Annotated in this window: 54 protein-coding genes (1 of these 54 cut by a window edge); 24 read left to right on the forward strand and 30 right to left on the reverse strand. The window is 60.8% G+C overall.

Going from position 1 to position 55,253, the window contains the following annotated elements:
• Window positions 1-8: 8 nt before the first annotated feature.
• Complete coding sequence (locus AC0IXA_RS04955; RefSeq protein ID WP_471812005.1) at window positions 9-1,229, reverse strand: colicin E3/pyocin S6 family cytotoxin; 1,221 nt, start codon at window positions 1,227-1,229, stop codon at window positions 9-11.
• A gap of 147 nt (window positions 1,230-1,376) precedes the next feature.
• Entirely contained in the window at window positions 1,377-2,333 is a 957-nt protein-coding gene (ftrA, locus tag AC0IXA_RS04960) for a transcriptional regulator FtrA (RefSeq protein ID WP_341637195.1), read from the reverse strand.
• Window positions 2,334-2,432: 99 nt separating this feature from the next.
• Here ftrA and AC0IXA_RS04965 point away from each other — a divergent pair, with 99 nt between their 5' ends.
• From AC0IXA_RS04965 to AC0IXA_RS04980, 4 genes are all read left to right on the forward strand, one after another.
• A complete protein-coding gene (locus tag AC0IXA_RS04965) occupies window positions 2,433-2,861 on the forward strand; it encodes a rhodanese-like domain-containing protein (protein ID WP_258603052.1) in 429 nt (142 codons plus the stop codon).
• Window positions 2,862-3,122: 261 nt separating this feature from the next.
• The gene (locus tag AC0IXA_RS04970) at window positions 3,123-3,902 is read left to right on the forward strand and encodes an ABC transporter substrate-binding protein (protein ID WP_024013359.1); all 780 of its coding nucleotides are present in this window, start codon (window positions 3,123-3,125) and stop codon (window positions 3,900-3,902) included.
• A gap of 199 nt (window positions 3,903-4,101) precedes the next feature.
• Window positions 4,102-5,214: a succinylglutamate desuccinylase/aspartoacylase family protein gene (locus AC0IXA_RS04975; protein WP_471812008.1), complete on the forward strand. Its 1,113-nt coding sequence runs from the start codon at window positions 4,102-4,104 to the stop codon at window positions 5,212-5,214.
• Window positions 5,215-5,396: 182 nt separating this feature from the next.
• Window positions 5,397-6,113 (forward strand): alpha/beta hydrolase, encoded by a 717-nt coding sequence (locus AC0IXA_RS04980; RefSeq protein ID WP_471812010.1) that lies wholly within the window; start codon window positions 5,397-5,399, stop codon window positions 6,111-6,113.
• On the opposite strand, the gene AC0IXA_RS04985 is transcribed toward AC0IXA_RS04980, so the two are convergent.
• Both AC0IXA_RS04985 and AC0IXA_RS04990 read right to left on the reverse strand, forming a co-directional pair.
• On the reverse strand, window positions 6,103-6,660 hold the full coding sequence (locus tag AC0IXA_RS04985) for a DcrB/PsbP domain-containing protein (protein ID WP_076563452.1): 558 nt from the start codon (window positions 6,658-6,660) through the stop codon (window positions 6,103-6,105). The genes AC0IXA_RS04980 and AC0IXA_RS04985 overlap by 11 nt on opposite strands.
• A gap of 85 nt (window positions 6,661-6,745) precedes the next feature.
• Entirely contained in the window at window positions 6,746-7,519 is a 774-nt protein-coding gene (locus AC0IXA_RS04990; protein ID WP_471812012.1) for a hypothetical protein, read from the reverse strand.
• A 146-nt stretch (window positions 7,520-7,665) separates the two neighbouring features.
• Here AC0IXA_RS04990 and AC0IXA_RS04995 point away from each other — a divergent pair, with 146 nt between their 5' ends.
• From AC0IXA_RS04995 to AC0IXA_RS05010, 4 genes are all read left to right on the forward strand, one after another.
• Window positions 7,666-8,202 (forward strand): chalcone isomerase family protein, encoded by a 537-nt coding sequence (locus tag AC0IXA_RS04995; protein WP_471812014.1) that lies wholly within the window; start codon window positions 7,666-7,668, stop codon window positions 8,200-8,202.
• An 80-nt stretch (window positions 8,203-8,282) separates the two neighbouring features.
• Window positions 8,283-9,602 (forward strand): Nramp family divalent metal transporter, encoded by a 1,320-nt coding sequence (locus AC0IXA_RS05000; RefSeq protein WP_471812016.1) that lies wholly within the window; start codon window positions 8,283-8,285, stop codon window positions 9,600-9,602.
• 167 nt (window positions 9,603-9,769) lie between these two features.
• Window positions 9,770-10,990 (forward strand): putative DNA modification/repair radical SAM protein, encoded by a 1,221-nt coding sequence (locus tag AC0IXA_RS05005; protein WP_024013352.1) that lies wholly within the window; start codon window positions 9,770-9,772, stop codon window positions 10,988-10,990.
• On the forward strand, window positions 10,987-11,808 hold the full coding sequence (locus AC0IXA_RS05010; RefSeq protein ID WP_471812018.1) for a TIGR03915 family putative DNA repair protein: 822 nt from the start codon (window positions 10,987-10,989) through the stop codon (window positions 11,806-11,808). Before AC0IXA_RS05005 ends, AC0IXA_RS05010 begins: the two co-directional genes overlap by 4 nt.
• Window positions 11,809-11,876: 68 nt before the next feature.
• Here the strand turns inward: AC0IXA_RS05010 and AC0IXA_RS05015 are convergent, their stop codons facing one another.
• The 5 genes from AC0IXA_RS05015 to AC0IXA_RS05035 form a co-directional block, all read right to left on the reverse strand.
• Window positions 11,877-12,896, reverse strand: a complete 1,020-nt coding sequence (locus AC0IXA_RS05015) for a branched-chain amino acid aminotransferase (RefSeq protein ID WP_016775201.1) — start codon at window positions 12,894-12,896, stop codon at window positions 11,877-11,879.
• Between the two features lie 245 nt (window positions 12,897-13,141).
• Window positions 13,142-14,515: a dihydrolipoyl dehydrogenase gene (gene lpdA / locus AC0IXA_RS05020; RefSeq protein ID WP_471812020.1), complete on the reverse strand. Its 1,374-nt coding sequence runs from the start codon at window positions 14,513-14,515 to the stop codon at window positions 13,142-13,144.
• 6 nt (window positions 14,516-14,521) lie between these two features.
• Window positions 14,522-15,796, reverse strand: a complete 1,275-nt coding sequence (locus tag AC0IXA_RS05025) for a dihydrolipoamide acetyltransferase family protein (protein ID WP_341637203.1) — start codon at window positions 15,794-15,796, stop codon at window positions 14,522-14,524.
• Complete coding sequence (locus AC0IXA_RS05030; RefSeq protein ID WP_003224000.1) at window positions 15,797-16,855, reverse strand: alpha-ketoacid dehydrogenase subunit beta; 1,059 nt, start codon at window positions 16,853-16,855, stop codon at window positions 15,797-15,799. It lies immediately after the preceding gene.
• A 1-nt stretch (window position 16,856) separates the two neighbouring features.
• Window positions 16,857-18,092, reverse strand: a complete 1,236-nt coding sequence (locus AC0IXA_RS05035) for a 3-methyl-2-oxobutanoate dehydrogenase (2-methylpropanoyl-transferring) subunit alpha (protein ID WP_071172847.1) — start codon at window positions 18,090-18,092, stop codon at window positions 16,857-16,859.
• Window positions 18,093-18,276: 184 nt separating this feature from the next.
• On the opposite strand from AC0IXA_RS05035, the gene bkdR reads away from it, so the two are divergent.
• Window positions 18,277-18,765 (forward strand): Bkd operon transcriptional regulator BkdR, encoded by a 489-nt coding sequence (bkdR, locus tag AC0IXA_RS05040; RefSeq protein ID WP_016775196.1) that lies wholly within the window; start codon window positions 18,277-18,279, stop codon window positions 18,763-18,765.
• Between the two features lie 167 nt (window positions 18,766-18,932).
• Here bkdR and AC0IXA_RS05045 read toward each other — a convergent pair whose 3' ends face one another.
• Window positions 18,933-19,796, reverse strand: a complete 864-nt coding sequence (locus tag AC0IXA_RS05045) for an MBL fold metallo-hydrolase (RefSeq protein WP_471812023.1) — start codon at window positions 19,794-19,796, stop codon at window positions 18,933-18,935.
• Window positions 19,797-19,888: 92 nt separating this feature from the next.
• Between AC0IXA_RS05045 and AC0IXA_RS05050 the strand changes: the two genes are divergently transcribed.
• The 3 genes from AC0IXA_RS05050 to AC0IXA_RS05060 all read left to right on the forward strand — a co-directional run bounded on the left by AC0IXA_RS05050 (window position 19,889) and on the right by AC0IXA_RS05060 (window position 22,454).
• Window positions 19,889-20,230 carry an ArsR/SmtB family transcription factor gene (locus AC0IXA_RS05050; RefSeq protein ID WP_016775194.1) on the forward strand — a complete coding sequence of 114 codons (342 nt, stop codon included), beginning with the start codon at window positions 19,889-19,891 and terminating at the stop codon, window positions 20,228-20,230.
• A gap of 168 nt (window positions 20,231-20,398) precedes the next feature.
• Window positions 20,399-21,643 (forward strand): NAD(P)/FAD-dependent oxidoreductase, encoded by a 1,245-nt coding sequence (locus AC0IXA_RS05055; RefSeq protein ID WP_471812025.1) that lies wholly within the window; start codon window positions 20,399-20,401, stop codon window positions 21,641-21,643.
• A gap of 10 nt (window positions 21,644-21,653) precedes the next feature.
• Window positions 21,654-22,454: a sulfite exporter TauE/SafE family protein gene (locus AC0IXA_RS05060; protein ID WP_151552484.1), complete on the forward strand. Its 801-nt coding sequence runs from the start codon at window positions 21,654-21,656 to the stop codon at window positions 22,452-22,454.
• A gap of 94 nt (window positions 22,455-22,548) precedes the next feature.
• Here the strand turns inward: AC0IXA_RS05060 and AC0IXA_RS05065 are convergent, their stop codons facing one another.
• The 6 genes from AC0IXA_RS05065 to AC0IXA_RS05090 all read right to left on the reverse strand — a co-directional run bounded on the left by AC0IXA_RS05065 (window position 22,549) and on the right by AC0IXA_RS05090 (window position 28,797).
• Window positions 22,549-23,829, reverse strand: a complete 1,281-nt coding sequence (locus tag AC0IXA_RS05065) for a TRAP transporter large permease (protein ID WP_016775191.1) — start codon at window positions 23,827-23,829, stop codon at window positions 22,549-22,551.
• Complete coding sequence (locus tag AC0IXA_RS05070) at window positions 23,829-24,356, reverse strand: TRAP transporter small permease (protein ID WP_016775190.1); 528 nt, start codon at window positions 24,354-24,356, stop codon at window positions 23,829-23,831. Before AC0IXA_RS05070 ends, AC0IXA_RS05065 begins: the two co-directional genes overlap by 1 nt.
• A gap of 75 nt (window positions 24,357-24,431) precedes the next feature.
• Window positions 24,432-25,406 carry a TRAP transporter substrate-binding protein gene (locus AC0IXA_RS05075; RefSeq protein ID WP_471812027.1) on the reverse strand — a complete coding sequence of 325 codons (975 nt, stop codon included), beginning with the start codon at window positions 25,404-25,406 and terminating at the stop codon, window positions 24,432-24,434.
• 61 nt (window positions 25,407-25,467) lie between these two features.
• A complete protein-coding gene (locus AC0IXA_RS05080) occupies window positions 25,468-26,361 on the reverse strand; it encodes an SMP-30/gluconolactonase/LRE family protein (RefSeq protein ID WP_471812029.1) in 894 nt (297 codons plus the stop codon).
• 43 nt (window positions 26,362-26,404) lie between these two features.
• Complete coding sequence (locus AC0IXA_RS05085; protein ID WP_110645549.1) at window positions 26,405-27,229, reverse strand: NAD-dependent epimerase/dehydratase family protein; 825 nt, start codon at window positions 27,227-27,229, stop codon at window positions 26,405-26,407.
• 272 nt (window positions 27,230-27,501) lie between these two features.
• The gene (locus tag AC0IXA_RS05090) at window positions 27,502-28,797 is read right to left on the reverse strand and encodes an OprD family porin (RefSeq protein ID WP_341637207.1); all 1,296 of its coding nucleotides are present in this window, start codon (window positions 28,795-28,797) and stop codon (window positions 27,502-27,504) included.
• A 309-nt stretch (window positions 28,798-29,106) separates the two neighbouring features.
• Here AC0IXA_RS05090 and AC0IXA_RS05095 point away from each other — a divergent pair, with 309 nt between their 5' ends.
• Both AC0IXA_RS05095 and AC0IXA_RS05100 read left to right on the forward strand, forming a co-directional pair.
• Complete coding sequence (locus tag AC0IXA_RS05095; RefSeq protein WP_471812032.1) at window positions 29,107-30,762, forward strand: MFS transporter; 1,656 nt, start codon at window positions 29,107-29,109, stop codon at window positions 30,760-30,762.
• Window positions 30,759-31,901 (forward strand): HlyD family secretion protein, encoded by a 1,143-nt coding sequence (locus tag AC0IXA_RS05100; protein WP_110600944.1) that lies wholly within the window; start codon window positions 30,759-30,761, stop codon window positions 31,899-31,901. Before AC0IXA_RS05095 ends, AC0IXA_RS05100 begins: the two co-directional genes overlap by 4 nt.
• Before the next feature lie 65 nt (window positions 31,902-31,966).
• Here the strand turns inward: AC0IXA_RS05100 and AC0IXA_RS05105 are convergent, their stop codons facing one another.
• Entirely contained in the window at window positions 31,967-32,161 is a 195-nt protein-coding gene (locus tag AC0IXA_RS05105; RefSeq protein ID WP_110600946.1) for a hypothetical protein, read from the reverse strand.
• A 107-nt stretch (window positions 32,162-32,268) separates the two neighbouring features.
• Between AC0IXA_RS05105 and thpR the strand changes: the two genes are divergently transcribed.
• Complete coding sequence (gene thpR / locus AC0IXA_RS05110) at window positions 32,269-32,808, forward strand: RNA 2',3'-cyclic phosphodiesterase (RefSeq protein WP_281893671.1); 540 nt, start codon at window positions 32,269-32,271, stop codon at window positions 32,806-32,808.
• Between the two features lie 244 nt (window positions 32,809-33,052).
• Here thpR and AC0IXA_RS05115 read toward each other — a convergent pair whose 3' ends face one another.
• From AC0IXA_RS05115 to AC0IXA_RS05135, 5 genes are all read right to left on the reverse strand, one after another.
• Window positions 33,053-34,150, reverse strand: a complete 1,098-nt coding sequence (locus tag AC0IXA_RS05115) for a polyamine ABC transporter substrate-binding protein (protein ID WP_095182000.1) — start codon at window positions 34,148-34,150, stop codon at window positions 33,053-33,055.
• Window positions 34,151-34,345: 195 nt separating this feature from the next.
• Window positions 34,346-35,218 carry an ABC transporter permease subunit gene (locus tag AC0IXA_RS05120; RefSeq protein WP_016775182.1) on the reverse strand — a complete coding sequence of 291 codons (873 nt, stop codon included), beginning with the start codon at window positions 35,216-35,218 and terminating at the stop codon, window positions 34,346-34,348.
• Complete coding sequence (locus AC0IXA_RS05125; RefSeq protein ID WP_024013334.1) at window positions 35,215-36,129, reverse strand: ABC transporter permease subunit; 915 nt, start codon at window positions 36,127-36,129, stop codon at window positions 35,215-35,217. The genes AC0IXA_RS05120 and AC0IXA_RS05125 overlap by 4 nt, the downstream gene beginning before the upstream one ends.
• Window positions 36,126-37,268 (reverse strand): polyamine ABC transporter ATP-binding protein, encoded by a 1,143-nt coding sequence (potA, locus tag AC0IXA_RS05130; RefSeq protein WP_024013333.1) that lies wholly within the window; start codon window positions 37,266-37,268, stop codon window positions 36,126-36,128. The genes AC0IXA_RS05125 and potA overlap by 4 nt, the downstream gene beginning before the upstream one ends.
• Before the next feature lie 369 nt (window positions 37,269-37,637).
• On the reverse strand, window positions 37,638-38,399 hold the full coding sequence (locus AC0IXA_RS05135) for a gamma-glutamyl-gamma-aminobutyrate hydrolase family protein (protein ID WP_471812036.1): 762 nt from the start codon (window positions 38,397-38,399) through the stop codon (window positions 37,638-37,640).
• 282 nt (window positions 38,400-38,681) lie between these two features.
• Between AC0IXA_RS05135 and AC0IXA_RS05140 the strand changes: the two genes are divergently transcribed.
• The 5 genes from AC0IXA_RS05140 (at window position 38,682) to AC0IXA_RS05160 (ending at window position 44,384) form a co-directional block, all read left to right on the forward strand.
• Entirely contained in the window at window positions 38,682-40,058 is a 1,377-nt protein-coding gene (locus AC0IXA_RS05140; protein ID WP_348971021.1) for a glutamine synthetase family protein, read from the forward strand.
• A 186-nt stretch (window positions 40,059-40,244) separates the two neighbouring features.
• Window positions 40,245-41,735, forward strand: a complete 1,491-nt coding sequence (locus AC0IXA_RS05145) for an aldehyde dehydrogenase (protein ID WP_471812038.1) — start codon at window positions 40,245-40,247, stop codon at window positions 41,733-41,735.
• 48 nt (window positions 41,736-41,783) lie between these two features.
• Window positions 41,784-43,067, forward strand: a complete 1,284-nt coding sequence (locus tag AC0IXA_RS05150) for an NAD(P)/FAD-dependent oxidoreductase (protein WP_122603010.1) — start codon at window positions 41,784-41,786, stop codon at window positions 43,065-43,067.
• A gap of 341 nt (window positions 43,068-43,408) precedes the next feature.
• A complete protein-coding gene (locus tag AC0IXA_RS05155; RefSeq protein ID WP_011333561.1) occupies window positions 43,409-43,957 on the forward strand; it encodes a cupin domain-containing protein in 549 nt (182 codons plus the stop codon).
• A gap of 142 nt (window positions 43,958-44,099) precedes the next feature.
• Window positions 44,100-44,384, forward strand: a complete 285-nt coding sequence (locus tag AC0IXA_RS05160) for a hypothetical protein (protein WP_071172832.1) — start codon at window positions 44,100-44,102, stop codon at window positions 44,382-44,384.
• Window positions 44,385-44,450: 66 nt separating this feature from the next.
• On the opposite strand, the gene AC0IXA_RS05165 is transcribed toward AC0IXA_RS05160, so the two are convergent.
• Window positions 44,451-44,882, reverse strand: a complete 432-nt coding sequence (locus AC0IXA_RS05165) for a hypothetical protein (RefSeq protein WP_471812041.1) — start codon at window positions 44,880-44,882, stop codon at window positions 44,451-44,453.
• Window positions 44,883-45,040: 158 nt separating this feature from the next.
• Here AC0IXA_RS05165 and AC0IXA_RS05170 point away from each other — a divergent pair, with 158 nt between their 5' ends.
• Together AC0IXA_RS05170 and AC0IXA_RS05175 are read left to right on the forward strand one after the other, a co-directional pair.
• On the forward strand, window positions 45,041-45,463 hold the full coding sequence (locus tag AC0IXA_RS05170; protein ID WP_024013327.1) for an HD domain-containing protein: 423 nt from the start codon (window positions 45,041-45,043) through the stop codon (window positions 45,461-45,463).
• A 166-nt stretch (window positions 45,464-45,629) separates the two neighbouring features.
• Window positions 45,630-46,649 carry an AbrB family transcriptional regulator gene (locus tag AC0IXA_RS05175; protein ID WP_471812043.1) on the forward strand — a complete coding sequence of 340 codons (1,020 nt, stop codon included), beginning with the start codon at window positions 45,630-45,632 and terminating at the stop codon, window positions 46,647-46,649.
• 133 nt (window positions 46,650-46,782) lie between these two features.
• Here the strand turns inward: AC0IXA_RS05175 and AC0IXA_RS05180 are convergent, their stop codons facing one another.
• Window positions 46,783-46,947 (reverse strand): hypothetical protein, encoded by a 165-nt coding sequence (locus AC0IXA_RS05180; protein ID WP_163012744.1) that lies wholly within the window; start codon window positions 46,945-46,947, stop codon window positions 46,783-46,785.
• 83 nt (window positions 46,948-47,030) lie between these two features.
• Between AC0IXA_RS05180 and AC0IXA_RS05185 the strand changes: the two genes are divergently transcribed.
• Window positions 47,031-47,816, forward strand: a complete 786-nt coding sequence (locus tag AC0IXA_RS05185; protein ID WP_471812045.1) for a DeoR/GlpR family DNA-binding transcription regulator — start codon at window positions 47,031-47,033, stop codon at window positions 47,814-47,816.
• Window positions 47,817-47,985: 169 nt separating this feature from the next.
• Here AC0IXA_RS05185 and AC0IXA_RS05190 read toward each other — a convergent pair whose 3' ends face one another.
• The 5 genes from AC0IXA_RS05190 to AC0IXA_RS05210 all read right to left on the reverse strand — a co-directional run bounded on the left by AC0IXA_RS05190 (window position 47,986) and on the right by AC0IXA_RS05210 (window position 54,240).
• On the reverse strand, window positions 47,986-49,269 hold the full coding sequence (locus AC0IXA_RS05190) for an NAD(P)/FAD-dependent oxidoreductase (RefSeq protein ID WP_471812047.1): 1,284 nt from the start codon (window positions 49,267-49,269) through the stop codon (window positions 47,986-47,988).
• Between the two features lie 148 nt (window positions 49,270-49,417).
• The gene (locus AC0IXA_RS05195) at window positions 49,418-50,782 is read right to left on the reverse strand and encodes a glutamine synthetase family protein (RefSeq protein WP_471812049.1); all 1,365 of its coding nucleotides are present in this window, start codon (window positions 50,780-50,782) and stop codon (window positions 49,418-49,420) included.
• Between the two features lie 563 nt (window positions 50,783-51,345).
• On the reverse strand, window positions 51,346-52,245 hold the full coding sequence (locus tag AC0IXA_RS05200; RefSeq protein WP_137214866.1) for a bestrophin family protein: 900 nt from the start codon (window positions 52,243-52,245) through the stop codon (window positions 51,346-51,348).
• Window positions 52,246-52,270: 25 nt separating this feature from the next.
• Window positions 52,271-53,269 carry a GTP 3',8-cyclase MoaA gene (moaA, locus tag AC0IXA_RS05205; RefSeq protein WP_016775169.1) on the reverse strand — a complete coding sequence of 333 codons (999 nt, stop codon included), beginning with the start codon at window positions 53,267-53,269 and terminating at the stop codon, window positions 52,271-52,273.
• Window positions 53,270-53,388: 119 nt separating this feature from the next.
• Window positions 53,389-54,240 carry a CAP domain-containing protein gene (locus AC0IXA_RS05210; protein ID WP_471812051.1) on the reverse strand — a complete coding sequence of 284 codons (852 nt, stop codon included), beginning with the start codon at window positions 54,238-54,240 and terminating at the stop codon, window positions 53,389-53,391.
• Window positions 54,241-54,438: 198 nt separating this feature from the next.
• On the opposite strand from AC0IXA_RS05210, the gene AC0IXA_RS05215 reads away from it, so the two are divergent.
• A complete protein-coding gene (locus AC0IXA_RS05215; RefSeq protein WP_281893643.1) occupies window positions 54,439-55,059 on the forward strand; it encodes a cell wall hydrolase in 621 nt (206 codons plus the stop codon).
• On the opposite strand, the gene AC0IXA_RS05220 is transcribed toward AC0IXA_RS05215, so the two are convergent.
• Window positions 55,056-55,253 carry the end of a murein L,D-transpeptidase catalytic domain family protein gene (locus AC0IXA_RS05220; RefSeq protein ID WP_136493681.1) on the reverse strand. Its footprint extends 516 nt past the window's final position, so 198 of the gene's 714 nt are visible here — the last part of the coding sequence; the start codon falls outside the window, past its right edge — the gene reads right to left on this strand; the stop codon is at window positions 55,056-55,058. The genes AC0IXA_RS05215 and AC0IXA_RS05220 overlap by 4 nt on opposite strands.

Here is a 55,253-nt window from a genome sequence, read left to right on the forward strand (position 1 = left end):
ATTCCTCTTCACTTTGGAGTCCATCGCTCGGGATCGGCAGGATCGATTTGCTCGCCCGTTTCGTGATTAAACTCACCTAGATGTTTGCCTTGCTTGTTATAGAGTTCTATCGCCCCTGTTTTGCTATCCCATTCATAGATTCGACCTTTCTTGTCTTTCCATCTGCTGCGCTTACCGCCACCACCTTGAACACTGCTTTTGGATTTGACGGGATAGGTATCCGGGAATGCTGGGAGAGTTACGGGAGGCCGGTGATATTTGATGTCACCGCCAAGAGTAGGTCTTGAAAGCACAACGTATAGAGGCTGTACTCCAGAGTCCGCCGGAAAGACCAGAATAAAGTCCTGGTATTCAGGCGGGTAAACCGGATTGACGATGATTTTGTCCGCCTGCTCGGTCGGCGGGTATATCCAGATGTGTGGAACCTGCGGCGCACCCTCCAACGGCGGAATTGCCGATCCGCGTGATGAGTCTACAGAGGGAGTCCAGAGTAGGGTTGACCCATTCCCAAAATCTGCGACGTACGAGGCGCCTTGCTTGACGAACTGGACGACGGGAATCATTTCCCAGTCGCTGCGCGTTTGAGTGTTGTATCCGTATCCTTTCAACGTCCCATCAGGCTGCTGTTCCACATGCAATCGAACCCGAGTCCGAGCCGTCTCAAGCGACTGTAGCTGCTCCTCTGTGTAGAGAGCACTATCGGCGAGACTCGATGGCCACAGCAGCGCAACCAACCCGAGCAACCCGCCTGCGACGACACCGGCGGTGGCTAGGCTTGTGGTTCTTGCGGCGGCAGTGCTGGTGCTCAGACTGCCAGAGCTGCCGAGAGCAAAAGCTCCGATCGACGCTTGCAAACTGGTCGCGCCAATTGTCTTGAGTGCGATATTCCCGGCCGAGTCGCGTTCATGCCCCGCAAGCAAGGAGAGCGTTCCATAATCCGAAATTTTCCCAACCGGTATAAATCCGGATGGATTGGCATCATTGATGACGCCGTTCGGCAGCTTGCAGCTTTTTACGAAAACACAGCCGCTTATATTTTGCTGTTCATGTATGACCTGGTGGCCAAGTCGATCTTCGTGGGCCTGCTGCCGAGCCAGCATGTCTTCATAAGCGCCTTGTGCGGCCTCGCGCGCAGCAAGTTCGCTGGCAGTCATGTAGCGGGTGGTGATGTGGTGTCCGTCTCCCTCTGGCGGGTTCTGGATCCGGGGGATGTCTTTCTTGCAAGCCATGAGCGTCCTTGTCCGCTGTTTAATAACGAAGCGGACGCTAAAGCAACGAAGGAGTGATGGATGTAGGACGCGTCTGAAAGTGTTGCAGTTGTTAGGACTGCAAAAAGATCAAATCCATGACCAGACAGGTCAACAAATCGCCTTACCCTACCGCCCAAACCGCTCCCGATAAACCGACGGCGGTACGCCCACCACGCTGCGAAACGCCACACGAAAACTCTCCACCGAGCGATAGCCGCAGCGCTGGGCGATCTGCTCGGTGTGTTGATGGGTGCTCTCGAGCAGCTCCCGCGCTCGCGCCAGGCGTTCATGTTGCAGCCAGGCCTTGGGCGTTTGCCCGCTGGCTTCGGTGAAGCGCCGTAAAAACGTGCGCTCGCTCATCGCCGCTTCACTGGCCAGATCGCGGACTTCCAGTGGTTCGTGCAGGCGTTCGCGGGCCCATTGCATGACGCGCGACAGGTCGCTGCGGGGTGTCGGGCTGACCGGGGTGGGGATGAATTGGGCTTGGCCGCCGGTGCGTTGTGGCGACATGACCAGGCGCCGCGCGACGGCGTTGGCGACCTGCGTGCCGAAGTCGCGGGTTACCAGGTGCAGGCAGGCGTCGATGCCGGCGGCGCTGCCGGCGGAGGTAATCAGCTGACCGGCGTCGACGTAGAGCACGTCCGGATCGACCTCGATTGCCGGGAAGCGTTGCGCCAGTTCACCGGTGTAGCGCCAGTGCGTGGTGGCGCGGTGGCCGTCGAGCAGGCCGCTGGCGGCGAGGACGAACACGCCCGAGCAGATCGACAGCAACCGCGCGCCTCGGTCATGCGCCCGACGCAACGCATCGATCAGCGCAGGCGGTACCGGGGCGTTGCGGTCGCGCCAGCCCGGAATGACGATGGTGCGCGCTGCGGTGAGCAGTTCCAGGCCACCATCGGCCAGCACCTGAATCCCGCCCATGGCGCGCATCGGGCCTTTATCGACCGCGGCAATCGCGTGTTCGTACCAAGGGAAGTCGAACTCTGGCCGGGCCAGGCCGAAGATCTCGACGGCAATGCCGAACTCGAATGTGCAAAGGCCGTCGTAGGCCAGAATGGCAACCAGATTGGGCTGAGTGGGCATTTGGCGGAAATCTCCCGGTCGGTGTCTTGCGCGCCACTGTAGCGGCAAGCGCCGTCTCGATAAAGTCTGTTCATACCCACAGACAAGGAGCAACACGACATGACCAGCCTGGTTCGCGAAATTCCCGCCGCCCCTTCGGCGATTGCCCTGATGCATTTCAGCAATCGTCTGACCTTCGAAACCGATTGTTCCGACGTGTTCAGTAGCCAAGAGGCCGGGGAGGTCGACTTCGTTCTGGTGGATGTGCGTGGCCCATTGGCGTTCGAGCGCGGCCATGTGCCCGGCGCGATCAATATCCCGACCCGCTTGCTCACGGCGGAGCGCTTGGCCGATTACCCGAAACACACTTTGTTCGTAGTCTATTGCGCCGGGCCGCATTGCAACGGCGCGAACAAGGCGGCGGTGAAGCTGGCGGCATTGGGTTATCCGGTGAAAGAGATGATTGGCGGCGTCACCGGATGGCTCGATGAAGGTTTCGAACTGAGCGTGGCGTCAGTGGCCAATACACCTGTCGCCTGCGAATGCTGACGTTTCTGTAAGAGCTGCCGGAGGATCGGCGTTTCTTGCTCTGAAAACAGTCTTGTCCTACAGCCTTCGCACCACCACGGCGCACGCGTTGACCCCAGTCAATGCGTGCGCCGATGTTCTGTAAGTAATTGTCGCTTAAAAACAATTGCCTCCGTGCGCGCCGCCATAGACTGCCGGCCACGTCGGTTTTTGCCGTTAGAACGCCATGACCGAACGCTGACTCGAAAGCTGCCAATAAAAGCCTCCGCACGGGAGTAATAAATGAAAAAGCTAGTGATGTTCGGTGCCCTGGCACTGTCGATGTTGTCTCTGACCGCCGTGGCCGAAGACGCCAAGCCGATCCGCATCGGTATCGAAGCCGGGTACCCGCCATTCTCGATGAAAACCCCTGACGGCAAACTCACTGGTTTTGACGTGGACATCGGTGACGCACTGTGCGCGCAGATGAAGGTTAAATGCACGTGGGTCGAACAAGAGTTCGATGGCCTGATCCCGGCGCTGAAAGTGAAGAAGATCGACGCGATCCTGTCGTCGATGACCATCACTGACGATCGCAAGAAAAACGTCGATTTCACCATCAAGTATTACCACACCCCGGCACGTTTCGTGATGAAGGAAGGCTCGGGCGTGAAAGACCCGCTGACCGAACTCAAGGGCAAGAAAGTCGGCGTGCTGCGTGCCAGTACTCACGACCGTTACGCGACTGAAGTGCTGGTTCCGGCCGGGATCGAACTGGTGCGCTACGGCTCGCAGCAGGAAGCCAACCTCGACATGGTGTCCGGGCGTATCGACGCGATGCTGGCCGACTCGGTCAACCTCAGCGACGGTTTCCTGAAAACCGACGCCGGCAAAGGCTTCGAATTCGTCGGCCCGACCTACGAAGACGCCAAGTACTTCGGCGGCGGCGCTGGCATCGCGGTGCGCAAGGGCGATACCGCGCTGGCTGAGCAGTTCAACAAAGCCATCACCGAAATCCGCGCCAATGGCGAGTACAAGAAAGTCCAGGACAAGTACTTCGACTTTGACGTATACGGCCATTAATACGCCGTAAAAAAAAGTGGCCCCGTTTGCGCGGTGGCCACTTTTTTTATGTTCTTTTATTGATGGAAATTATCTGTGGGAGCGAGCCTGCTCGCGAAAGCGGTCTGACATTCGACATCGTCATCGTCTGACCTGACGCATTCGCGAGCAGGCTCGCTCCCACAAGGATTTGCGTAATCCAGCTATTCAGGAGTTTTTCATGCAACGCATCGACCACGTTCTGCCCTGGAGCCACTTGGGCAGCGAGCGCTCCCTCAGCGTGTTCCGCTACGGCGCCGGCAGCCGCAAGGTGTATATCCAGGCCAGCCTGCACGCCGATGAACTGCCGGGCATGCGTACCGCGTGGGAACTCAAGCTGCGCTTGAACGAACTGGAACGGCAGGGCCGTTTGCAGGGCGTTATCGAACTGGTGCCGGTGGCCAATCCGATCGGCCTGGATCAGCATCTGCAAGGCAATCACATGGGCCGCTTCGAACTGGGCAGCGGCAAGAATTTCAACCGCGCATTCGTCGAACTCAGCGCCCCGGTCGCGGCGCTGGTTGGCGAGCGTCTGGGCGCGGATGCCGAGGCCAACGTCGCGCTGATCCGCCAAGCCATGGCTCAGGTCTTCGAAGAATTGCCGGCGCCGGCATCGCAACTGGAAGCCTTGCACCGCTTGTTGCTGCGCCACGCCTGCGACGCCGACATCACCCTCGATCTGCATTGCGACTTCGACGCTGCGATTCACCTCTACGCACTGCCGCAACACTGGCCGCAATGGCAATCGCTGGCGGCGCGGTTGCAGGCCGGCGTCGCGTTGCTCTGCGAGGACTCCGGCGGCAGCTCGTTCGATGAATCCTGCTCTACGCCGTGGCTGCGTCTGGCCAAAGCATTCCCGAACGCGGCGATTCCGGCGGCGAATCTGGCGACGACGCTGGAGCTGGGCAGCATGGGCGACACCCGCGTCGATCAGGCTCAGGCCAACTGCGAAGCGATTCTGGGCTTTCTTGCCGAGCAGGGTTTCATCAGCGGCGACTGGCCGGCGGCGCCGAGCGAATGTTGTGAAGGTCTGCCGTTCGAAGGCACCGAATACCTGTTCGCCCCGCACCATGGCGTGGTCAGTTTCTTGCGCAATGCCGGCGAGTGGGTAGAGCAGGGCGATGCGCTGTTCGAGGTTGTTGACCCGTTGCAGGATCGCGTGACCACCGTGCGCGCCGGCACCAGCGGGGTGCTGTTTGCGATTGATCGCGGGCGTTATACCGAGCCGGGGATGTGGCAGGCGAAAGTGGCGGGGCGAGTGCCGTTTCGTACGGGCAAGCTGACCAACGACTGACAGGTTGCGGTAAATGTGCGGGCCTCTTCGCGAGCAGGCTCGCTCCCACAGGGGGAACGCATTTCAACGGTGGGAGCGAGCCTGCTCGCGAAAGGGCCATCAGCCACTCCACAAAATTTGGATCCTCAGCCGAGAATGTTAGGCTCCCCCGCGAACCCGACACTCTGTGAAGGAACGCTGCAATGCTGAAATTGTTCGCCCTGCTGACCCTGCTCGCAACCACCGCCGTCCACGCGCAAACCACCCTGCAATCCGACCTGCCGCTCAAATACCTCGAACAGGTCCACGCCGACGCCGAACCACGTCCGCTGGTGATTTTCCTGCACGGTTACGGCAGTAACGAGGCCGATCTGATCGGCATGAAATTTCAGCTGCCGGCGCAGTACAACTACCTTTCCGTGCGCGCACCGATGACGTTGGGTGAAGGGCGTTTCCAGTGGTTTCGCAAGAAGGGCGAAGGCGCCTACAACGGCGAGACCGATGATCTGAAGGTCAGCGGCCAGAAGCTGCGCGACTTTATCGCTCAGGCGGCGAAGAAATATCACGCCGCGCCGGACAAGGTGTACCTGATCGGCTTCAGCCAGGGCGCGATGATGAGCTACGAAGTGGGCCTGCGCGCGCCGGTGGCCGTGGGCGGGTTTGCCGCGTTGAGCGGGCGCTTGTTGCCGGTGCTCAAAGCCGAACTCAAGCCCGGGCAAGCGCCACTGCCGGTGAGCATATTTATCGGCCACGGCACCGCTGATGATCCGGTGCCTTACCGTCACGGCACCGAGGCCAACGCGCTATTGCACAAGCTCGATTACAAGCCCGAGTTTCACACTTATCCGGGCGTCGGCCACAGCATCAGTGCGGCCGAGTTGCGCGATCTGAATGGCTGGTTGCAGCGGCTCAATCCTTGACGATGGCTTTGACCAGGGCATCGTGAGCTTTCTTGTCGCTGGCGCGGGAAATCACCTGCACCAGCGCCATCTTCGTCCCCGAGCCGGCCAGCAGCGTGGTATTCAGGGTTTGGCCACCACCCTGGGTGGCGGTGCTGTCAACCTGACGCAGACCCAGGCCGGTGCCTTTCTGGGTCAGGCTTTTCTCGCTGAGTTTGTTGAAGTCCGGCAGAGCCTTGCGCTGATCATCGATGAAACTCGACACGCTGCCGTCGAGAAACTCACCGTCGTTGTCCTTGACGTTCTGCCCAGCCGGGATCTGGTTTTCGGCGGCGATGACCACGGTCTTGGTGGTCTGGTTGGTGTACATCGTGCCCTTGGCCCCGCTCGGGCTGGCGGGCAGCGGGTCAGCGACAAAGCCTTTGGGCAGGACGAAGGCGAATTTGCCGTCGAGCAGCGTAACCTTCTCGGTTTTGACCTTTTCCTTGGCGGCGTGTGCGTTGATCGCGGCGAAACCGGCGACGGCCGCCAGCATCAGGACGACGGCTTTTTTGCTCAACAATGACATCTGAAATCTCCGGGAAATGGTCGCGCGAGGCGGGCGATCATCCCACGGAGCGTGCCGGGCGTTCCAGCGCGATTCGTCCGGGCGGTTATTGCGTTTGCGCCTTGGCCAATGGCCGCGCCAGCAGACGCCGGGTCACCCCGAGCATCGCCACCGACACTGCCACGCCTACGACAAAACCGCTGAGGCCCATGCTTGGCAGCGTCAGGGCCGACACCAGGCAGAACGCCGAAAACGAATACATGCCGGTTGCCGTTGCGCGCAATAACGTAGCGGTAAACGCCGGGCCGCGAGTTTGTTGCGAGAATACCGCCATGACGCTGCCAAGCACCGGGAACACCGCGAGCAGGCCGCTCCAGCGTTCGCCGACGGTGCTGGCGAGCATCGTCACCACCAGCGTCAGCGCCGCACCAGCGATCATCCGCCAGATCAGTTTGTCCGACTTGGGTGCTGGCCCGTTCAACATCGGCTGCACTTCGGGGAACAGATAAGGCGAAGCGAGCAGTGCCACCGCTGCCGCAATCACCGAGAACGGCAAGGACGCCGGAATCACCGACAACACCGTCGCCAGCGCGGCCCACACCGCCAGTGAAATGGTCAACGCCCACGGCCAGTTCGCCCGCTGCGCCACCTGCGCATAAGTAATGCAGAAAGCGATCATCGCGAACATCGCCGACAGCGCCGCCACCGCCGATTGCGCGGCAAACTGCGACCCTTGTTCAATCGCCAGAAAGAACAGAATCGGTCCGACCACCACCGGCAATCCCGACAGCCACCCGGCCACGCTCGGCCCCCAACGTTTGCCCGCCAGGGAAATCAGCAGGAGAAAAGCGGGAATCAGCAGCAGTTTGAGGATCAGCACGCGGGTGTCTCCATCGGGTCAGGATAAGCCACGTTAGCACTGCCGATTAAAGATTGCTGCTTATGTTCGCAATTTTTGTATACAAAAATTCAGGCGCGAATCCGGCTATGCTTTGATCATCAGAATGCAGCGGAGACGATACGGCGATGAACAGAACACCGAAGCTCGTACGTGGCTGTTGTGGCATCGGCTTATGGGCACTGTTGCTGACGCCGACGTGGGCCAATTGGCAGGACGCAGTGCCGGGGGCGCAAATTATCGGCAGCGGCGATTTCAGCGTGTTCGGCTTCGATGTTTACAGCGCTCGTTTGTGGAGTGCCGCGCGGCCGCTGGCGGACGGCCAGCCGTTTGCTCTGGAGCTGATCTACCGGCGCAACATCTCGCGCGATGATCTGGTCAGCACCAGTGTCGATGAGATCAAACGCCTGGCCGGTCCTCGGGTCACTTCAGCGCAATTGGCCGGCTGGCAGGCGCAGATGCAGCAATCCTTTGTCGACGTCCAGGCCGGTACGCGGATTACCGGCGTGTATCTGCCGGGGCATGGCGCGCGGTTTTTTGTCGGGCAGAAGCTCCAGCATGAGATCGAGGATCCGCAGTTTGCCAAGGCGTTTTTCGATATCTGGCTGGATCCGCGTACGCGCAGTCCGGAGTTGCGCGAGCAGTTGCTGGGGGTGAACCCATAGGTTCAGCGATCTTTGCGCTTCAAGGCATCAGGCGAAACGACTAAGCTGCCGGGCTCCCGTTTTTGTTTCTGGATGTGTGCGTGAAATTCAGTCTGCCCAAAATCGCCACCGCGCCGTTTTGCCCGCCGGAAGTGGCCGGCAGTGTTGCGGTTGATCCGACTGCCTCGTTCTTCAAACGTGTGCTGCGTTTCGCCGGTCCCGGTTTGCTGGTGTCGATCGGCTACATGGATCCGGGCAACTGGGCGACCGCGATCGAGGCCGGTTCGCATTTTGGCTACAGCCTGTTGTTCGTGGTGTTGCTGGCGAGTCTGGCCGGCATGGTCGTGCAATGCCTGTGCTCGCGGCTGGGCATCGCCGCCGGGCGCGATCTGGCGCAGTTGTCCCGCGAGCGCTACAGCACCCCGACAGCGCGCCTGCAATGGATACTGGCGGAGATCTCGATCATCGCCACCGACCTCGCCGAAGTGCTTGGCTGCGCTCTCGCGTTTCACTTGCTGCTCGGTTGCTCGCTGACCTTCGGTATCGCTCTGACGGCGTTCGACACGCTGCTGGTACTGGCCCTGCAGAACCGGGGATTCCGTCGGCTCGAAGCGATCATGCTGGTGCTGGTCGCGACCATCGGTGTGTGTTTCTTCGTCGAATTGTTGTTGATCAAACCGTACTGGCCAGACGTGGCGCTGGGCTTTAAACCCTCGCTATCCGCGATCAGCGATGCGGCGCCGCTGTATCTGGCCATCGGCATCCTCGGCGCCACCGTCATGCCGCACAACCTTTATCTACACACCTCGATCGTGCAAACGCGGATGATCGGCAAGGACCTGGCGAGCAAACAGGACGCGGTGAAACTGGCACGCATCGACACCATCGGTTCGCTGGCCCTGGCGCTGCTGGTCAACGCGGCGATTCTGATTCTCGCCGCGGCGGCCTTTCACCAGTCCGGGCACACCGATGTGGTCGACATTCAGGACGCTTATCATCTGCTCGATCCGCTGGTGGGCGGTGCGCTGGCCAGTGTGCTGTTCGGCGTGGCACTGCTCGCGTCGGGGCAAAGTTCGACCTTCACCGGGACCATCGCCGGGCAGGTGATCATGGAGGGCTATCTGAACCTGCGCATCCCGTGCTGGCAGCGGCGTTTGATCACCCGCGGGCTGGCGCTGATTCCGGCGTTCATCGGCGTATGGCTGCTCGGTGATGGTGCGATCGGCAAGCTGCTGGTGTTGAGCCAGGTAGTGCTCAGCCTGCAACTGCCGTTTGCCTTGTACCCGCTGATTCGCATGACCAACGACCGGCAGTTGATGGGGCCGTTCGTCAATCGCTGGCCCACGCGGGTGCTGGCCTGGGGGCTGTTTGTGTTGATCAGCGGGGCGAACAGTTGGTTGATATTGCAGTGGGCGGTTTGATCACTGTGTTGCGGTGACTGGCAGGGCCTCTTCGCGAGCAGGCTCGCTCCCACTGGTTGCGTGGGTGATGGCAATTCAGGTGATTCAGCCGACGAGGGGTCATCCATCAACTTGTTTCGCGGCGGGCGAGCCTATACTGTATATGCACACAGTAAAGAGCCCGCGCCATGCAAATCATCGACAAGCTGAGCATCCTCGCCGACGCCGCCAAGTACGACGCCTCTTGCGCCAGCAGCGGTGCGCCCAAGCGCAGCTCCGAGGGCAAGAGCGGGCTCGGTTCGACGGACGGCATGGGCATTTGCCACAGCTACACGCCGGACGGGCGCTGTGTGTCGTTGCTGAAAATCCTGCTGACCAACTTCTGTCTTTACGATTGCCAGTACTGCGTCAACCGCCGTTCCAGTGATGTGCCGCGTGCGCGCTTCACCCCGGAAGAAGTCGTGACGCTGACCATGGATTTCTACCGGCGCAACTGTGTCAGCGGGCTGTTTCTCAGCTCCGGGATCATTCGCTCGGCGGACTACACCATGGAGCAACTGGTGCGCGTGGCGAAGTTGCTCCGTGAAGAGCACGAATTTCGCGGCTACATCCATTTGAAGACCATTCCGGAAGCCGATCCGGCCTTGATCGAGGAGGCAGGGCGTTACGCCGACCGCCTCAGCGTCAACATCGAACTGCCCACCGACGCCAGCCTGCAGACACTGGCGCCGGAGAAGGACATCACCTCGATCAAGCAAGCGATGAACACCATCTACACCGGCGTGCAAACAGTGTTGAACGAGCCGCGCTCGGCAAAATTCGCCCCGGCCGGGCAGAGCACGCAACTGATCGTCGGTGCCGATGACACCGACGACAGCACCATCCTCCACAGCGCTCAATCCCTGTATGGCAACTTCCGTTTGCGCCGGGTCTATTACTCGGCATTCAGCCCGATCCCCGACAGCCCGAAAAGCGTACCGCTCGCCGCGCCACCGCTGATGCGCGAGCACCGTTTGTATCAGGCTGATTTCCTCCTGCGCAGCTACGGCTACAGCGCTGACGAATTGCTCAAAGGCCCGGGCAATCTGGCGCTCGATATTGACCCGAAGCTGGCTTGGGCGCTGGAAAATCGCGAAGTGTTCCCGCTCGACCTCAACCGTGCTGACGCGACGTTGATCGCACGCATCCCGGGCATTGGCTTGCGCACCACCGAGCGCCTGGTCGAGTTGCGTCGCCAGCGCCGCATCCGTTACGAAGACGTCGCGCGGATGCGCTGTGTGCTGGCCAAGGCCAAGCCGTTCATCATCACCAGCGATTACCACCCGCAACAGGCGGAAGTCACCAGTCACATGCTCTACCAGCAATTGCGCGACCGGCCGATGCCGCAGCAGATGGGGTTGTGGGGATGATCAGTCTCGATTGTGACGATCTGTTCGACACCTGGCGCCAGCAGGCGCGCTGGTTGCTCAGCCATGAGATCGATCCGAGTCTGGTGAGCTGGGCGGCGGAAGGCGTTGGCGATCTGTTTGCCAGTGATGATCACGTGCCCGAAGGGCAGGGGCCGTTTCAGGCGCGTATTCCCCGTGCGCTGCTCGCCACCCTCGAACAAGCGGCGCGCTATCGCGGTGAGCAACGCTGGAGCCTGTTGTATGAAGTGCTCTGGCGCGTCAGTCACGGCGACCGCACGGCGATGATGGCCGGCGACAAACTCGGCAGCGAGTTGCAGCGGCGCATCAAGCAGGTCAGCCGCGAGGCCCATCATCTGCATGCGTTTGTGCGTTTCATCGAGCGGCCCAAGGATCAGCCCGGTCCACAATACGTGGCGTGGCACGAACCGGCGCATGACATTCTGCACAGCGCCAGCGAGCATTTCATCGGGCGCATGGGCCAGCATCGCTGGTTGATCGCCACGCCGCGTGACGGCGTTTATTACGACGGCGAGCAATTGATTCACGAGCGGCAATGCCCGATTGAATGGCAGCAACTGGCACAGAACGTCGATGACCCCCACGGCGATTTGTGGTTGACCTACTACAGCCACATCTTCAACCCGGCGCGGTTGAACCCGAGGGTCATGCAAGGGCATCTGCCGGTGCGGTTCTGGAAGAATCTGCCGGAGGGCGGGTTGATACCGGGGTTGATTACGCAGGCGCGGATGGGCAAGCAGCAGAATGGGCAGGCGAGTGGGATTGCCAGTCGAGCCGGGAAGCGGATTGCTTTGAAATAGAAGATCAACAAAAAAGCCCTCCATCAATCACTCAATGGAGGGCTTTTCCAACATCAACAACGGTCAATTCAAACCTTGACGATCCAGCCCGCTGGCGCTTCGATGTCGCCGGTCTGCACGCCAGTCAGCTCTTTGTAGAGCTGCTGAGTTACCGGGCCTACTTCGGTTTCGCTGTGGAACACATGCAGGTGATCGTTGTAGCTGATGCCGCCAATCGGCGTGATTACCGCAGCGGTACCGCAGGCACCGGCTTCCTTGAAGTCCGACAGCTTGTCGATCAGCACGTCGCCTTCAACCACTTCCAGGCCCAGACGCGATTTGGCCAGTTCGATCAGCGACAGGCGGGTGATGCCTGGCAGGACCGATGGCGAGTTCGGCGTGACGAACTTGTTGTCGTGAGTGATCCCGAAGAAGTTGGCCGAACCGACTTCCTCGATCTTGGTGTGGGTCATCGGATCGAGGTAGATCGCGTCGGCGAAGTTGGCTTTCTTGGCTTTCGAGCCCGGCATCAGGCTGGCGGCGTAGTTGCCACCGACCTTGGCCGCACCGGTGCCTTGCGGGGCCGCGCGGTCGTAGCTGGAGATCTGGAAGTTGTGCGGGGTCAGGCCGCCCTTGAAGTAGGCGCCGACCGGGATGCAGAAGATCGAAAAGATGAACTCGGGCGCAGTGCGTACGCCGATGTTGTCACCGACGCCGATCACGAACGGGCGCAGGTACAGCGCGCCGCCGGTGCCGTACGGCGGGATGAAACGTTCGTTGGCGCGAACCACGGCTTTGCAGGCTTCGATGAACTGCTCGGTGTCGACGGTCGGCATCAGCAGACGCGCGCAGCTGCGCTGCATGCGCAGGGCGTTCTGGTCCGGGCGGAACAGGTTGATCGAGCCGTCCTTGCAGCGATAGGCCTTCATGCCTTCGAAGCATTGCTGACCGTAGTGAAGGGCAGTGGAGCCTTCGCTGATGTGCAGGACGTTATCTTCGGTCAGGGTGCCTTTGTCCCACTCGCCATCGCGAAAGTACGACAGATAGCGCTTGTCGGTCTTGATGTAGTCAAAACCCAGCTTGTCCCAATTGATGCTTTCGTTACCCATGACACCCTCTATCACTGAACAACCGCCGAAACGGTTCAAGGCTTCTGACGTTTTTTTGGATGGGCACAACAATACTTCATTCTTGAGCGGTTTCGCAGCTTGTGGCGAGGGGATTTATCCCCGCTGGGCTGCGAAGCGGCCCCTTTTGCTCAGATATCTGACGCTCGGCGGTGGCAGATTTTGCGGTTGCTGCGCAACCCAGCGGAGATAAATCCCCTCGCCACAGCGGCATTCAGCTGCAACTGTCACAGATGCAGCGCATGCCCCAGCGCCCGCAACGCCGCTTCCTGCACCGCTTCGCCCAAGGTCGGGTGGGCATGAATGGTGCCGCCGATGTCTTCCAGGCGCGCGCCCATTTCCAGGCTCTGCGCGAATGCCGTCGACAATTCGGAAACGCCGACACCCACCGCTTGCCAGCCGACAATCACATGATTGTCGCGACGTGCGACCACGCGGACGAAGCCGCTTTTCGATTCCAGGGTCATCGCCCGGCCGTTGGCGGCAAACGGGAAGCTTGCAACGATGCAGTCCAGCCCGGCAGCCTTGGCCTCGTCCGGAGTTTTGCCGACCACCACCAGTTCCGGGTCGGTAAAGCACACGGCGGCGATGGCGGTCGGGTTGAATTCACGGCTCTTGCCACTGATCAATTCGGCAACCATCTCGCCCTGAGCCATGGCGCGGTGGGCCAGCATCGGTTCGCCGCTCACGTCGCCAATGGCGTAGACGTTGCGCATGCTGGTCTGGCAACCGCTGTCGATCCTGATAGCCGAACCGTTCATGTCCAGATTCAAAGCTTCGAGGTTGAAGCCCTGCGTATTGGGTTTGCGTCCGACCGCGACCAGTACCTGATCGGTTTCCAGATTGAGGGTTTCGCCTTCGGGATCGCGCACCTGCAACGTGCCGTCGAAACCCAGCACGCTGTGCTTGAGGTACAGTTTCACGCCCAGCTGCTTCAGCGCTTCATGCACCGGTTGCGTCAGTTCTGCGTCGTAAGCCGGCAGGATGCGGTCCTGCGCCTCGACCACGCTGACTTCGGCGCCGAGCTTGCGATAGGCGATGCCCAGCTCCAGACCGATGTAACCACCGCCGACCACGACCAGGCGTTTCGGCACAGACGTCGGCGCCAGCGCTTCGGTGGAGGAGATGATCGGTCCGCCAATCGGCAGGATCGGCATGTTGACACTGGTCGAACCGGTGGCCAGCACCAGATGTTCGCACTGGATGCGCGTATCGCCGACTTCCACGGTTTTGCCGTCGATGATTTTCGCCCAACCGTTGATGACCTGAACCTTGTTCTTCTTCAGCAGCGCGGCGACGCCAGTGGTCAGGCGATCAACGATGCCGTCCTTCCACTCGACGCTTTTGCTGATATCCAGGGTCGGCGCGGCAACGCTGATGCCCAACGCCGAATGCTGGCTGTGATGCTGCGTCTGATGAAACTGCTCAGCCACATGAATCAGCGCTTTCGACGGAATGCAGCCGATATTCAGGCAGGTGCCGCCCAACGATTGGCCTTCGACCAGGATGGTCGGGATGCCCAATTGCCCGGCGCGGATTGCCGTGACGTAACCGCCGGGGCCGCCGCCGATGATCAGCAGCGTAGTGTTCAGAGATTGCATTCGGGCTTACTCCACAAACAAGGTGGCGGGTTGTTCGAGCAAGCCACGAATGGCCTGAATGAAGAGCGCCGCGTCCATGCCGTCGACCACGCGGTGATCGAAGGAGCTCGAGAGGTTCATCATTTTGCGGATCACCACCTGGCCTTTGACCACCATTGGCCGCTCGACGATTTTGTTTACGCCGACAATGGCCACTTCCGGCAGGTTCAGCACCGGCGTGCTGACAATGCCGCCCAATGCGCCGAGACTGGTCAGAGTAATGGTCGAACCGGACAGCTCATCGCGGCTGGCCTTGCCATTGCGCGCGGCGTTGGCCAAACGCGAAATTTCCGCGGCGCTGTCCCACAGGCTGCGCGTTTCGGCGTGACGCACCACGGGCACCATCAGGCCGACATCGCTTTGCGTGGCGACGCCGACATGCACCGCGCCGAGGCGGGTGATGACTTGCGCTTCGTCGTCGTAACGGGCGTTCATCTGCGGGAAGTCGCGCAGGGCGACAACCAGCGCGCGAACGAGGAACGGCAACAAGGTCAACTTGCCACGGCTGGCGCCATGTTTTTCATTCAGATGCGCGCGCAGTTCTTCGATCGCGGTGACGTCGATTTCTTCGACATAGCTGAAATGCGCTGCGCGCTGCGTGGCGTCCTGCATGCGCTGGGCGATCTTGCGGCGCATGCCGATCACTTGAATCTGTTCTTCGTCGTGGCGCTGGGCATAAGCGGCAGCGGCCGGCGCCGAAGCGTTCGACTGACCTTGCGCCAGATAGGCCTCCAGGTCGTCATGCAACACGCGACCGGCCGGGCCGGAACCGCGCACCAAGCGCAATTGAATGCCCAGATCCAGCGCATGTTTGCGCACGGCTGGCGAGGCTAGCGGGCGTTCATCCGCTTCGCGAGCGACCATCGGGCCCTGGCAAACGGCAGCCGGACGTGGTGCGGCGGCTGCGGCGGGTTTGCTTTCGACAGCGGCTTCAACGTTCGGCGCAACCGGTGCTTCTTTGACCGGCGCAGGCGCGGCGGACTCTTTAAGGTTGCCGGCACCTTCAACCTCGATGCTGATCAGCACACTGCCGACCGCCATCACTTCACCCGGCTGACCACCAAGGGCAATCACTTTCCCGTGCACCGGCGACGGAATATCGACCATCGCCTTGTCGGTCATCACATCCGCCAGCACCTGGTCTTCAACCACCAGATCGCCAACCTTGACGTGCCACTGCGACAGTTCTACTTCTGCGATGCCTTCGCCGATGTCCGGCATCTTGATAACGTGCGTGCCCATTCAGACCTCCATGACCCGTTTCAACGCCGCGCCCACGCGGGACGGCCCTGGGAAATACGCCCACTCCTGCGCGTGCGGGTAGGGAGTGTCCCAACCAGTGACGCGCTCGATCGGCGCTTCCAGGTGATGGAAGCAATGCTCCTGCACCAGCGATACCAGCTCGGCGCCGAAACCGCAGGTGCGGGTGGCTTCGTGAACCACCACGCAGCGACCGGTTTTCTTCACCGACTTGACGATGGTTTCCAGATCCAGCGGCCACAGGCTGCGCAGGTCGATGACTTCGGCATCGACGCCGGATTCTTCGGCCGCGACTTGCGAGACATAAACGGTGGTGCCATAGGTCAGCACCGTCACGTCCTTGCCCGGACGAGTGATCGCGGCAACGTCCAGCGGCACGGTGTAGTAACCGTCCGGCACCTGGGCTTGCGGGTGTTTCGACCACGGGGTCACCGGGCGGTCGTGGTGGCCGTCGAACGGGCCGTTGTACAGGCGTTTCGGCTCGAGGAAGATCACCGGGTCATCGTTTTCGATGGAGGCGATCAGCAAGCCTTTGGCGTCGTACGGGTTGGACGGCATGACCGTGCGCAGACCGCAGACCTGAGTGAACATCGCCTCGATACTCTGGCTGTGGGTCTGGCCGCCGTAGATGCCACCGCCGCATGGCATGCGCAGGGTCATCGGTGCGGTGAACTCGCCGGCCGAGCGATAACGCAGACGCGCTGCTTCGGAAATGATCTGGTCGGAGGCGGGGTAGACGTAGTCGGCGAACTGGATTTCGGCGACCGGACGCAAACCGTAGGCGCCCATGCCGACGGCGACGCCGACGATGCCGCTTTCCGAGATCGGTGCGTCGAACACCCGTGAGGTGCCGTACTTGGTCTGCAGGCCTTCGGTGCAGCGGAACACGCCGCCGAAGTAGCCGACGTCCTGACCGAAGACGACGACGTTGTCATCACGCTCAAGCATCACATCCATGGCCGAGCGCAGGGCCTGGATCATGGTCATGGTGGTCGTGGTCATGGCGGTTTCCAACTGAATATTGTTGTTGTGATCGTTCATGTCAGATCCCCAACTGCTGACGCTGGCGCTTCAAGTGCTCCGGCATCTCTTTGTAGACGTCTTCGAACATGGTCGCGGCGCTTGGAATCTGCCCGCCGGCGAGGGTGCCGTACTGTTCGGCCTGTTTCTGCGCGGCAATCACTTCGGCTTCGAGTTCGGCGCTGACGGCCGCGTGTTCTTCTTCCGACCAGTGGCCGACTTTGATCAAGTGCTGTTTCAGACGCGCGATCGGATCGCCGAGCGGGAAGTGGCTCCAGTCATCGGCAGGGCGGTATTTCGATGGATCGTCGGAGGTCGAGTGCGGGCCGGCGCGGTAGGTGACCCATTCGATCATGGTCGGGCCGAGGTTGCGCCGGGCGCGTTCGGCAGCCCAGGCGGAAGCGGCGTAGACCGCATAGAAGTCGTTGCCATCGACACGCAGCGAGGCGATGCCGCAACCGACGCCGCGTCCGGCGAAAGTCGTGGCTTCACCGCCGGCGATGGCCTGGAACGTGGAAATAGCCCACTGGTTGTTGACCACGTTGAGGATCACCGGCGCGCGATAAACGTGAGCGAAGGTGAGGGCGGTGTGGAAGTCCGATTCGGCAGTGGCGCCGTCACCGATCCACGCCGAGGCGATTTTGGTATCGCCCTTGATCGCCGAGGCCATGCCCCAGCCAACGCCCTGAATGAACTGGGTGGCGAGGTTGCCTGATATGGTGAAGAAACCGGCGTCCTTGACCGAGTACATGATCGGCAACTGGCGGCCCTTGAGTGGATCGCGCTCGTTGGACAGCAGTTGGCAGATCAGGTCGACCAGCGGCACATCGCGAGCCATGAGGATGCTTTGCTGGCGGTAGGTGGGGAAGCACATGTCATCGATGTTCAGCGCCAACGCCTGGGCGCTGCCGATGGCTTCTTCGCCAAGGCTCTGCATGTAGAACGACATCTTTTTCTGCCGCTGGGCGACGACCATGCGGTTGTCGTAGATGCGCGTCTTGAGCATCGCGCGCATGCCTTTGCGCAGGATTTCTACCGGCACGTTTTCGGCCCACGGGCCGAGGGCGTTGCCCTGATCGTCGAGCACGCGAATCAGGCCACGGGCGAGGTCGGCGGTATCGGCAGGTTCTACATCAACAGGAGGTTTGCGCACCGTACCGGCATCGGTCAGATGCAGGTAGGAAAAATCGGTTTTGCAGCCGGGACGGCCCGAGGGTTCAGGGACGTGCAGGCGCAGCGGTTCATACGCTTGGGTCATGGCTTCTACGCTCGATCTTGTGAATTTCTTGTAGTGAGCTGGCAGTCATTCCGGGATGAGGAAATCTTGTCCTACAACAATCATAGGCGTGGCCAAGAAGAATATTTCTCTGTGTTTCGTTGCGCTGGCGACCATTTGCAGATAGAAATTCTGCATAAACATAAAAAACAGGTGGTTTTGTCTCATGCGCAAACTGGACCGTACCGACATCGGCATTCTCAACAGTCTTCAGGAGAACGCGCGCATCACCAACGCCGACCTCGCTCGCTCGGTGAACCTGTCGCCGACGCCGTGCTTCAACCGGGTCAAGGCCATGGAAGAATTGGGCTTGATTCGCGAGCAGGTCACGCTGCTGGATGCCGATCTGCTGGGGCTGCACGTGAACGTGTTCATTCACGTCAGCCTGGAAAAGCAGGTAGAGGAGGCGTTGCAGCATTTCGAGGAAGCGATTTCTGATCGGCCTGAGGTGATGGAGTGCTACTTGATGGCGGGTGATCCGGATTATCTGATTCGCGTGCTGGTGCCGAGCATTCAGTCGCTGGAACGCTTCATGATGGATTTTCTGACCAAGGTGCCGGGGGTGGCGAACATTCGCTCGAGCTTTGCGCTCAAGCAGGTGCGCTACAAGACCGCGTTGCCATTGCCGGCGAATGGCCTGACGTTGGGCAATTGATACGACTGACCTGCAGACGCCGATCGTTCCCACGCTCCGCGTGGGAATGCCGCCAGGGACGCTCCGCGTTCCGCCTCAAGAAGTGACGCAGAGCGTCACGGGATGCATTCCCACGCGGAGCGTGGGAACGATCAGTTGGCGCTGCTGGAGGCTGCGTTGCCGAACCGTCAGAGTTTGTTAAGCGGAATCTTCAGGTAAACCACGCCATTGTCCTCAGGCGCCGGCAGATTCCCCGCCCGCACGTTCACCTGAATCGCCGGCAGCAGCAACGTCGGCATGCCTAACCCAGCGTCACGTGTCGTGCGCATCTCGACGAACGCCGCTTCATCGATCCCGTCATGCACATGAATATTGCTTTTGCGCTGTTCGCCAACAGTGGTCTGGCACTGTGAGGCGCGGCCCTCGGGCGGGTAATCGTGGCAGACGTAAAGCTTCACGCTGGCCGGAAAAGCCAACAGCTTCTGGATCGACTTGAACAAATGCTGCGCATTGCCGCCGGGGAAATCACAGCGCGCGGTGCCAACGTCCGGCATGAACAGCGTGTCACCCACCAGGATCTGCTCGCCGTCGATCAGGTACGCCATGTCCGCTGGCGTATGGCCGGGGACGTGCAGGGCGGTAGCCTTGAGGTTGCCGATCATGAACGACTCGTGCGGCGCGAACAAATGATCGAACTGCGAGCCATCGACGCAAAATTCCGGCTCCAGATTGAACAGCGCCTTGAACACATTATGCACTTTGCTGATCGATTCACCGATGGCGATCTTGCCCCCCAGTTCCCGACGCAGGTACGGCGCGGCAGACAGGTGATCGGCGTGGGCGTGGGTTTCCAGCAGCCATTGCACTTGCAGCCGGTGCGCACGCACGAAAGCGATGATCTTGTCCGCCTGCGCCGTGCCGGTGCGCCCGGCGGCGCCATCATAGTCGAGCACCGGGTCGACGATCGCGCACTGGCCGCCGTCGGCTTCGTAGACCACGTAGCTGTAGGTCGAGGAGGCGGGGTCGAGGAACGCTTCAATCAGGGCGGGCATGGCGAAAACCTGTGCTGGGTAATTTCGGGTTGCAACACTTTATGTAAAAACATAATGTTCGCAGCTTAAGTGACCTTCAAGGCCTCGTGCAAATGCAATCCAGTCTGACCGAATGTGAAGTCGCCCAACTGCGCGCCTCGGCGTCCAAAGCCTGCGCGCTGCTCAAGGCTCTGGCCAATGAGGATCGCCTGTTGATCCTCTGTCAACTGACCCAGGGCGAACGCAACGTCGGCGAGCTGGAAAAAATGACCGGCGTACGCCAGCCGACGCTGTCCCAGCAACTGGGCATCTTGCGCGATGAAGGCCTGGTCGCGACTCGCCGTGAAGGCAAATACATTTTCTATGGCCTGGCCAGTCACGAAGTGATCCAGGTGATGAAAACCCTCTCGGGGCTCTATTGCGGAGCGGTACTCAAGAGCTGGGAACAGCCATAAATGCCAGCCCTAACACTTACTTACCCTGTGGGAGCTGGCTTGCCAGCAATGAGGACTTATCAGCCAACATTTATGTGACTGACACACCGCTATCGCTGGCAAGCCAGCTCCCACAGGTTCTTTGGTTTGACCCGAACAAATCCTTGCGTGCAGCAAAAGGAACAAGCAATGAACGATCAACACTGGGGCCCATCCATCAGTGCGGACATCGTGGTCATCGGCGGCGGCACGGCCGGCATCGGTTTTGTCGCCAGCCTGCTCAAGCGTGACCCGCAGCTCAAAGTCACCGTGATCGAACCGAGTTCACAGCACTACTATCAACCGGCGTGGACGCTGGTCGGCGGTGGCGCGTTTGATGTGAAAGACACCGTCAGGCCGATGAGCCAAGTCATGCCACGGCAGGCAACCTGGATTCAGGCCAGTGTCAGCGCCATCGACCCGCAAAGCCGCCAACTCACCCTCGACGACCAGCGCACCGTCAGCTATCAGAACCTGGTCGTCTGCCCAGGCCTGCGCCTGGCCTGGGAGAAAATCGAAGGTTTACAGGAAAGCCTCGGCCAGCATGGCGTCACTTCCAACTACAGCTATCAACACGCCCAGTACACCTGGGATCAAGTGCAGAAACTGCGCGACGGCCGGGCGCTGTTCACCCAGCCGGCAATGCCGATCAAATGCGCCGGCGCACCGCAAAAAGCCCTGTACCTGTCTTGCGATTACTGGCGCAAATCCGCCGTGCTGAAAGACATCAACGTTGAATTCAATCTCGCTGGCGCTGCACTGTTTGGCGTGCCGACCTTCGTGCCGCCGCTAATGAAGTACATCGAACAGTACGACGCGCAACTGGCGTTCAACTCGAATCTGGTCAAGGTCGACGGCCCGGCGAAAACCGCGTGGTTTGACGTCAAGGACGCCGACGGCAACGTCAGCCGCGTGGCAAAAACCTTCGATCTGCTGCACGTCGTGCCGCCACAAGTCGCGCCGGATTTCATCGCCCAGAGTGCGCTGGCCGATGCCGGCGGTTGGTGCGAAGTCGATCCGCACAGCCTGCAGCATCCGCGTTATCCCGAGGTGTTCGCACTGGGCGATATCTGCGGCACCAGCAACGCGAAAACCGCGGCGGCGGTGCGCAAGCAGGTGGTCGTCGTTGCGCAGAACCTGCTGGCCGCGCGCAAACAACAGCCGCTGCCGCTCAAGTACGACGGCTACGGCTCGTGCCCGCTGACGGTGGAGAAGGGCAAGGTGATCCTCGCCGAGTTCGGCTATGGCGGCAAACTGCTGCCGACTTTCCCGCTGGACCCGACCGTGGCCCGCCGTTCGGCATGGTGGCTGAAAGCGACGCTGCTGCCGTGGTTCTACTGGCACGGCATGCTCAAGGGCCGCGAGTGGCTGACGCGTCTGTCCAGGATCGACTGAGAAAACCCCTATGTTGCTGGCAAGTCTGTTTGGCGTGGTGATGGGGTTGGTCCTCGGCCTGACCGGTGCGGGCGGCGGGATTCTCGCGGTGCCGGCGCTGGTGCTCGGGCTCGGCTGGACGATGACGCAAGCGGCGCCGGTGGCCTTGTTTGCGGTCGGCAGCGCGGCTGCGGTCGGAGCGATCGATGGTTTGCGCCATGGCCTGGTGCGTTACCGCGCGGCGCTGTTGATTGCCGCGTTGGGCGCGGTGTTTTCGCCGCTGGGGATCTACTTCGCACATCAGTTGCCGGAAAAGATTCTGATGATCCTGTTCAGCCTGCTGATGGTTCTGGTCGCCTGGCGAATGTTCAGAAAGGAGCGTCAGCAAGCGGGGCCGAGCGATCACGGCCATGCCAGTTGGGGGCAGAAAAACTGCATGCTCAACGAGCAGACCGGGCGCTTCGACTGGACCGCCAAATGCACCGCCACCCTGGCTGCACTGGGAGCGGTTACTGGCGTGGTTTCGGGTTTACTTGGCGTCGGCGGCGGCTTTCTGATCGTGCCGGCGTTCAAGCAACTGACCGATGTGCAGATGCGCGGCATCGTTGCGACGTCATTGATGGTGATCAGTCTGATTTCCGCGATCGGGGTGATCGGCGCGTTTCATGCGGGGGTGCGTATCGACAGCCAGGGCGCGGCGTTCATTGTCGCCAGTATCGTTGGCATGCTCATCGGTCGCAGGCTGTGCGCGCAGGTGCCGGCGCGGGCGTTGCAGGTGGGGTTTGCCAGTGTCTGTCTGGTGGTGGCGGGGTACATGTTGTTGCGGGCGTGAAGAGCAAAAGATCGCAGCCTCGTTGCACTCGACAGCTCCTACAAGAGATTGCGTTCCTGTAGGAGCTGCCGAAGGCTGCGATCTTCTCAGCGGGTTACAACACCAGGTGCGGCAGCCACAGCGAAATCGCCGGAACGTAGGTCACCAGCAGCAGCACCAGGAACAGCACGCCATAGAACGGCAGCAGCGCTTTCACCGTGCTTTCGATACTGACCTTGCCCACCGCCGAGCCGACGAAGAGCACGGCCCCCACGGGCGGTGTTATCAATCCGATCCCCAGGTTGACCAGCATGATCATGCCGAACTGCACCGGATCGACGCCAATACCCATGATCACTGGCATCAGGATCGGCGTGAGGATCAGGATCAGCGGCGCCATGTCCATCACCGTGCCGAGCAACAGCAGCATGACGTTGATGCACATGAGGATCACGTAGCGGTTGTCCGACAGGGTCAGGAACAGCGTGGTGATCTTCGCCGGAATCTGCATCAGGGTCATGATGTAGCCGAAGCTGGCGGCGAAACCGATCAGGATCATCACAATGGAGATGGTGCGCACCGTGCGGTGCATCAGCTTGGGCAACTCGCTCCATTTGTAGTCGCGGTAGATGAACATGGTCACGAAGAATGACCACAGCACGGCGATGGCCGCCGATTCAGTGGCGGTGAAAATACCCGAGAGAATGCCGCCGAGGATGATCACCATCGCCATCATGCCCCACAGGGCTTCGCCGACGATCTTCAGCGCCTGGCGCATCGGAATCACTTCGCCCTTGGGGTAGTTGCGCTTTTTCGCGAAGATCAGGCACAGCACCATCAGGCAGGCGCTCATCAGCAGGCCCGGGACGATGCCGGCCATGAACAGCGAAGCGATCGACACCGTACCGCCAGCGGCCAGCGAGTAGAGCACCGAGTTGTGGCTTGGCGGAGTCAGCAGGGCTTGCACCGAACCGCTGACGGTCACGGCGGTGGAGAAGTCCCGTGGATAGCCCTTGCGTTCCATTTCCGGAATCAGCACCGAGCCAACCGACGCGGTGTCGGCCACCGACGAACCGGAGATCGCACCGAAGAACGTCGAGGCAACAATGTTGACCAGCGACAGACCACCGCGCACGAAACCGACCAGCACCCCGGCACATGCCACCAAACGCCGGGACATCCCGCCCTCGGCCATGATCGCGCCGGCGAGGACGAAGAACGGAATGGCCAGCAGCGAGAATTTGTTCACCCCCGAGGCGACCTGGATCATCACCGCCTGGAAGGGAATGTCGATCCACCAAGCGCCGATCAGCGCAGCGGCGCCCAACGCGTAGGCGACCGGCATGCCGATCAGGATCAATACGATAAAACTGCCCAGCAGGATCAGAGCGTCCATTAAACGGCACCTTCACTTTCTTCAACCAGGTCGAACTGCACGACCCGACGTTTGCTCTGGTCACCGAGCAAGAGTTTTTCCACGACAAAAATCAGCGTCAGCAGGCCGCCCAGGGGGATCGGCAAATAGGTCACGCCAACCCGCAGATCGGGCAGGGCGGCCATGAACTGGTTCCAGGTGGACATGCACAGCTTGGTCCCCCAGATGGTCATGAAGATGCAGATGGCCGCCATCAGCAGTTGCGAAAAAATCGCCGCTGCGGATTTCAGCTGCGGTGGCATGCGGTCGGTGAGCATGGCCACGGCCATGTGCGCACCGGCGCGGTAACTGGCGGCGGCGCCGATGAAGGTGAACACCATCATCAGCAGGATCGCCGTCGGCTCTGGCCAGCTGGAGCCGGTGCCGAGCACGTAACGGGCGAAGACGCCCCAGGGAATCATCAGGGAAATCGCCAGGACGGAAAGGCCGGCGACCCAGATGCACGTCATGTAGATCTTGTCGTTGATACGCAGCAGCAGATTCTTCATCGGGTTCCACCGTAACCGGGCGCGCCTGAACCGCTGGCGCGCCGGGCCTTTTTCATGAGTACAGAGCGGGAGGCGTTACTGAACGGCTTCGATCTTTTTGATCAGGTCGGCGTACTTCGCGCCGTACTTTTCCCGTACCGGTGCGGTGGCGTCGTAGAAGGGTTTCTTGTCGACTTCGATGAACTCGACCCCAGCGGCCTTGAGTTTCTCTTCGCTGGCAGCGGACTTCTTGTCCCACAACACGCGTTCTTCAGCCTGGGCAGCCTTGGCGGCTTTTTTCACCAGTTGCTGTTGATCCGGAGTGAGTTTTTCCCAGGTGATTTTCGACATCACGATCGGCTCCGGCAGGATCAGGTGACCGGTCAGGCTGTAGAACTTGGCGTTCTGGAAGTGGTTGTGTTCGAGCAGGGTCGGCGGGTTGTTTTCCGCGCCGTCGATCACGCCGGTCTGCAGGGCGCTGAAGATCTCCCCGGTGTCCATGGCGATGCCGTTACCGCCCATGGCGTTCATCATGTCGATGAACATCGGGTTGCCCTGTACGCGGATCTTCATGCCCTTGAGGTCTTCGAGCTTGCGCACCGGTTTCTTGGTGTAGATGTTGCGCGTGCCGCCGTCCATCCACGCCAGGGCCACCAGGCCGAATTCGGAGTTGGTGATCTTGTCGAGAATCTCATCGCCCACCGGGCCATCGATGACGTTACGCATGTGTTGCTGGTCGCGGAAGATGAACGGCATGTTGAACACGTTCACATCCGGCACCACAGGGCCGACGATGCCCAGGCTGACGCGCGACAGCTGCACCGCGCCGACCTGCATCTGCTCGATGACTTCCTTTTCCGATCCCAGCACACCGCCCGGGAAATACTGGAAAGTCAGTTCGCCGTTGGTTTCCTTGGTCAGGGCCTTGCCCATGTTTTCTTCAGCCACCACGGTTGGATAACCGGCGGGGTGAATGTCGGCAAATTTGAGTTTCATTTCCGCCTGAGCGGCACCAGCGAAGGTGAACATCAGCGGGAGTGCAGCGGCGAGCAAGGTGCGTTTGAAGTTCATGGGGGGTGAGTCTCCAGTCTTGTTATTTTTGTGTTCAAGGCGCAGCGGTGCAGCAGAGGGTCTAAAGCAAATCGTTGAATTGCGGTTCGGCGAGGCCTTTGACGCCTGGCTTCAGGGCGAACACGCCGCCGGCCAGGGATTGCGGGTCGTGGTCATCGCCGGGGCGAATCGAGGCGACAAACAAGGTGTCCAGGTTGCTGCCGCCGAAGGCGCACATGGTCGGTTTCTTCACCGGTACTTCCAGCGAGAAATCCAGTCGGCCGTCCGGGGCGAAGCGGTGGATCAGGCCGGCGTCGTTGGCGCAGATCCAGTAGCAGCCTTCGGCATCCACGGCGGCGCCATCGGGGCGGCCGAGGAAATGATTCATGTCGACGAAGATTCGGCGATTCGATGGCGTGCCGGTCTCGGTGTCGTAATCGAAGGCCCAGATCAGTTGCACATTGGGGTGCGAATCCGACAGGTACATGGTTTTGCCGTCAGGGCTGAAAGCGAGGCCGTTGGGCACGATGAAGCCATCCAGCTGCGCTTCGATCACGCCCGTCTGCCCGGCGCTGTAGCGATAGAGCCGGCCTTCAGGCGCGTTCAGGCCCATGTTGAGCACCATGCTGCCCGCCCAGAAACGCCCTTGGCGATCGCAGCGACCGTCGTTGAGGCGCATGTCGGCGCGGCTGTGCTCGACAGTCGCGAGCAATTCGCTGTCGAGGCTGCCGTCGCTGTGCGGGTGCAGGCGAAAGAAGCCGCTTTCCATGCCAGCGACCCAGCCACCACTGCGGTGGCGGGTGATGCAGGCGAGCATTTCCGGGGCCTTCCACGAGGCAACATGGCCAGTGTCAGCGCTCCAGCGTTGCAGTCCGCCGTTGGGAATATCGACCCAGTACAGAGCGTTTTCCTGCGGCACCCAGACCGGGCTTTCACCGACCGCGTTGCGGGCGTCGACGATCAATTCGGCTTGCATACTCATTCCCATGGTTTTTATTGGAGGGGATCAAGTCGAACGGTCAGTCGCCGAACGGGCCTGCTGCGACGAAAGCGCCGCCCTGATAGATCCGCGCCGGGTCATCGTCGGCTGGCATCGGTTGCGCTTCGACCTTGTCGCGGAACACTTCCGAGGTGTCCTTGGCTTCGAAACCGAGGTGGCTGGCGTAGCGGTTGTCCCACCAGACGTCTTTGTTGGCGGACATGCCGTAGACCACGGTGTGGCCGACGTTCGGTGTGTACAGCGAGCGTTCGAGCAGTTGCGTGAGATCGTCGAAGCTCAGCCAGGTGTGCATCATCCGGCGGTTTTGCGGTTCGGGGAACGAGGAGCCGATGCGGATGCTGACGGTTTCGATGCCGTAGCGATCGAAGTAGAAACTGGCCATGTCTTCGCCGTAGGACTTGGACAAGCCGTAGTAACCATCGGGACGACGCGCTGAAGTGGCGTCGAGCTGTTGGTCCTGTTTGTAGAAACCGATGACGTGGTTGGAGCTGGCGAAGATCACCCGCTTCACACCGTGCTTGCGCGCCGCTTCGTAAATGTGGAACACGCCGCTGATGTTGGCACCGAGGATTTCTTCGAACGGGCGCTCGACCGAAACGCCGCCGAAATGCAGGATCGCATCGACCCCTTCGACCAGTTGATGCACGGCTTGCTTGTCGGCGAGGTCGCAGAGCACGACTTCTTCGTGGTCATCGACGGCCGGGGCGAGGGCGGCGATGTCGGACAGGCGCAGCACATTGGCGTAAGGGCGCAGGCGTTCGCGCAGCACTTTGCCCAGGCCGCCGGCGGCACCGGTCAGCAGCAGGCGGTTGAAAGGAGCGCGGGGGGTAGAGGTAGACGTCATGGCAATCCCTGAACACATTGTTATTAGGTTTGTTGTAGGTTGTCGTATGACTGCGCTGAAGTATCGGTAGGGTTTCCGGATCTTGTCAACGCGACTTTTGGTGTAGATGACGGAAGGGGCGATTCATTTTCTCAAGACCCGATACCTGCCTTGCAATGCAATTCCCTTGTGGGAGCGAGCCTGCTCGCGAATGCGGTGTGCCAGTCAGAACAAATCGACTGGTCCGGCGCTTTCGCGAGCAAGCTCGCTCCCACAGGGTAAACCGCCAACCGTTACAACAACGAAATCGGATAGCTGATGAAAATCCGGTTCTCGTCAAATTCGTTGGTGCTGAAGTCCCGGCGAATGGTCGCGTTGCGCCATTTCACGTTGAGGTTCTTCAGCGGGCCGCTCTGCACGGTGTAGGCCAGCTCCGATTCGCGGCCCCATTCCTTGCCGTCATTGGTGGTGGCGGTGTGCACGTTATCGCCGCTGATGTAGCGGTTCATCAGGGTCAGGCCAGGCACGCCCAGCGCAACGAAGTTGTAGTCGTGACGCACCTGCCAGGAGCGCTCTTTGGCGTTGTCATAACTGGCGTTGTAACTGTCGTTGGCCAGGGTGCCGCCGCTGGTGCCGTTGACGCGCATCCAGGCATCGTCGCCGGTGAGTTTCTGCAGGCCGACGTAGAAGGTGTTGCCGCCATACTTTGCCGAGAGCAGGGCGAACGCGGTCTTGTTGTCGAGATCGCCGGCCTGAGCGCTGCCGTCTTCCTTGCCGGTGAAGAAACCGAGGTTGGCGCCCAGCGTCCAGTCGCCCATCGGCTGGCTGTGGCTGAGGTTGAAATACTGCTGCTGGTAGATGTCGGTGAGCTCGGCGTACCACACGCCGACCATGGTGCGCTTTTCGTTGAAGGTGTATTCGCCGCCGCCGAAGTTGAAGCGATCGGAGGTGAACGCACCGCGGCCGTTCATCGACATGTCTTCCATGCTCGCGTCGTTGCGCGGGCTGTTGCCACGAAACTGGCCGCCGTAAACGGTCAGGCCGTTGATCTCGGTGGACGTGATCTGGCCACCGCGAAAGGTCTGCGGCAGGGAGCGGCCATCGTCAGAGCGCAGGATCGGCAGCACCGGCATCCATTCACCGACTTTCAATTCGGTCTTCGAGACTTTGGCTTTCAGCGCCACGCCGAGGCGACCGAAATTGTCGGCCGGGCGACCGTCATCATGAATCGGCAACAACTGCGTACCGCCAGTGCCTTTGCCGCCATCGAGCTTCTGCGAGTACATGCCAAGGATGTCGAGGCCGAAGCCGACGGTGCCCTGGGTGAAGCCGGATTTGGCGTCGAGAATGAAGTTCTGCGTCCATTCTTCAGCCTTGCCCTGCGGATTGGCCGGGTTGACGAAGTTGCGGTTGAAGTAGGCGTTGCGCAGGTTCAGCGTGGCTTTGCTGTCGTCAAGAAAGCCTTCGGCATCGGCGCTCATCGGCAGGGCCAGAGCGAGGCTGCTGCAACCGATCAGGCTGAGGGTCGAACGCGGTTTGAAATGGGCAAAACGTGACGGGCGGACGGAATTGCGGGCGAGTGGGCTCACTGTGACGCTCCCTGGATCGTTTGTTGTTTTTATTATTTGTCATACGTCGTCGTACAACATCGATGCGGATATTTCCCAGATTTACGGGGATTGTCAACTGGAAGTTATGCGATGACCTCCCATGCGACGCAGAACCCCTGTGGGAGCGAGGCTGCTCGCGAATGCGGACTTTCCTTCAATGAAGTTGTCGACTGACACAGCGCTTTCGCGAGCAGGCTCGCTCCCACCGGGTTCCTTGGTGTCCGTCGAGTCGTGTATTGCCCGTCAAATTGCGGCAAACTTCCTCTACCCCCAGCACCAGGCCGATCCATGGATAAATACGCCCCGCGCAACTGGCAACCCCACGAAAAGCCCAGCCTGCCCGGTTCTCCGTCGACACCTCTGCACTCCACGCCCAAGCGCCTGGCTTATGCGGCGGTTGGCGTGCTGGTAGCGGTGACTGGTGGGTTGGGCAACTCGTTGGTGGTTGCCAACCTGCCTTACCTGCAAGGCTCGCTCGGCGCGACCACGGCGGAGATGGCCTGGCTGCCGGCGGCGTATGTGATGACCAACGTGTCGATGAACCTGCTGCTGGTGAAGTTTCGCCAGCAGTTTGGCTTGCGCGCGTTCACCGAGGTGTTTCTGGTGCTGTATGCCCTAGTGACCTTCGGCCATTTGTTCGTCAACGATCTCAACTCGGCAGTGGCGGTGCGGGCTGCCCACGGCATGGTCGGTGCGGCACTGAGCTCGCTGGGTCTGTATTACATGGTCCAGGCGTTCCCGGCGAAATGGCGGCTCAAAGCGTTGGTGCTCGGCCTCGGCACGTCGCAATTGGCGTTACCGCTGGCGCGGCTGTTTTCCGAAGACCTGTTGCAGATCGCCGAATGGCGCGGTTTGTACCTGTTCGAATTGGGCATGGCCCTGCTGTCACTCGGCTGTGTCTTGCTACTGAAATTGCCGCCCGGTGACCGCTTCAAAACCTTTGAAAAACTCGATTTCCTCACCTTCGCCATCCTCGCCACGGGTGTAGCGTTGTTGTGCGCGGTGCTGTCGCTGGGGCGGATCGACTGGTGGCTGGAGGCAGACTGGATCGGCGTGGCGCTGGCCTGTTCGATCGCGCTGATCATCATGGGCCTGGCCATCGAGCATAACCGCAGCAACCCGATGCTGATGACCCGCTGGCTGGGCAGCGGAACGATGATCCGCCTCGCGCTGGCGGTGACCCTGATTCGCATGGTCACCTCGGAGCAATCCACCGGCGCGGTCGGTTTCATGCAGAACCTCAACATGGGCTATGAGCAATTGCACAGTCTGTATGTGGTGATGCTGATCGGCAGCATCGCCGGGCTTGCCACCAGCGCGTTGACCATCGATCCCAAACACCTGCTGATGCCGTTGATCATTTCCTTGGCGCTGATGGCCACCGGTTCGGTGATGGACAGCTTCTCGAACAACCTGACCCGCCCCGAAAACATGTATTTCAGCCAGTTCCTGCTGGCGTTCGGCAGTACGTTTTTTCTCGGCCCGACCATGGTCTTCGGCACGCGCAACGTGCTGACCAATCCGCGCAACCTGGTGAGTTTTTCCGTGCTGTTCGGGATCTGCAACAACCTCGGCGGACTGCTCGGCGCGGCGTTGCTTGGCACTTTTCAGATCGTGCGGGAGAAGTACCATTCCAGCCACATCGTCGATCATCTGGTGATGTCCGATCCCTTGGTGGCTGCGCGAGTGCAGAACGGCGGCTCGGCGTTCGGCGGTTTGCTCGCCGACCCGAGCCTGCGCAATCTGGCCGGCATGCGCAGCCTCGCCAATGCGGCGACACGCGAAGCGAACGTGCTGGCCTATAACGATGTCTTCATGCTGATTGCGGTCATTGCCGTCCTGACCATGATCTGGCTTTCGATTCGCGCGTTGTGGCTGATGAGCACCACCAAAGCCATTGAGCCGACACCTTCCGTACCACCCAGCGGTGCCACTTCTTCATGACCGAACCGACCACCACAACCACCAACGCCATCGCCGCCACGCCTGAAGGGGAGGCGCCGCCATCGTCACCGAATACCGCGCCGCGTTCGCTGCGGGTGCGGATCATCTCTTCGCTGGGCTTTGCCGCAATCGCCATCGTCGGCGTGCTGATCGTGCTGTATGCGTGGCAACTGCCGCCATTCAGCAGTGCGGTCGAAACCACCGAAAACGCCTTGATTCGCGGGCAGGTGACGATCATCGGTCCGCAGCTCAGCGGCTATGTGTTCGAGGTGCCGGTGCAGGACTTCCAGTACGTCAAGGCCGGGGACCTGCTGGTGCGTCTGGACGACCGCATTTATCAGCAACGCCTCGACCAGTCCCTGGCACAACTGGCGGTGCAGAAAGCCGGATTGGCCAACGTCGTGCAGCAGCGCAACAGCGCCGAAGCGACGATCAAATTGCGTCAGGCGGTGCTCGCCGACAGCCAGGCGCAGTTGCGCAAGAGCGAGGCGGATCTGCGGCGTAATCAGGAACTGGTGCGCGACGGCTCGGTGTCCAAGCGCGAATTCGACGTGACCCTCGCTGCCAACGCGCAGAGCACGGCTTCTGTGGCGCAGGCCAAGGCCAATCTGGAAATCGCCCGGCAGGATCTGCAAACGGTGATCGTCAATCGCGGCTCGCTGGAGGCCGCCGTGGCCAGTGCTGAAGCTGCGGTGCAACTGGCGCGGATCGATCTGTCGAACACGCGAATTGTCGCCCCGCGCGACGGCCAGCTCGGGCAGATCGGCGTGCGCTTGGGGGCCTACGTCAACTCCGGCGCGCAGCTGATGGCGTTGGTCCCGGACCAGAAGTGGGTGATCGCCAACATGAAGGAAACCCAGATGGCCAACGTGCGGGTCGGGCAACCGGTACGCTTCACCGTCGACGCCTTGAACCACCGCAGATTCACCGGCCACGTGCAGCATATTTCGCCGGGCACCGGTTCTGAATTCGCCTTGCTGCAGGCCGACAACGCCACCGGTAACTTCGTCAAGATCGCCCAGCGCGTGCCGGTGCGCATCACCATCGATCCCGATCAGCAGGAAGAAGAACGCTTGCGGCCGGGGATGTCAGTGGTTGTCAGCATCGACACCGCCGCCGGCGACACCCAACCCCACTGATCAATGCATGACCCTGTGGGAGCGAGCCTGCTCGCTCTCACAGGATTAGTGCGCACGGGCTCTATTCACTCGGCCGAGGGAGTGACCCGGCAACTTTTGCGGTTGCGGATCTGCTCGTCGCTGGGTCTCTCGCGAACGAATTCGAAGCGCGGTTCGCCTTCGCTGTAATGCACCAGCCAACCCCATTCCAGTTCGCTTTCGTCCTGTCCGGGATGCGGTGGCCGGGCCCACCAGGGTTCTTTGCTGAGGATCTCGCGCATGGCAGCCTCCGGTTGATGGCAATCCTTGAACTATAGCTTCCTGTTGCGAGTCGTCAGAACAGGCTGTGTAGAATCGGCGCGATCATGACGATATGGGGGGCAGGGCGATGATCGATGAAGTGCGCAGGCAGGAACCGTCGAAACGGCTGTTTTTCGCTTTGGATTGCCCACCGGCGCAGCGCAAGGCAATCGCCCAGTGGCGCGCAGAACTGGGCCTGCGCAGCGGCAAACCGGTGCCGGCGGATAACTTTCATCTGACTCTGCTGTTTCTCGGTGCGGTGCCGCTGGCGCAGATTCACGGCGTCTGCGAAGCAGCGGGCAGTGTGCGTATTCCCGGCGAAACGTTGCGCATTGCGCTGGATCGCTTGCAGGTCTGGCATCGCCCCGGTGTGCTATCGCTGGCACCGGAACAGGCGCCGCCCGCGTTGTTGCGCCTGGTCTACGCGCTGGAGCAGGCGATGCTGCCGTTCGGTTTTGACGAGCCCACCCACGAGTTCCGCCCGCACCTGACGCTGGCCCGCGAATACCGCGCGCCGGAGCCGGAAGCGCGCACGCCACCGGAGTTCTTTCTGCGCGCGGAACGCTTCGCCTTGTTCGAATCGCACAAGGGTCGCTATCGGGTTTTGCAGGACTGGCCGCTGATCTGAACGGACAAAAAAAGGCGCCCGAAGGCGCCTGCAAATTCACCCGAGCCGAGGGAGCCGGGTGAGGCCGTTCAGAGCAGGGTGCAGCGGTGGTAAGGCGCTGCGTGAACGGAAAATTTTCAGCACTGCTTTGCTTCATTGTGGGAGCGAGCCTGCTCGCGAAAGCGTCGGCACATCCAATATTTTCGTCGCCTGTCCTACCGCCTTCGCGAGCAGGCTCGCTCCCACATTTTGATCATCGCTGTTTTTATTTCCCGAGCTTCACCCGCGTCCAGCCGCGCGTCATGATCCGCTGCGTGGCAATCGGCTGATCCGGCACTGCATACAAAGTCGCCATCACCGCTTGCGAAGGATACGAGCCCGGTTCGTTGCGGATCGCTTCGTCCACCAATGGCGTGGCCGCTGCGTTGGCGTTGCTGTAGCCGATGCTGTTGGTGACTTCGGCAATGATGTCCGGGCGCATCAGGAAGTCCATGAACAGGTAGGCATTGTCGACGTTCGCCGCATCCCGGGGGATGGCGACCATGTCGTAGAAGCTGCCGGCGCCTTCCTTGGGAATGCTGTAGTCGATCACCACGTTGTTGCCCGATTCCACCGCGCGAGCCTTGGCCTGCAGGACGTCGCCGGAGTAACCGACCGCTACGCAGATGTTGCCGTTGGCCAGATCGGAGATGTATTTCGAGGAATGGAAATACGCCACGTACGGGCGGATTTTCATGAACAGCGCTTCGGCTTCGGCGATGTGCGCCTTGTCCTTGTCGTTCACCGGATAGCCCAGATAGTGCAGGGCGGCCGGGAGCATTTCGGTCGGCGAATCGAGGAAACTGATGCCGCAGGCTTTGAGCTTTTCCGCGTTCTCCGGTTTGAACAGCAAGTCCCAGGAGTTGGTCGGGGCGTTGGCGCCGAGAACTTCCTTGACCTTCGCCGGATTGAAACCGATGCCGATCGAGCCCCACATGTACGGGAACGCGTGCGCGTTGTCCGGATCACTGGCGGCGGCGTTTTTCAGCAGCACCGGGTTGAGATTCTTCCAGTTCGGCAGCTTCGATTTGTCCAGCGGCTGGTAGACGCCGGCTTTGATCTGCTTGGCCAGAAAACTGTTCGACGGCACGACGATGTCGTAGCCGGATTTGCCCGCGAGCAGGCGCGCTTCCAGGGTTTCGTTGCTGTCGAAGACGTCGTAGGTCACGCGAATGCCGGTCTCGTCTTCGAACTTTTTCACGGTGTCCGGCGCGATGTAATCGGACCAGTTGTAAACACGCAGCACCTTGTCGTTGGCCTGGGCGCCCATGACCATTGCGCCCATTAAGGACAGTGTCAGCAGAGTCCTGCCAAACATTTTCATCGGTACAACTCCCTTCTTCTTATTCAACAAAACAAAAGCTCGGTGCACTTGAACCTTGTGGCGAGGGGATTTATCCCCGCTGGGCTGCGAAGCAGTCGCAAAACCTGAATACGGAGTCTTCAGGTAGAACTGCAGGGGCCGCTTCGCAGCCCAACGGGGATAAATCCCCTCGCCACAGTTGTTCATCGGTGTTGCTCAGGCAGTCGCCGCTGCCGGCTGTTGCCACGACTCGTTTGCGGTCTGATCCATCGCTTCCTGAATCGCCCGTTTGCGATTGGCTTCTGCCTTGCGGCCGAAATACCAGACCAGGAAAGTCACCAGCGACACTGCCAGCAGAATCAGGCTGGCCACGGCGTTGATCTCAGGCTTCACGCCCAGGCGCACCGCCGAGAACACCTCCATCGGCAGCGTCGTCGAGCCCGGCCCGGAGACAAAACTCGCCAGCACCAGATCATCCAGCGACAAGGCGAACGACATCATCCCGCCGGCGGCCAGCGACGGCGCGATCATGGGAATGGTGATGAGGAAAAACACTTTGAATGGTTTGGCGCCGAGGTCCATCGCCGCTTCTTCGATTGACAGATCCAGCTCGCGAAGGCGCGCGGAGACTACCACCGCCACATAAGCGGCACAAAAGGTGGTGTGGGCGATCCAGATGGTGACGATGCCGCGCTCCTGCGGCCAGCCGATCAGTTGCGCCATCGCCACGAACAGCAGCAACAGCGACAGGCCGGTGATCACTTCCGGCATCACCAACGGCGCGGTCACCAGGCCACCAAACAGCGTGCGACCCTTGAAGCGCGTCACCCGCGTCAGCACGAACGCCGCCAGCGTCCCCAGTGCCACAGCGGCAATCGCGGTGTAGCAGGCGATTTCCAGCGAGCGCAGCACCGAGCCCATCAGTTGCGTGTTGTCGAGCAGGCCGACATACCACTTGATCGACCAGCCGCCCCACACCGTCACCAGTTTCGAGGCGTTGAACGAGTAGATCACCAGAATCAGCATCGGCAGATAAATGAACATCAAGCCGAAGATCAGCATGAACTTGGAAAAGTTGAAGCGTTTCATCCCCGTGCCTCCATCTCTTTGGCCTGGCTGCGGTTGAACAGCAGAATCGGCACAATCAGGATCAACAGCATCACCACCGCCAGCGCAGAAGCCACCGGCCAGTCGCGGTTATTGAAGAACTCCTGCCACAGCACGCGACCGATCATCAGCGTTTCCGGGCCGCCCAGCAGTTCCGGGATCACGAACTCGCCGACTACCGGAATGAACACCAGCATGCAACCGGCGATGATGCCGTTCTTGGCCAGCGGCACGGTGATCTTCCAGAAGTTGTTGAAGTTGCTCGAACCCAGATCCTGCGCGGCTTCCAGCAGGCTGTTGTCGTGCTTGACCAGGTTGGCGTAGAGCGGCAGGACCATGAACGGCAGATAGGCATAGACCACGCCGATGTACACCGCAGTGTTGGTGTTGAGGATCTCGATCGGGTGATCGGTGAGCCCGGTCCACATCAGGAACCCGTTGAGCAGACCGTTGTTGCTGAGGATGCCCATCCACGCATACACGCGGATCAGGATCGCCGTCCAGGTCGGCATCATGATCAACAGCAGCAGGACGTTTTGCGTTTCCTTGCCGGTCTTGGTGATCGCGTAGGCCATCGGGAAGCCGATCACCAGACACATCAGCGTGCTCAGTGCCGCGACCTTCAGCGAGCCGAGGTATGCGGACAGGTACAGCTCGTCTTCGCCGAGCAGGGTGTAGTTGCCGATGTTCAGCAGCAGCTGGAATTTCTGTTCGGCGAAGGTGTAGATCTCCGAGTACGGCGGGATCGACAGCGCGGCTTCCGAGAAGCTGATCTTCATCACCAGAAAGAACGGCAGCATGAAAAACAGGAACAGCCAGATGAACGGAATGCCGATCACCAGTTTTCGTCCGCTGGGCACCAGGCGCAAGAATTGCTGATTGAAAGTTCTCATGAGCGCAGCACCACGCCGCTGTCATCTTCCCACCAGACGTAGACCTTGTCGTCCCAGGTCGGCCGCGCGCCACGGCGTTCGGCATTGGCCATGAACGACTGGACGATCTTGCCGCCGGGCAGCTCGACGTAAAACACAGAGTGGCCGCCGAGGTAGGCGATGTCGTGGACCTTGCCTTCGGACCAGTTGTAGCGGAACTCCGGTTGGGTGGTGCTGACGAGCATTTTTTCCGGGCGGATGGCGTAGGTGATCGACTTGTCCTGTACCGACGTGCTGACGCCGTGACCGACATAGATCTTCTGCTGCAAGTCGGGGCTGTGAATGATCGCGTGGCCTTCGAGATCTTCCACCACAGTGCCGTCGAAAGCGTTCACGTTACCGATGAATTCGCAGACCATGCGGCTGACCGGCGCTTCATAAATGTCCACCGGGCTGCCGATCTGCGCGATCCAGCCCAGGTGCATGATCGCGATGCGCTGGGCCATGGTCATGGCTTCTTCCTGGTCGTGGGTGACCATGACGCAGGTCACGCCGACGCGCTCGATGATTTCCACCAGCTCAAGCTGCATCTGCGAACGCAGCTTTTTATCCAGCGCACCCATCGGCTCGTCGAGCAGCAACAGTTTCGGCCGTTTGGCCAACGAGCGGGCGAGCGCCACGCGCTGACGCTGGCCGCCGGACAACTGGTGCGGGCGGCGCTTGGCGTATTGGGTCATGTGCACCAGCCGCAGCATTTCTTCGACGCGGGCATCGATTTCGCTGGCCGGCAAACGGTCCTGTTTGAGGCCGAAGGCGATGTTCTGCGCCACGGTCATGTGCGGGAACAGCGCGTAGGACTGGAACATCATGTTGATCGGCCGCTCGTACGGCGGCATGTCGGTGATGTCCACGCCATCGAGCAGAATCCGCCCCTCGGTCGGCCGCTCGAAACCGGCAAGCATGCGCAGCAGCGTCGATTTGCCCGAACCGGAACCGCCCAGCAGCGCGAAAATCTCGCCCTGATGGATCTCCAGGGACACATCGTCCACGGCCACGGTTTCGTCGAACTTCTTGGTGACACGATCGACTTTCACCAGCACCTTTTTCGGTTGCTGCTGACCTTCGAGTGCCTTGCGGTAAGTGCTGGAGGCGTTTGCCATGTGAAACTCCCAACAGGTGTCGTGTGCCTGGCCAATGTGGCCGGGCTTAAGTGGATTGCGGAGCGGTCCGGAATGCCTGTCAGCTGGCGCAGAACCTGTGGGAGCGAGCCTGCTCGCGAATACGGAGTGTCAGTCGACATCATCGTTTGCTGATACACCGCTTTCGTGAGCAGGCTCGCTACCACAGGGGATATGCGTTGACCTGAGTGGCCTTTGTCCGTGCCGATCCGGCTTGTTCGGCGCCGCCGTCCTGGCTGCCTGGGTCGTACTTGTTGTTATCACGGGTGTTGCGGTTCACGACGGGCGGATGTGCAAACGCACACCCGCCAGCCGTGGGGGCAGTAAATCGTTATCTGGTTTGGGATTGCGTCAGCGCTGACTGCGCTTCGCCGCCCGTTGCCGGCACGCTGCGCCGAACGCCTGGAAAATCTTCAGGTAGTTCGGGTTGTCCAGCACCTGCCATTCCGGATGCCATTGCACGCCGAGGGCGAAGGTCGGGCTGTGCTCGACCGAGATCGCTTCGATCAAACCGTCCGGTGCCACGACTTCAGCACGCAGGCCGGGAGCGAGGCGGTCGATGCCTTGGCTGTGAATCGAATTGACCTGAAATTCGTCGGGCAGCTCCAGCGCTTCGAACACACCGCCAGCGATCACGCTGACCGCATGGGCCGGAGCGTATTGCACCGCCACATCCGGGCTGTCGGCTTCACGGTGATCGAGCATGCCGGGCAGCTCGTGCACCTTCTGATGCAGGCTGCCGCCGAACGCCACATTCATCTCCTGGAAACCACGGCAGATACCGAGCACCGGAACGCCCGCCGCGATGGCTGCACGCAATAAAGGAAGGGTAGTGGCGTCGCGGGCCGGATCATGATCCGTGCCGGGGGCACTGGCCGGGCCTTGATAGTGGAAGGGCTCCACGTTCGAGGGAGAGCCGGTGAGCAACAGACCGTCGAGCTGAGCGAGCAGGTCTTCGATTTCAGTCAGGTTGCCGAGGGAAGGAATGACCACTGGCAACCCTTCAGCGCCAACGCTGACAGCACGTACGTACTTGTCGCCGCTGATGTGATAGGGGTGCAGGCCAATCTGTTTGACGCACGCAGTAACGCCGATCAATGGCTTGAATGCCATTTTTATTCACCTCGAAGTCTGTCACTTGAACGAGCTTTTCCGGAGCTTAGCCTCGTTGATTTTAATTAACAACTGCCATGTAAAAAATTCTAAACGCCGTTCATCAAATTGCTCAGGTTTACCGGGGTTTGCCGGCGGATATGGCACGAGAGTGTTAAGAAAAGCCCGAAAAATAAAGGCTGCAGGGCAGGGTGTTCGCTATTGACTTCACTTTGCCTTTCGGATTGACTGGCTGCGCAACACAGTGGTGAACATAATAATTAACAGCTAAATAGGTGCATCATGTCGGTCCCTCTGCGTACCGTTCAACTCAACGAAGCCAACGCATTCCTTAAGAAATATCCTGAGGTTTTGTACGTCGACCTTCTGATTGCGGATATGAACGGTGTGGTGCGCGGCAAGCGCATCGAACGCACCAGTCTTCATAAGGTGTACGAAAAAGGCATCAACCTGCCGGCGTCGCTCTTTGCGCTGGACATCAACGGCTCGACGGTGGAAAGCACCGGCCTGGGCCTGGATATCGGCGATGCCGATCGCATCTGTTATCCGATCCCCAGCACCCTGAGCATCGAGCCGTGGCAAAAACGCCCGACCGCACAACTGCTGATGACCATGCACGAGATCGAAGGCCAGCCGTTCTTCGCCGACCCGCGTGAAGTGCTGGCCAACGTTGTGCGCAAATTCGACGACCTCGGCCTGACCATCTGCGCGGCGTTCGAACTCGAGTTCTATCTGATCGACCAGGACAACGTGAATGGCCGTCCGCAATCGCCACGCTCACCGGTATCCGGCAAGCGTCCGGTGTCGACCCAGGTCTACCTGATCGACGATCTCGACGAATACGTTGACTGCCTGCAAGACATCCTCGAAGGCGCGAAGGAGCAGGGCATTCCCGCTGATGCGATCGTCAAGGAAAGCGCCCCGGCGCAGTTCGAAGTCAACCTGCATCACGTCTCCGACCCGATCAAGGCCTGCGATTACGCGGTGCTGCTCAAGCGCCTGGTGAAGAACATCGCCTACGACCACGAGATGGACACGACTTTCATGGCCAAGCCGTATCCGGGCCAGGCCGGCAACGGTCTGCACGTGCACATTTCGATTCTCGACAAAGAAGGCAACAACATCTTCGCCAGCGAGGATCCCGAGCAGAACGCCGCACTGCGTCACGCGATCGGCGGTGTGCTCGAGACCCTGCCGGCGCAAATGGCCTTCCTCTGCCCGAACGTCAACTCGTACCGCCGCTTTGGCGCGCAATTCTATGTGCCGAACTCGCCGAGCTGGGGCATCGACAACCGCACCGTGGCCGTGCGCGTGCCGACCGGTTCGGCGGATGCCGTGCGCATCGAACACCGCGTCGCCGGTGCCGATGCCAACCCGTACCTGCTGATGGCTTCGGTGCTGGCCGGCATCCACCACGGCCTGACCAACCAGATCGAGCCCGGCGCCCCGGTCGAAGGCAACAGCTACGAGCAGAACGAGCAGAGCCTGCCGAACAACTTGCGCGACGCCTTGCGCGAGCTCGACGACAGCGAAGTCATGGCGCGCTACATCGACCCGATGTACATCGACGTGTTCGTCGCGTGCAAGGAAAGCGAGCTGGCCGAGTTCGAGAACTCGATTTCTGATCTTGAGTACAACTGGTATCTGCATACGGTGTGATCACAGACACCACCGATCCAATGTGGGAGCGAGCCTGCTCGCGAATGCGGTATGTCAGTCAGAATTTTGTTGCCTGACACGACGCTTTCGCGAGCAGGCTCGCTCTCACAGGGGATCGGGTTATCAATTTGGATGAGTGGGTGATCACCCGCCGTCGCCCAATTCCCCCTTGTCGAGCTCAAAACAATGACCACAACCCGCAACGACTGGGAACAACGCTTCCAGTCCCTGTCCATCGAATCCCGCGCCTTCATCGACGGTGAATATCGCCCGGCACTCAGCGGCGACACCTTCGAATGTCTGAGCCCGGTCGATGGCCGCATTCTTGCTGCCGTCGCCAGCACCGATGAAGCCGACGCCAATCTGGCCGTCGAAGCGGCGCGCCAGTCCTTCAACTCCGGCATCTGGGCAAAAAAAGCCCCGGCCGAGCGCAAGCGCGTGCTGATCCGCTTCGCCGATCTGATCCTGCAACATCAGGAAGAACTGGCGCTGCTGGAAACCCTCGACATGGGTAAACCGATCAGCGATTCGATGAGCATCGACATCCCGGCGACCGCCAACGCGATCCGCTGGAGCGCCGAGGCCATCGACAAGATCTACGACGAAGTCGCCGCCACGCCGCACGACCAACTTGGCCTCGTCACCCGTGAGCCGTCGGGTGTGGTCGCAGCGATCGTGCCGTGGAATTTCCCGCTGATCATGGCCAGCTGGAAGTTTGCCCCGGCGCTGGCGGCGGGAAACTCGTTCATCCTCAAGCCTTCGGAAAAATCACCGCTGACTGCCATCCGCATCGCGCAACTGGCGCTGGAGGCGGGTATTCCGAAGGGCGTGTTTAACGTGCTGCCGGGCTACGGTCACACCGTCGGCAAGGCGCTGGCGTTGCACATGGACGTCGACGTGCTGGCCTTCACCGGCTCCACGGCGATCGCCAAGCAGCTGATGATCTATGCCGGGCAGAGCAACATGAAACGCGTCTGGCTCGAGGCCGGCGGCAAGAGCCCGAACGTGGTGTTCGCCGACGCCCCGGACCTGCGCGCGGCAGCCCAGGCAGCAGCCAGTGCCATCGCCTTCAACCAGGGCGAAGTCTGCACTGCCGGCTCGCGTCTGCTGGTCGAGCGCTCGATTCGCGAGCAGTTCATTCCGCTGCTGGTGGAAGCGCTGCAAGCGTGGAAACCGGGGCACGCACTGGATCCGGCGACCACCGTCGGCGCCGTGGTCGACCAGCGTCAACTGGATAACGTGCTGAGCTACATCAGCATCGGCCGCGAGCAGGGCGCCGAGTTGATTGCCGGCGGCCAACGCACCCTCGAAGAAACCGGCGGCCTCTACGTGCAGCCAGCGATTTTCGACGGCGTGACCAATGCGATGACTATCGCCCAAGAAGAAATCTTCGGCCCGGTGCTGTCGCTGATCACCTTCGACACTGCCGAAGAAGCCCTGCAGATCGCCAACGACAGCATCTTCGGCCTCGCCGCCGGGGTGTGGACCAGCAACTTGAGCAAGGCGCACATCTTCGCCCGCGGCCTGCGCGCCGGCAGCGTCTGGGTCAACCAGTACGACGGCGGCGACATGACTGCGCCATTCGGTGGCTTCAAACAATCGGGCAATGGCCGCGACAAATCGCTGCATGCGTTCGACAAGTACACCGAACTGAAAGCGACCTGGATCAAGCTCTGATTCTTTTACAGCGGCGGCCGTCCCTGTTGGCGGCCCTCGGAGAAACCTATGAAACAGCAACACGTAAACAGCTACTACGCCGCCACCCGCAACGAAGTCATCGACTTCCCGGTTCTCGAAGAGGCAGTGGACTGCGATGTCTGCATCATCGGCGCCGGCTACACGGGCCTGTCCTCGGCACTGTTCCTCAGCGAAGCCGGCTACAAAGTCACCGTGCTGGAAGCGGCGAAAGTCGGCTACGGCGCCAGCGGGCGCAATGGCGGGCAACTGGTCAACTCCTACAGCCGCGACGTCGATGTCATCGAAGAGCGCTACGGCGACAAGACTGCAGAAATCCTCGGCAGCATGATCTTCGAAGGCGCCGATATCATTCGTTCGCGCATCAAGGATTACGACATCAAGTGCGACTACCGCCCGGGCGGTATTTTCGCAGCGATGAACAAGAAACAGCTCAACGGCCTGGCCGAGCAGAAGCGCAACTGGGAACGCTACGGCAACCGCAATCTGAAGATGCTCGATGCAGCGGATATTCGTCGCGAAGTGGGTTCCGACGCTTACGTTGGCGGCTTGCTGGACATGCAGGGTGGCCACGTCCATCCGTTGAATCTGGCGCTAGGGGAAGCCGCCGCCATCGTGCGTTTGGGCGGCAAGATCTACGAGCAATCGGCGGCGGTGGAAATTACCTACGGCGAGCCGATCACCGTGCGCACCGCCAAAGGCCTGGTCCGCGCCAAATACCTGCTGATCGCCGGCAATGCTTATCTGCCGCAAGGTCTCGACAACCGCGTCACCGCGAAAAGCATGCCGTGCGGCTCGCAGATCGTTGTCACCGAACCGCTGACCGAGCAGCAGGCGCGCAGTCTGATCACCAACAACTATTGCGTGGAAGATTGCAACTACCTGCTGGATTACTACCGCCTGACCGCTGACAACCGCCTGCTTTACGGTGGTGGTGTGGTCTACGGTGCGCGGGAACCGGACGATATCGAACAATTGATCCGGCCGAAGATCCTCAAGACCTTTCCGCAGCTCAAGGACGTGAAAATCGACTACCGCTGGACCGGCAATTTCCTGCTGACCATGTCGCGCATGCCGCAATTCGGCCGCATCGAAAAAAACGCCTACTACATGCAGGGCTACAGCGGCCACGGCGTCACCTGCTCGCACCTGGCCGGCAAACTGATCTCGGAAATGATCCGCGGCGACGCCGAACGCTTCAACGCCTTCGCCTCGCTACCGCACATGCCAATGCTCGGCGGCCGCACCTTCTCCGCACCGCTCACCGCTCTGGGTGCCGTCTACTACTCCCTGCGCGACCGCTTCGGCGTCTGATTGACCTCACCGGCGACGGTCCGAAAGACCCCGCCGGTTTTTCACTTATGCAAAACCACTGATGTCCACTGTGGGAGCGAGCCCGCTCGCGAAGAGGCCATATCAGGCGACATCGATTCGCCAGACACTACGCTTTCGCGAGCAGGCTCGCTCCCACAGTGACTGTATTGCCAAGGCCAGCAGGACTTTTGCCGCACCATCCATCGAACCTGCTGAGCAACACCGGCAAACGTGATTTAATAGCCGCCTTTCACGGTTCCGGGACACGGGAGCAACGTGATCCGCGCGACCTGCGCGTCACCCGCCACCCACCCCCATCGCCCCTTTTACATAAGGCAGTCATGGATACGGGTTCTCGACTCAAACTAGTACGCGAAAGCTACAAACTCTCCCAGCGCGAGCTCGCCCGGCGTAGCGGCGTGACCAACGCGACCATCTCGCTGATCGAACAGAACCGCGTCAGCCCCTCCGTCAGCTCGCTGAAAAAGCTGCTCGAAGGCATACCGATGTCCCTGGCCGACTTCTTCACCTTCGACCAGCCCCCGCGCGAACACCAATACGTATTCCGCGCCAACGAACAACCCGACCTCGGCCGCCACGGCCTGCGCCTGCTGCTCATCGGCGCCTCCGTTCCTAGCCGGCAGATGCGCCTGCTCCGCGAACAATACGCCCCCGGCGCCAGCTCCGGCGAAGAGCCGATCGTGCATGCCGAAGGCGAAGAGTGCGGGCTGGTCACGCGCGGCACGGTAGAACTAACCGTGGACGGGCAGGTGAGTGTGTTGAGTGCGGGGGATGGTTATTACTTTCCGACGACGTTGCCGCATAAATTCCGCAATATCGGCGCGGATGAGGCTGAGATTATCAGTGCGAATACGCCGGCGAATTTCTGATCGGATAACGCATATTGTTTGTTGACCCGGCATCTTTTAGGGGGTGTCGGGTTGTTTGTTCCTGCCATTCGTCAGCCCTCCCGCATTTTCCCCGCGCACGCGTTTCCAATGCATAACTCACCCCCGCAAAGGAACCGCCGACATGCATAAATCCAGTCTCGCAGCATTCACCCTGGCCACGCTGTTATCCGCCACCTCGCTCTACGCAACAGCCGCCAGCGAAACTCCGGCACCCACTGCTAACGACGGCAATAGCCAAACCAATCCGAGTGCGCCGGAAGACATTCATTCCAATGGCGCCACCGTGCCCAAAGGCACTCAGGGGAACACCACCAACAATGATGGCTCAACACCTTCGGGTTCCAAGCCCAGTGGTTCGAAGCAATCGAACGACAGCGGCACCAGCAGCGGTGCTGGTGAGGGTTGAAGCTGTTTGCAGATACAGCAAGCCCGGCATCAAGCCGGGCTCTTTATCAATCATCGATAACCGAGGCTATTTAGCCTTCCAGTTGCCGCCACTGTTTTCACAATCAATCTTCGCTTGCGCCAGGTGCCCGCCGTCGTAGTAATACGTGGTGACTTTGGCGTTGTCGGGCATGTTCATCGGTTTGGCGCTTTTGTCTTTGCTGGTCGAGTGCGGGTTGGCCAGGGATTCCTGGGTGAGGCGGGCGGTGCAGGTGGCCTCGTAGTGGTCGTCGCAGCGATCGACTTTTTTCTTGGTGGCGTTGAGGGTGTCCTTGCTTTCGTTGCTGCAGGACCAGTTGATGGAGTCCACCGGCATGCCTTCGTATTCGTAGCAGCTGTGGGTTTCCACCGCTGGCACCGAGGCGCTGGAGGAGCGGGTCTGGACGTCGCAGCCTTCGGCCATGACGCAGGTGGGGATGATGGCGAATGTGGCGATCAGGAGCAGCAGTCGGGTTTTCATCGGCAATTCCTCTCCAATGGCGCCGCGTCTGATCGGTGATTTGGCGCTTGTCTGGTTTCGAGGCGGCGAGGGCGGGCAAGGTTCAATCGGTTTGCGCTGAGCGATCTTCGCGTACACTGCGCAACAATCAGAAACATTCAGCGCAGGATTCGACCCCCATGGCCCAAACCCTCGAACGCGCTATCGCCATTGCCGCCACGGCCCACACCGGGCAGGTGGACAAGGGCGGGGCGCCGTACATTCTGCATCCGCTGAAAGTCATGTTGCGCATGAATACGCTGGAGGAGCGCATCGTCGCTGTGCTGCACGATGTGGTCGAGGATTGCGGGGTGAGTCTGGATGATTTGCGCGGGGAAGGTTTCAGCGAAGAGGTGCTGGCGGCGATTGCAGCGGTGACCAAAGTGCCGGGCGAGTCCTACGAGGACTTTGTTGATCGTGCCGCGCAAAACCCGATCGGCCGGGTGGTGAAGCTGGCGGATCTGGAAGAGAACAGCGATATCTCGCGGATTGCCTCGCCGAGTTGGGAGGATCTGGAGCGGATCGAGAAATATCGGCGGGCGATTGCACGCCTTCGCGCATAGGAATGCAAATCCCCCTGTAGGAGCTGCCGAAGGCTGCGATCTGATCGTTCCCACGCTCTGCGTGGGAATGCAGCCGGGGACGCTCTGCGTCCCAAAAGATCGCAGCCTTCGGCAGCTCCTACCAGGGAATGGTGGTGTCTCCACAAAATAGCCAGGAAGGCGAACTATGAAATCCATTGTGTGCTTGTTGATCGCGGCCGGTTTCGGCGCGTTGTTGCAGTTTGAAGGCGTACCCCACGGCTTGCTGCTGGGCTCGATTGTCGTTACCGCGTTGTTTGCCAGTAAAACCGGCATCGCCCCGGCAACTCCTTATGGACTGGGCTACATCCAGGTCACGCTGGGCATCGCCACCGGGCTGATGTTCGAAGCATGGGACAGCGAAACGGCGACGACGATGTTGCCCAGCCTTGGCGTATTGCTGATCTGCCTGACCGTACAAATTGCACTCGCCGGATGGTGGCTGACACGCGGTGCCGGCTGGAACCGCACCGACGCATTGTTGGCGGTGTATCCCGGCGCATTGGCCGCAGTGTTCGATTTGCTTGAATCGGAAAAGGCTTCGAGCAAAGTCATCATCGTTCATCTGATGCGGCTGCTGTTGATCACCGTGCTGGTGAGTTTGCTCATTCCCGGGCAAGCAGCGGTGGCTGACGTCGCCAGCGATCCGTTGACCACACTCATGGCGCTGACCGCGTTCTCTGTCATCGCGCTGAGCGTATTGCTCGGCCGCCTGTTGTTGCTGATGGGCGTCCCGGCGCCGTTCATGCTCACTGCGATCATCATCACTGCTGTGTTTGTGAAGACGGGATGGCTGCACGGCTTTCACATGCCGGAGTGGAGCCTGAACCTGGCCGCACTGATTCTTGGCGTGCGCATCGGCTCACGTTTTCAGGGACTGGGCATCGCAGAACTGGCGCGACATGGGCGCACCGCTTTGGTTTCGGTCGGCTTGATGATCGTCGTCGCAGCGGCGTTTGCCGAGGTGGCCGCGCGCTGGCTGGGCAGTGATTCGCTGTCACTGTGGCTGGCGTACATGCCGGGCGCGATCGAGACGATTGCGATTGTCGCGTTTGGCGGCGGGCTGAATGTGGTGTTTATCCTGACGCATCATCTGAGCCGGATGGTGCTGCTGCATTTTGCCCCGGCGTTGTTGGTGCAGGTCAGGCGGGTGCGCCAGGAAACTTGAAGCAAGCCAGTGGTGGCTGGCTATTGCGGCCTGTCATTCAGATCCATCCCCCTCAGCCCAGCCCTTTCCCCCAGGGCGGCTGCGGCGCATGAACGGCTTCGTGAGCAATTGCTGGCCTCGGTTTGACGCGCTGTCAGGCGTGGCCCAAGGCAATCGCGAACGACACGACGATCATGCAGGCGAAGGCGAAGTTGAGATTCATGGGCTGTTCATCCTGAGCTTTTGAGAGTGGGGCCATTGTGAACAGGCGCAGCGCAAAGAAAAAATTCGCCGTGTTGATTCCAATGATCGAAAGCATTGATAGCCGTTGCGTTTGTATTTGCCTGAGACTTTCGCTAGTGTCGCTGAAACCTGCAACTACAAGCACAAACAGGCATAACCATGCACGACCACTCCATCGCCGAATTGCCGTCCCTGCGCCGGCAGAAAATCCTTTTGCTTCTCGAACGTGACGGCAAGGTCATGGCTTCCGAGCTGAGCCAGCATTTCGCAGTCTCCGAAGACACCATCCGCCGCGATCTCGCCGAGCTGGACAGCGCCGGGCTGGTGCAGCGGGTGCATGGCGGGGCGCTGCCGCGACCGAAGGATTCCGGCAAGGATTACTTCACCCGTCTGGATGAGACCGACGAGGTCAAGGTGCGCCTGGCGCAATTGGCGGCGCAGCACATCGAGGACGGGCAGATTGTGCTGTTCGATTCCGGCTCGACCACGTTGCAGGTCGCCCGCGCATTACCGTCCGACATCCGCATCACCGCCGTGACCGCTTCCCCACTGACGGCGATTGCCTTGTCCGAATACAAAGGCGTGAAAGTGATTCTGGCGGGTGGTGAATTGAATCCGCATTCGATGTCGGCCAGTGGTCAGGAAGCGCTGCGACTGTTGGCGGGGATCAAGGCGGATCTGGCGATTACCGGGGTGTGCGCGATTCATCCCGAGGTCGGGATCACCTCGCTGCATTTCGATGAGGTGCCGATCAAACAGGCGATGCTCGACAGCGCAAAGCGGGTTATTGCAGTGACTACGGCGGACAAGCTGGGCGCGGTGGAGCCGTTTGTGGTCGCGCCGTGTACGCGCCTGCATAGGTTGATTACCGAGCGGCATCCCGGGTCGGGGAATGTCGAGGATTATCGGCGGTTGGGGATTGTGGTGGAGCAGTTGCCGGATTGAATTTTGTGTGGGGTTTGAGGGCCTCTTCGCGAGCAGGCTCGCTCCCACAGGGGATCTGCAGTGTACAAATGACGTTGTAGGAGCTGCCGAAGGCTGCGATCTTTTGATTTTGATTTTTAAAAGCAGGATCAAAAGATCGCAGCCTTCGGCAGCTCCTACAGGTAATGGATCAGCGCAACCGCTCAAGCATCTGGTAATACCACATCCCCGCCGCCAGCAACGGGTTGCCCAGCAGGTCGCCCATTGGCACGCGGATGTGCTGGCACGCGGCGAAGGTATCGAATTGTTCCATTTGCCCGGTGATCGCGCGGCTCATGATCTCGCCCATGATGTGCGTGGTGGCGATGCCATGTCCCGAGTAGCCCTGGCAGTACCAGACGTTGTCCGAAAGCTTGCCCAGTTGCGGGATGCGGTTGATGACGATGCCCATCGCGCAGCTCCACTGGTAATCGATCGGCACGCCTTTTAACGCCGGGAACGTGCGTTCGATACACGGGCGCAGTTCCGCAGCGATGTCGCGCGAATCCTTGCCGCTGTAGTTGGCGCCGCCGCCGAACAGCAAACGGCCGTCGGCGGTGAGCCGGTAGTAATCGAGGACGAAGCGGCAGTCGTACACGGCTAGGTCTTCGGTGTTGATCTGTTGCGCCAGATCACCGAGCGGCGCGGTGGTGACGATGCCGCCCATGGCCGGGAAGATCTTGCCCTTGAGCTGACCCGGTTCGAGCTTGTGATAGACGTCACCGGCGAGCATCACCTGACTGGCGTCGATCTGACCGTGAGCGGTGCGCACGCCAGGTGTGTCGCCGTGAATGATCTCCAGCACTTCACTGTTTTCGAAGATCAGCGCGCCCAGGCTTTCGGCTGCGCGTGCTTCGCCAATGCACAGGTTGAGCGGGTGCAGGTGCATGTTGCGGGTGTTCTTGATCGCGCCGTGGTAGAGCTCGCTTTGCAGCAGGTCGCGAACCTGGCTGCGGTCGAGCAGGCTCACTTCATCGCCTAATCCGCGACGCACGGCTTCGTCGTAATCCTTGCGCAGATCGACCATGTGGCTCGGCTTGTACGCCGCGTGCAAGTGGCCGTGTTTGAGGTCGCACTGGATCGCATATTTCTCGACGCGCTGGCGGATGATTTCATGCCCGCGCCAGCGCAGATGCCAGATGAAATCGTCCACGTCATCGCCCAGTTTTGCACGCATCTGCTTGCGCATCGCGCCGTCGCCGGAAAGGCTGCCGGTGACTTGCCCGCCATTGCGCCCGGTGGCGCCCCAGCCGATCTTGTGGCTTTCGACGATGGCGACTTTCAGGCCTTTTTCCGCCAGCTCGACGGCAGTGGCGACGCCAGTGAAACCGCCGCCGATGATTACCACATCGACCTTGTGCCGGCCTTGCAGGGTCGGGTAGTCGGTGTCCTGGTTGAGGGTGGCGGTGTAGTAGGAATTGCAGCGAATGGTCATGTCGTGGTCCACACAAATTTTGAAATCGAAGTGCAATTCCTGTGGGAGCTGGCTTGCCAGCGATAGCGAACTGTCAGTCACCGCCGATGGTGAATGTGCCGGCCTCATCGCTGGCAAGCCAGCTCTCACAGGGTTTGGTGGTAAGGAATCAGGCCTCGGTCAGGTACCACCGCCAATCCTGCTCACCCACTTCAGCCATGAACTGCCGGTACTCGGCACGCTTCACCGCCAGATACACCCCAAGGAATTCCTGCCCTAACGCCTCTCGTGCCCACTGTGAATTTTCCAGCGCTTGTAGCGACGTCAGCCAATCGGTCGGCAACAATTCTTTTGCCTGAGCATAACCATTGCCCTCGACCGGTGCCCCCGGATCCAGCTCTTCACGGATGCCACGATGAATGCCGGCGAGGATCGCTGCCGCTGCCAGATAAGGGTTGGCATCGGCGCCGCAGATGCGGTGTTCGATGTGTCGTGTCGGCGCCGGGCCGCCGGGTACGCGCAGGCTGACCGTGCGGTTATCGACACCCCAGGTCGGCGCCAGTGGCGCGTAGCTGTTGGCCTGGAAACGCCGGTAGGAGTTGGCGTTGGGGCAGAACAGCAGCAGCGAATCGAGCAGCGAGGCAAGCATGCCGCCGATCGCCGTGCGCAACAGCGGTGTGCCGGCCGGGTCTTCAGAAGCGAACAAATTACGCCCCTCGGCATCGGCCAGGCTGACGTGCATGTGCATGCCGGTGCCGGCCAGATTATCGAACGGTTTGGCCATGAACGTCGCCTGCATGCCGTGCTTGTGCGCCACGCCTTTGACCAGACGTTTGTAGCGTACCGCCTGATCCATCGCCTCCAGCGCATCGCCGTGTTCGAGGGTGATTTCCACTTGCCCCGGGGCGTATTCGGAGATCGCCGTGCGCGCCGGAATGCCGTGCAGTTTGCACGCGCTGTAAAGGTCGGCGAGGAACGGCTCGATCTGCTCCAGCTCGCGCAAACCGTAGACTTGCGTGTGTCGCGGTCGTCCGCCGTCAGCGTCCAGCGCCGGTTGCGGGCGGCCGTTGTGGTCGCGTTTGGCGTCGAGCAGATAGAACTCCAGCTCGCAGGCCATGATCGGGTGATAGCCCTCGGCCTTGAGCCCGTCGATCACCTTGATCAGCAGGTGCCGAGGGTCAGCGATGCTCGCCGGCATGCCCTCGCTGGGGTGCATGCTGACCTGCACCGCAGCGGTTGGAATCTGTCGCCACGGCAGGCGTACCAGACTGCCTTGCAGCGGATAGGCGCGGCAGTCGATGTCGCCCACATCCCAGACCAGTCCGGAGTTTTCCACGTCCTCGCCTTGTACGGTCAGGCCGAGGATGGTGCTCGGCAGCGGTCGGCCGCTTTCATACACGGCGAGCAGTTCTTCGCGATGCAACAGCTTGCCGCGCGGCACGCCGTTGGCGTCGAGAATGAACAGTTCGATCATGTCGATATCGGGGTTCTGTTCGAGGAACAGGCGTGCGTCTTCAATGGCTGCGAATTTCATGGCAAATCACTCACGGTGGCGCCGCACAGGCGCGCAGATTCGTCCGGACACGACGCGACAAAAAGGCGTAAGTGTCCCGGCAGGGATATCAGGAAAATCGGGAAATTGACTGTCGCGGTTTCAGCTCACGCGATCAGGCAGGAACGGCGATATCCGGCGGGCGTGCGGAGTGACGCAGCTTGGAACGGCGCAGGGCCATGGGCAGATTGACGATGCGGTTCATACGCGGCCCCTGTTGCAGTGGGCGCGTACAGCAGGGACGTGCAACCTTTGCGGTTGTTGTGGTGACGTACTCATAACGCGTGTTTCCGTTGGCGGAAAGCGTCGGCGGCAGGGCAGGCCCGGCGACCGGTGTGCCCGGATAGTAAGGGGGAATTTGCGCGCGTGTAAATGGAAGATTCGTCGGTGGCGCGTTCCGGCGTTTGGGCTGCTTGACCGAGTTGCCTTTTTCGCGAGCAGGCTCGCTCCCACAGGAGAGTGCATTTCAACTGTGGGAGCGAGCCTGCTCGCGAATGGCAGCACCTCGATCCAGAGTCAACACGCCGAGCCCGCCGCTGCGCCATTCAGCGCAGCACGTAATCGTCCGGCTCTGGCGCGGGCGGCAATGGCGAGACGCCGAGTTCGTACAGCACATCGCGCTCCAGGGTGCGCACCAGCGCATCGGTCGGCAGATCGTTTTCATCGCGGCCGAACGGGTCTTCGAGTTCATCGGCAATCGCGTCGAAGCCGAAAAAGGTGTAGCTGACAATTGCCGTGAACAGCGGCGTCAACCAACCCAGCGATTGCGCCATGGCGAACGGCAGCAACAGGCAGAACAGGTAGATGGTGCGGTGCAGCAGCAGGGTGTAAGGGAAGGGCAGTGGCGTGTTCTTGATGCGGTCGCACACGGCCTGGGCCTGGCTCAGGCAGGTCAGGTGATTGGCCAGTAATTGATAACGCCATGGCGATAGCACACCGGCCGTTTCCAGCTCGGAACACTGGCGCCCGACCTGATGAATGATCTGGCCGCAGTGATCCGGCGCGGACCCATCGATCGGCGGGCTGACCCAGTCGGCACTGGCCTGCTCCTCACTGTCTCCACGCAACCGCGCATTCAGCGCGTGGGCGAAACCGCACAGGTTGCGCAACAGTTGCCCACGCAGGCGCGAGTCATCGATGCCTTGGGTTTCGCGCATCACCGCGCGCACCCGCAACAGCACCTCGCCCCAGGCCTTGCGGCCCTCGTACCAACGGTCGTAACAGGCGTTGTTGCGAAAGCTCAGGAAAATCGACAGCGACAGGCCGAGCAGGGTGAACGGTGTCGAATTGATCTGCGCGAAGTAGCTCGGCACCAGTAGTTCGATCAGCACAATCGCCGCCGCCAGCAGTGTCAGCATCAAGGTACGCACGGCGATGCGTTTGGCGATCGAGCCTCGGAGGGTGAACAGCACGGCGAACTGATTGGGTCTCGGTCTGACGATCATCTCGCGGTCCCGGTTGCGCGGCGAATCAGCCGCCGGTCATGTTCATGAAACGCACCACTTGCACGTCGTCGTTGACTTCGAAATTGTGTCGATACGGCTTGAGTTTCATCGCCTCGATGATCGCGTTTTCCAGACGTTCCGGGTGGCCCGGATGGGCACGCAATACCGCTTTGAGGTCCATCGAATGCTCGTTGCCCAGGCACAGCAGCAAGCGACCCTCGACGGTCAGGCGCACGCGGTTGCAGGTACCGCAGAAGTTGTGGCTGTGCGGCGAAATGAAGCCCAGGCGAATGTTCGGCGCCTCGGCCACGCGCCAGTAGCGCGACGGCCCTTGCGTCGATTCGGTCGAGTCGATCAGGGTAAAGCGTTCGGCAATGCGTTCGCGCACTTGCGCGCTGGAGTAGAAGGATTCGGCGCGGCTGTGTTCGGCGATCGCGCCCAGCGGCATCTCTTCGATGAAGGAAATATCCAGATCACGCTCGATGGCGAAACTGACCAGATCGTTGATCTCGTGATCGTTGCGGCCCTGCATCACCACGCAATTGAGCTTGGTACGGGTGAAACCGGCGGCACGCGCGGCATCGATGCCGTCGATGACCTGCGCCAGATCGCCAGTGCGGGTCAGCTCTTTGAAGCGCTGCGGATCGAGACTGTCGAGGCTGATGTTCAGGCGCTTGACCCCGGCGTCGAACAGCGGCTGGGCCAGTCGGCCCAATTGCGAGCCGTTGGTGGTCAGGCACAGTTCGCGCAGGCCGGGCAGGGCGGCGATCTGTTCGCAAAGTTGCACGACACCAGGCCGGATCAGCGGCTCGCCACCCGTGAGGCGGATCTTGCGCGTGCCGAGGGCGACGAAGCTTTGCGCCACCTGGAACAGCTCTTCGAGGGTGAGGATCTGCTGGCGCGGCAGGAACTGCATGTCCTCGGCCATGCAATAGACGCAGCGAAAATCGCAGCGGTCGGTGACCGACAGGCGCAGATAATCCACGCGGCGGTTGTGACCATCGATCAATTCACGCTGTGTCATGGGCTCGCCTCGTGGATGTGGAGCGCCGTCAGCGGGCGCAGATCGCGCAGGGTAGGCTGCACTCGCCATGCCGTCCAATCACTCTGGCTGACCGAGTGATTGACGGCGTCGATGATGCCTTACGGTGCGCCAAACATTGCCGTCCAGTAAATGCCGGCGTTGCTTTTCGGATCGGTCGCGTACGCGGCGCCCAGTTCCTGATATTGCGGATTCATCAGATTGGCGCAATGCCCGGGGCTGGCGAGCCAGCCGTCGACGACCTTGCCGACGGTGTCTTGCCCGGCGGCGATGTTCTCGCCGACCAGTTGCCCACTGTAACCGGACAGCTCGGCGCGGTCGCCTGGCGTGCGGCCGTCGCGGTCCTTGTGGTCGAGGTAATTGTTGTTGGCCATGTCGCGGCTGTGATCCTGAGCGACCGTGCCCAGCGTGGCGTTCCAGGCCAGCGGTGCTGCCGCTGCGAAGGACTGGCCGCCGCACTGGCGCGCCTGGCCGCGCGCGGTATTGAGTTGCGCCAGCAGCTTTTGCCCTTCGCTTTGTGCATCGCCGAGTTTCGCCGTCAGCAACGGCCGCGCGAGGACGATGCGCCAGTCGCGGTCGACACGGTTGACGCCAATATCGACAAACTGCGGATCGAGCACCACCTGACAGAAGCTTTCCTGAATCGCCTTCATTGCTGACGCCGCATCGCGCGGGCCGTTGAGGGTGATCGCCTGCACGTTGACCATCGGGTACTGGGCGCTGGTCATGGCCTGCTGCAGATCGACCGCGCCGCTGGCCGGCAGGCGCAGACGTGGATCGGCCGACAGCGGTGGCAACTCGTTCGATGCCTGCGTGCCGCAACGCTGCGGCTGGCTGCGATAGCTGTTGATCGACTCGATCAATTGCAGTTCATCGGCAGCCAGCGCCGAGGTGGCGAACACCACGCCCAGCGACAGTGCGGCACAACGCAAAACGGACGGCATGAAGCGCATGGAAATCTCCCTTGAGCTGAATGCGCCCATGATGCGCGAAAGGCCCCCGGTGAGTGAATGTGTTTTTCTTTGCGGCGGATTTTTTTCTGCGCTGGTGTGCCCGCGCATTTGCTCGCTACACTCTGCGAAGACCCCGCAAACCGGGCGTCTCACCGACGTAACATCTTGCCCCGGGCGGGCGCTGACGGAAGAACCGACATGGGATCGAAAGGCTTGGCGGGCGGTTTGTTGTGGATCTTTTTCACCGGCGCAGCATGGGCCGGGGCGCAGGCGCCGATCGAGGCCAAGGCCGAACAGAAAGCCGAGGTGCTGGAGGAGAAAGCGGCGGATAAAGTCAGCGCTGCTCCGGCGCCGAAATCCGAGGCCATCACCCCCACCGAAGCGCAAGCGGTGGATCCGGCCGGCGCCGCGCCGCTGGACGATCCGCTGACCTGTCTGGCGCGCAGTATCTATTGGGAAGCCAAGGGCAAGGACACCCCGGAAATGGAAGCCGTCGCCAGCGTGGTGATGAATCGCCTCGGCCACGACGGCTTTCCCGACACCGTGTGCGCGGTGGTCAAGCAGGGGTCGGAAAGCGGCAATTGCCAGTTTTCCTGGTGGTGCGATGGCAAGCCCGATCAGGTCAAGGAAGACGCCGAATACGCGCTGGCCAAGGAAATCGCCGGCAAGGCGTTGAACCGTCAGCTCAAGGACCGCACGCGCGGTGCCCTGTACTTTCATGATCGCGGCGTGCACCCGAGCTGGGCCAAGGCCTATCGCAACACCGCGCAGACCGGCAGGTTCCTGTTCTACAAACCCGCCGGCGGCGATGCGCGTTAACTGGCGTGGGTATTGAGAATGCTTGCCACCTGTTGCGGCTGGCAGTTCAGATACGGTGACTTTTGCAGCCAGCGCTGATCCGGATACCAGGAAAACATGAACTGTCCGTTCTTCAGGCGATCGATCACCTGTTTGGCGATCTGCGGCCGCACGGCGGGGCAACCCTGACTGCGGCCGATACGCCCCTGACGCTT

It is taken from the genome of Pseudomonas sp. AC083, assembly GCF_979253165.1.

What these genes read in the sequence shown, in the direction of transcription:
- AC0IXA_RS05140 (WP_348971021.1), top strand. Translation starts at nt 38,682, where the DNA reads ATGTCGGTCCCTCTGCGTACCGTTCAACTCAACGAAGCCAACGCATTC.
- potA (WP_024013333.1), bottom strand. Translation starts at nt 37,268, where the DNA reads ATGGCAAACGCCTCCAGCACTTACCGCAAGGCACTCGAAGGTCAGCAG.
- bkdR (WP_016775196.1), top strand. Translation starts at nt 18,277, where the DNA reads ATGCGCAAACTGGACCGTACCGACATCGGCATTCTCAACAGTCTTCAG.
- AC0IXA_RS05195 (WP_471812049.1), bottom strand. Translation starts at nt 50,782, where the DNA reads ATGAAATTCGCAGCCATTGAAGACGCACGCCTGTTCCTCGAACAGAAC.
- AC0IXA_RS05085 (WP_110645549.1), bottom strand. Translation starts at nt 27,229, where the DNA reads ATGACGTCTACCTCTACCCCCCGCGCTCCTTTCAACCGCCTGCTGCTG.
- AC0IXA_RS05135 (WP_471812036.1), bottom strand. Translation starts at nt 38,399, where the DNA reads ATGGCATTCAAGCCATTGATCGGCGTTACTGCGTGCGTCAAACAGATT.
- thpR (WP_281893671.1), top strand. Translation starts at nt 32,269, where the DNA reads ATGATCGATGAAGTGCGCAGGCAGGAACCGTCGAAACGGCTGTTTTTC.
- AC0IXA_RS05080 (WP_471812029.1), bottom strand. Translation starts at nt 26,361, where the DNA reads ATGCAAGCCGAATTGATCGTCGACGCCCGCAACGCGGTCGGTGAAAGC.
- AC0IXA_RS05045 (WP_471812023.1), bottom strand. Translation starts at nt 19,796, where the DNA reads ATGCCCGCCCTGATTGAAGCGTTCCTCGACCCCGCCTCCTCGACCTAC.
- AC0IXA_RS05015 (WP_016775201.1), bottom strand. Translation starts at nt 12,896, where the DNA reads ATGGGTAACGAAAGCATCAATTGGGACAAGCTGGGTTTTGACTACATC.
- AC0IXA_RS05105 (WP_110600946.1), bottom strand. Translation starts at nt 32,161, where the DNA reads ATGCGCGAGATCCTCAGCAAAGAACCCTGGTGGGCCCGGCCACCGCAT.
- AC0IXA_RS05190 (WP_471812047.1), bottom strand. Translation starts at nt 49,269, where the DNA reads ATGACCATTCGCTGCAATTCCTACTACACCGCCACCCTCAACCAGGAC.
- AC0IXA_RS05025 (WP_341637203.1), bottom strand. Translation starts at nt 15,796, where the DNA reads ATGGGCACGCACGTTATCAAGATGCCGGACATCGGCGAAGGCATCGCA.
- AC0IXA_RS05215 (WP_281893643.1), top strand. Translation starts at nt 54,439, where the DNA reads ATGGGATCGAAAGGCTTGGCGGGCGGTTTGTTGTGGATCTTTTTCACC.
- AC0IXA_RS05050 (WP_016775194.1), top strand. Translation starts at nt 19,889, where the DNA reads ATGCAATCCAGTCTGACCGAATGTGAAGTCGCCCAACTGCGCGCCTCG.
- lpdA (WP_471812020.1), bottom strand. Translation starts at nt 14,515, where the DNA reads ATGCAATCTCTGAACACTACGCTGCTGATCATCGGCGGCGGCCCCGGC.
- AC0IXA_RS05065 (WP_016775191.1), bottom strand. Translation starts at nt 23,829, where the DNA reads ATGGACGCTCTGATCCTGCTGGGCAGTTTTATCGTATTGATCCTGATC.
- AC0IXA_RS05055 (WP_471812025.1), top strand. Translation starts at nt 20,399, where the DNA reads ATGAACGATCAACACTGGGGCCCATCCATCAGTGCGGACATCGTGGTC.
- AC0IXA_RS05145 (WP_471812038.1), top strand. Translation starts at nt 40,245, where the DNA reads ATGACCACAACCCGCAACGACTGGGAACAACGCTTCCAGTCCCTGTCC.
- AC0IXA_RS05155 (WP_011333561.1), top strand. Translation starts at nt 43,409, where the DNA reads ATGGATACGGGTTCTCGACTCAAACTAGTACGCGAAAGCTACAAACTC.
- AC0IXA_RS05175 (WP_471812043.1), top strand. Translation starts at nt 45,630, where the DNA reads ATGAAATCCATTGTGTGCTTGTTGATCGCGGCCGGTTTCGGCGCGTTG.
- AC0IXA_RS05210 (WP_471812051.1), bottom strand. Translation starts at nt 54,240, where the DNA reads ATGCGCTTCATGCCGTCCGTTTTGCGTTGTGCCGCACTGTCGCTGGGC.
- AC0IXA_RS04995 (WP_471812014.1), top strand. Translation starts at nt 7,666, where the DNA reads ATGAACAGAACACCGAAGCTCGTACGTGGCTGTTGTGGCATCGGCTTA.
- AC0IXA_RS05165 (WP_471812041.1), bottom strand. Translation starts at nt 44,882, where the DNA reads ATGAAAACCCGACTGCTGCTCCTGATCGCCACATTCGCCATCATCCCC.
- AC0IXA_RS05125 (WP_024013334.1), bottom strand. Translation starts at nt 36,129, where the DNA reads ATGAGAACTTTCAATCAGCAATTCTTGCGCCTGGTGCCCAGCGGACGA.
- AC0IXA_RS04955 (WP_471812005.1), bottom strand. Translation starts at nt 1,229, where the DNA reads ATGGCTTGCAAGAAAGACATCCCCCGGATCCAGAACCCGCCAGAGGGA.
- AC0IXA_RS04985 (WP_076563452.1), bottom strand. Translation starts at nt 6,660, where the DNA reads ATGTCATTGTTGAGCAAAAAAGCCGTCGTCCTGATGCTGGCGGCCGTC.
- AC0IXA_RS05200 (WP_137214866.1), bottom strand. Translation starts at nt 52,245, where the DNA reads ATGATCGTCAGACCGAGACCCAATCAGTTCGCCGTGCTGTTCACCCTC.
- AC0IXA_RS05070 (WP_016775190.1), bottom strand. Translation starts at nt 24,356, where the DNA reads ATGAAGAATCTGCTGCTGCGTATCAACGACAAGATCTACATGACGTGC.
- AC0IXA_RS05095 (WP_471812032.1), top strand. Translation starts at nt 29,107, where the DNA reads ATGGATAAATACGCCCCGCGCAACTGGCAACCCCACGAAAAGCCCAGC.
- AC0IXA_RS04980 (WP_471812010.1), top strand. Translation starts at nt 5,397, where the DNA reads ATGCTGAAATTGTTCGCCCTGCTGACCCTGCTCGCAACCACCGCCGTC.
- AC0IXA_RS05100 (WP_110600944.1), top strand. Translation starts at nt 30,759, where the DNA reads ATGACCGAACCGACCACCACAACCACCAACGCCATCGCCGCCACGCCT.
- AC0IXA_RS05005 (WP_024013352.1), top strand. Translation starts at nt 9,770, where the DNA reads ATGCAAATCATCGACAAGCTGAGCATCCTCGCCGACGCCGCCAAGTAC.
- AC0IXA_RS05170 (WP_024013327.1), top strand. Translation starts at nt 45,041, where the DNA reads ATGGCCCAAACCCTCGAACGCGCTATCGCCATTGCCGCCACGGCCCAC.
- AC0IXA_RS05185 (WP_471812045.1), top strand. Translation starts at nt 47,031, where the DNA reads ATGCACGACCACTCCATCGCCGAATTGCCGTCCCTGCGCCGGCAGAAA.
- AC0IXA_RS04965 (WP_258603052.1), top strand. Translation starts at nt 2,433, where the DNA reads ATGACCAGCCTGGTTCGCGAAATTCCCGCCGCCCCTTCGGCGATTGCC.
- AC0IXA_RS05115 (WP_095182000.1), bottom strand. Translation starts at nt 34,150, where the DNA reads ATGAAAATGTTTGGCAGGACTCTGCTGACACTGTCCTTAATGGGCGCA.
- AC0IXA_RS04975 (WP_471812008.1), top strand. Translation starts at nt 4,102, where the DNA reads ATGCAACGCATCGACCACGTTCTGCCCTGGAGCCACTTGGGCAGCGAG.
- AC0IXA_RS05060 (WP_151552484.1), top strand. Translation starts at nt 21,654, where the DNA reads ATGTTGCTGGCAAGTCTGTTTGGCGTGGTGATGGGGTTGGTCCTCGGC.
- AC0IXA_RS05160 (WP_071172832.1), top strand. Translation starts at nt 44,100, where the DNA reads ATGCATAAATCCAGTCTCGCAGCATTCACCCTGGCCACGCTGTTATCC.
- AC0IXA_RS04970 (WP_024013359.1), top strand. Translation starts at nt 3,123, where the DNA reads ATGAAAAAGCTAGTGATGTTCGGTGCCCTGGCACTGTCGATGTTGTCT.
- AC0IXA_RS05010 (WP_471812018.1), top strand. Translation starts at nt 10,987, where the DNA reads ATGATCAGTCTCGATTGTGACGATCTGTTCGACACCTGGCGCCAGCAG.
- moaA (WP_016775169.1), bottom strand. Translation starts at nt 53,269, where the DNA reads ATGACACAGCGTGAATTGATCGATGGTCACAACCGCCGCGTGGATTAT.
- ftrA (WP_341637195.1), bottom strand. Translation starts at nt 2,333, where the DNA reads ATGCCCACTCAGCCCAATCTGGTTGCCATTCTGGCCTACGACGGCCTT.
- AC0IXA_RS05035 (WP_071172847.1), bottom strand. Translation starts at nt 18,092, where the DNA reads ATGACCCAAGCGTATGAACCGCTGCGCCTGCACGTCCCTGAACCCTCG.
- AC0IXA_RS05180 (WP_163012744.1), bottom strand. Translation starts at nt 46,947, where the DNA reads ATGCTTTCGATCATTGGAATCAACACGGCGAATTTTTTCTTTGCGCTG.
- AC0IXA_RS05150 (WP_122603010.1), top strand. Translation starts at nt 41,784, where the DNA reads ATGAAACAGCAACACGTAAACAGCTACTACGCCGCCACCCGCAACGAA.
- AC0IXA_RS05120 (WP_016775182.1), bottom strand. Translation starts at nt 35,218, where the DNA reads ATGAAACGCTTCAACTTTTCCAAGTTCATGCTGATCTTCGGCTTGATG.
- AC0IXA_RS05030 (WP_003224000.1), bottom strand. Translation starts at nt 16,855, where the DNA reads ATGAACGATCACAACAACAATATTCAGTTGGAAACCGCCATGACCACG.
- AC0IXA_RS05075 (WP_471812027.1), bottom strand. Translation starts at nt 25,406, where the DNA reads ATGAACTTCAAACGCACCTTGCTCGCCGCTGCACTCCCGCTGATGTTC.